This is a genomic window from Rothia mucilaginosa (assembly GCF_001548235.1).
Taxonomy (GTDB): domain Bacteria; phylum Actinomycetota; class Actinomycetes; order Actinomycetales; family Micrococcaceae; genus Rothia; species Rothia mucilaginosa_B.
Map to the genome: position 1 here is coordinate 1,903,160 of NZ_AP014938.1, position 57,671 is coordinate 1,960,830.

Sequence of the window (57,671 nt, forward strand, 5' to 3'; positions counted from 1 at the left end):
CTGATGCGTGCCGCCCTGGAACGTACCGCGCAGTTCCCGCCCTCACCCGAGCTTGCCGGTTTCGTGGATGCCGGCGCGCTCGGCTTCTACCTTGCCGTGGTGCACTCCAACCCGCGCTGGGAGGGAGCAACCCTGAGCGAGGCGCAGGTGGAGTCCATGCTGCGCGCGCCCTCAGCTGTGGATACGGCGCGGGCTGGCTCTGAACCCGCCGAGCATGTAGAAGGTGAGCACGCAGAACATGCGGGGCAGAGCGGCTGGGAGCTCATGGGCACGCTGACCTGTGAGCCCCTCGCCCTGGCGCAGTTGCGCCCCGAACTTGAAGCCATGGGTGACAGTCTGCTCATTACGCCCCTGGACATGGCGGCTGGACTCTGGGCGCTGCACGTGCACGTGCCCGAAATTGACCCCGCCCGCGAGCTGATTATGGGCTACGGTCAGTGGTCGGATGAGCGTATTTCCTCCCTGGCGGACGGTCACCACGCCGACCACGCGTGCGGTGCGGAGGGCGGCGCATGAGCCCCACCCGACGTTCCGTAAACCCGCAGCAGGAAGCCCTGGACTTGGGGCTTCCCGAGCCTGCGCCTAACAAGAGTGCGCCGGTCAAAGCTGCGTCGGCTAAAAGTGCAATGGCTGAGGCTACGAAGAGCAAGGCTTCACAGACCAAGCCTGCGAAGGTTGAGGCAGTGCAGGGTGAGCCCGTAGATCCAACGGTTGTCGAGCCTACCCGTACTGCTTCTGCGACCCGAGCTCAGCAGGGGACAAAAGATGCGCCGCTACTGAGCGATGAGCAGCTCCGCACCACCGCCGAGCTGACCGTGCGTGATCTTGCCGCCTACGCCCGAGGCGAGGTGAGCCGCGCCGAGCTGAGCGAACGCGCGGCACAGCGCGCTAGCGCACCCTACCGTAAGGCGCTCAAGACGCTTAAGCATTCGCTGGGTCCCGCCGCGCACACCATGACCGACGACGCTATCTACGAGCTGGTCGATATTGCGTTGGCGGCGCGGCAGGCAACTCAGCCGGAAGCACAACAGTCGGAAGCACATCAGCCGAAGGAACCGGCTCGGAAAGCACCCGCGCGGAAGAATCCGACTCAGAAGAAGCCAGCTCAGAAAAAAACAGTTCAGAAGGAACTAGCTCAGAACAAGCCGAGCCCGCAGGAGAGCGAAACTGCCGCGCGGGCTACTTCGGCGCGCCCGCAGAAGGTCACGAAAGCGAGCGAAGAGGCCGAGCAGAAGCCTGCTCCGAAGAAGAGCACGCCCGAAGTAGAAGCTGATAAGCCTGCGCCCAAAAAACCGGCCTCCACAAAGGTCGTAGCGAAGAAGACTCCCGCAAAGAAAGCTCCCGCTTCCAAAGCCTCGGTGACGAATGTCGCTGATTCCAAGGCCGCTACGCCGAAAACCCCCGCACCGAAAACCGACGCGCCGAAAAGCGTCGCCAAGAAGGCAATGCCCGCGCCGAAAGCCCCGGCGAAGAAGGCTCCCGCACAGAAGGAACCTGTACAGAAAGCTTCCGCGAAGAAGGCAGCTACTGAGAAGGTTGCGGCTGCGAAGCCCGCATCAGCTGCCGCGGAGGCTAAGAGCCGCGCCCTGGCGCGCTACGCCTCCGAAGACCGCATCGAAAATGCGCCGCTCAAAAAGTACCTTCCCGCGCCCAGTGCCAAGGCAATCTCCACGCACCTTGACCTGCACACCGTTGGGGAGATGCTCGATTACTTCCCGCGCAAGTACCTGCCGCGAGGTGAGCTCAGCTCCTTCGCCGAACTCGTTGAGGGCCAGGACGTCACCATCATCGCCCGCGTGGTGCACGTGAGCACCCGAACCATGGCGGCGCGCCGCGGCAAAATCACGGAAGTGATCATCACCGACCGGCTCTCCGATGCCACCGGGCAGGACGCACCCGCAGGTTTTGGAGCTGCCGGTTTTGGCGCCGCTGGCCTCAACGCTGGTGGCCCTGTATCCGTGGTGCCCGGGCGCGCTAACCGCCCCGGCGTATCTGGCGCCCCCGCGCAGAACTGGCAGGCAACCGGGATGCACAACCCGCGCATTAATGCGCTCGCTAACTCCACGCAGAACCCAGCTGCCCAGAACCCGGCACAGGGCAGGGGAGCGCAACCCGCCTCCTACAGCGGCTACGCAGATAGCTACGGCCAAGATTCGTTCGCGCAGGACAGTTTTGCGCAGGATAGTTTCGCGCAGGGAGGCCTCTTTGGCGTGCCCGCGCCCAGTATGACGAACCCCGGCGCGGGCGTGCTCATTGGCTCGCAGATGAAGCTTTCCTTCTTCAACGCTTGGACCGCCGCCCGGGAAATCCGCGAGGGTGAAACCATGATGTTCTCCGGCAGGGTCGGCATCTACCGCGGCGAGTACACGCTCACCAACCCGCACTACGCCCTGCTCTCGAAGGACGCCTCCGGCGCGGACGTCACCGCCACCGCCCCCGTGCCCGTCTACCGCGCCCCCGTGAAGCTGCCCACCGACCGCATTAGCGGCTACATGGCGCAGCTACTCGAAAAGGTGCCGCTCAAAGAATTTGAAGACCCGGTACCCTACACGATTCGTCGCGCCCGCAAGGTGCCGTCCCTGGAGTGGACGTACCGCGCCCTGCACACCCCCGACTCGGAGGACACTTGGCGTGCCGCGCAGGCGCAGATGCGTTACCGCGAGGCGTTCGTGCTGCAGAGCGCGCTCGCCCGCCTGCATTCAGTGCGTGCCGCGCACCTGACCCAGCCGCGCCCCGCCGTGGAGGGTGGACTCGCCGATCAGCTGCTTGAGGTTCTGCCCTACGAGCTGACTGAGGGGCAGCAGAAGGTGGGCGCTGAGATTGCCGCGGATTTGTCGAGCGAATCGCCCATGAACCGCCTGCTGCAAGGTGATGTGGGTTCCGGTAAGACCGTGGTGGCTCTGCGCGCCATGCTGCAGGTTGCCGATGCGGGCGGCCAGTCCGCGATGCTCGCCCCGACCGAGGTGCTTGCCGAGCAGCATTTGCGTTCGGTGCTGGACATTCTGGGGGATATGGCGGCGCCCGAAGGCTCTGACGCTGACGGTCCTGCTGATGCTGACGGCTCGATTGACGGCGGGGAAGAATCCGGCCGTGTGCGCGCGCGCCTGCTGACCGCCTCCATGGGCACCCGCGCCAAGCGCAAGGTACTGCAGGAACTCGCCGACGGCACCGCCCAGATTGTGATTGGCACCCACGCCCTGCTTTCCGACGAGGTGAGCTTCCACGATTTGGGTCTGGTCGTCGTGGACGAGCAGCACCGCTTCGGCGTGGAGCAGCGCGACAGCCTGCGCGGCACCGGCGGCGCCCTGCCGCACCGCCTGGTCATGACCGCAACGCCTATTCCTCGTACCGTCGCCATGACCGTGTTCGGTGACCTGGACGTATCCGTGCTCGACACCCTGCCCGCGGGCCGCCAGAAAATTTCAACGCACGTGGTGCCCCTCGCCGAGAAGCCCGCCTGGGCGTCCCGGCTGTGGAGGCGCGCCCGCGAAGAAATCGACGCGGGCCACCAGGTGTATGTTGTTGTACCTAAAATCGGGGAGGATGGCGACAGCCTGGAGGAAGGCGCCGCGTTCTTTGGCGCATCCAGCCTGAACGGTGCTGGAACTGGCGCGGGCAACTCAGCCCAGGGCTATTTCGGTCAGGGCGGTAGCGCGAGTAGCGACGGCAAGGTTCAGCTGACCTCGGTCGCCTCCATGTACTCCTACCTGAGCACTGAGGACGCCCTCGTCGGCGTGCGTATCGGTACCCTGCATGGCCGCATGGACCCGGCGGAGAAGACCGCCGTCATGACCGCTTTCGAGCGCGGAGAGATTGACCTGCTCATCAGCACCACCGTCATTGAGGTGGGCGTGAACGTCCCGAACGCCACGCTCATGATCATCATGGACGCCGACCGTTTCGGCATCTCTGGCCTGCACCAGCTGCGCGGTCGTGTGGGCCGCGGCGGCTATGCGGGCACCTGCCTGCTGGTTACCCGCCAGGAGGAGGGCGGCGTGTCCCGAGAGCGTCTGGATGCGGTCGCCTCCACCACGGACGGCTTTGAGCTTTCCCGCATCGACCTGGCGCAGCGCCGTGAGGGTGATATTCTGGGTGCTGCACAATCGGGCTCGAAGAGTACCCTGCGGTTCTTGCGGGCGCTCGCCGATGCCGACATTATTGAGCGTGCCCGCGAGGATGCCCGCTCGGTGGTGGAGAAGGACCCGACGCTGGCTAAGCACCCGTCGTTGGCGCGTACGATTGACCGCGCTCTGGACGCTGACCGTGAGGCGTTCCTCGGCAGGGGATAAGCGCCCAACGGGGCAGAACGCTCTGCCCGCTCCGCCCATCAACCAGCCTTGCCCACCACTCGCTGAAACCCTGACGTCAACACACCGCACTAGTTAAGAGGAGAGACCTATGAGCCGTATTATTTCCGGTGCTGCCGGAGGCGTTCGCCTTGCCTCGGTTCCGGGGGATAATACTCGCCCCACCACCGACCGGGTGAAGGAATCCCTCTTCTCCAAGCTGGAGAGCTACGACATTATTCGTGGCGCCCGCGTGCTGGACGCCTTTGGTGGCTCGGGTGCGCTGGGCTGCGAGGCACTCTCACGCGGTGCCGCCTCCGTGACTCTGCTGGATACGTACCCGAAGGCTGTTGCGGTGATTCGCAAGAACGTTGCCGCGGTGGAGAAGGCGATGGGCCGCACCGGTTCTTCTGGTGCTACCGGTTCTGCGGCGCGCGTGCAGCAGTCTCAGGCGCTGACCTACGTGAAGTCCGCCTCCGGGCCGTGGGATCTGGTGTTTGTTGACCCGCCCTACGCCATGCCGAACGAGCAGGTCAGCGAGCTGCTGCAGGCGCTGACCCCCAAGCTCACCGAGGGTGCCGTGGTCGTGGTGGAGCGTTCTTCGCGCGACCCGGAGCCGGTGTGGGGCGAGGGCCTGTACTGTTTTTCGACCCGTCAGCACGGCGAGACGGTTCTCTACTATGTGGAGCCTGACGAGGTGGAGGAGCAGACGGGCGACGAGTTCGACAACGAATCTGGCGAGGACGCTGAAGAGCTCGCCGCCTAAAATCGCTGCCTAAGATTGCCGCCGCATCTCACCGCCCGATCTTTCCGCCTCAGCCTGCGCTCGCGTATCACCCGCGAGCTCGACCCCTCTAATCCGCCCGCATCTACTCATTCCAACGTCTGATATTTATTCGTGAAGGGACCGCCATGATTGCCCTCTGCCCCGGATCTTTTGACCCCGTGCACCACGGCCACCTGGAAATCATTGCCCGCGCCGCTCAGCTCTTTGACGAGGTGATCGTGGGCGTGGCGCACAATAGCTCCAAGAAGTACCGTTTCTCCCTGGAGGAGCGTGTGCAGCTGGTGCGTGAGTCTCTGCAGGAGCTCGGCATTGAGGGTGTGAGCGTGGAGCCGATTCCGCCGGGCGTGCTGCTTGCCGAGTATGCGGCGGAGCGTGGCGCGAAGGTGCTGGTGAAGGGTCTGCGTTCGGCGACGGACTACAGCTATGAGGCTCCGATGGCGAGCATGAACCGCCACCTGGCACAGGTTGAGACGGTGTTCTTGGCGGGTGAGGACCGCTACGGTGCGGTGTCGTCCACGATTATTCGTGAGGTGGCGTCGCTGGGTGGTGACGTGACTCCCTTCGTGCCGGAGGCGGTCGCCCGCGCCCTGAAAAACGCCTAGTAGAGAGCCCGGCAAAACCGGCGGGCGCGCCCATCCGACACGCCCGACATGACCACCGGTATTGCCCCGGCAGAATAACTCGCACCGCCGACCGGGCACTTAAGTCCCCCAGTAGTAGCCCCGACCGACCGACCGATTAAGTGCCGCGCGGCGCCTCCTTAAGGGGATATTTAAGAGGTGAGCGCCACTTAAAGAGATTTAAACGGCGCTTAATCTTGATTAACGGTGCGAATGACCCCTAAAATGGGACTTTGGTTTATACATTTCGTAAGGAGAAACGCCATTTCACGTGCAGACGCATCGCCGCTGGTGGTATCGGTTACTAACCTGATTCACCGCCCCGGCACCATGGAAACTCTCACTGAGGTCCTGCCCGCACCGGCAGACCTGGGTAACACGCTCATCGGCGTGGAAGAGGGTTCGGATATTGACCTCGATATTCGTATGGAGTCTGTTGTTGATGGTATCCTAGTTACCGGCTCCGTCGTTGTGGATGTACACGGCGAGTGTAGCCTCTGCTTGGATCCGATTGATTACGAGATGTCGGCCAATATTCAAGAGCTTTTCGTCTTTGAGAAGGCCCCGGCTGGCGGCCCCGAAGACGAAGTAGATGAGCAGTACGCCGTTGAGGATGATTCCATCGACCTTGAACCGGCTCTGCGGGACGCAGTAATCCTTCAACTGCCGTTCCAGCCTGTTTGCAGGGACACCTGCCAGGGTCTGTGCGCCGATTGCGGTGCGCGCCTGGAGGATGACCCCGGGCATCATCACGAGGTGTTGGATCCGCGCTGGTCGGCCCTACAGGGCCTGCTCGGCGCAGATACCGAAAACTAAATTGTTGTTACTAGAGATTGTGAGATAGCTGTGGCTGTTCCCAAGCGCAAGATGTCCCGCGCTAACACCCGCGCACGCCGTTCCCAGTGGAAGGCATCCGTGCCCCAGCTGGTTAAGACCGTTGAAAACGGTCGCGTGACCTACAGCCTGCCCCACCAGGCAAAGGTTGTAACCGACGCTGCAGGCAACGCCCTGTTCCTGGAGTACAAGGGCCGTAAGGTTGCAGACGCCTAAGAAGCGGTGAATCCTTATGTTTGAATTTCCTAGTGTTGATACTAGGGAGTTGCGTAAACGTCTCGGGGTCGATATCGACGCCGAGACGTTTTTGCTATCCCTAACGCACCGTTCCTACGCCTTCGAGAACCCCGGGGTGGAGCATAACGAGCGCCTGGAGTTCCTGGGCGATTCGGTGCTTTCCCTGGCAATTGCTGAAGAAGTGTACCGACGCTACCCCGACCTGCCCGAGGGTGAGCTCGTGAAGCTGCACCACGTGGTGGTGTCTACGGTGGCGTTGGCGAAGGTAGCACGCGACCTGGATCTGGGCCGGTACATCCTGCTCGGTAAGGGAGAGATTCACACCGGCGGCGCCGATAAGGACTCGATTCTTGCCGACACCATGGAGGCGATTTTCGGCCTGACTTACCTGGAGTGCGGTCGCGAGGCGGCTCGTGACCTGGTGCTGCGCCTGATTGCGCCGCTGCTCGATGATGAGAAGGTCCTGAACTCTGGACGCGACTGGAAGACCGAGCTGCTGAACCTCGCCACCGCCCGCGGTTGGGGAGACGTGCGCTATGAGGTCACCGGCGAGGGCCCCGACCACGCGCGCGTGTACACTGCGGTCGCTATTGTGGCGAACCAGCAGGCCGGTACCGGTGTGGGCCCGAGCAAGAAGGAGGCGGAGCGCCTTGCCGCTGAGCAGGCGTACCGCGTTCTGGTTTAGGCTCCTTCAATCATCCTGCAGGTCTGCTAACTCTGCGGGGCTCTTGATCCTGCAATCCCGTTGAGGTGGTAATTCATGCCCGAACTGCCCGAGGTAGAAACCGTCCGCGCAGGTCTAGCCGACCATTCCTTGGGTCGGCCCGTGCGGGCGGTGCGCGTGGTCGATGCCCGTTCGCTGCGCAGGCACCTGCCCGGTCCCGCCCACTTTGAGGCGGCACTCACCGGCAGGGCGCTGCGCGGTGCCTACCGCCGCGGCAAGTACCTGTGGCTGACCCTGAGCGAGGCGGGCGGCACGCTTGCCGACGAGGCGCTCGTGGTGCATCTGGGCATGAGCGGTCAGCTGCTCGTGCGCGATGAGCTGGGCTGCGAATCGGACAGCAACTCGGGCGGCGACTCGGGTAATGAGTTGGGGGCTCGTGCGGCGTTTGATGAGCAGCCGCGGCACCTGCGCGTGGCGCTCGAGCTAGGACCGGCTGGAGCTACCGGTAGCGCGGCGAGCACCAACCGGGCAAGCACCGGGCAACGGTTGCTCTTCGTGGATCAGCGTATCTTCGGTGGCATGTTCCTCAGCCCGCTGGTGCCGGACGTACCCTCGGCGGTTGCAGCGAATGAAGTAGCGCCGGGTGAATTGGGACAGAGCGAAGTACCTGAGCGTTTTCTTGTGCCCGAGGCGGTTAAGCACATTGCCCGCGACCCGCTGGACGAGTTCTTTGACCCCGTGGCGGTGCGTCGTAAGTTCCTGCGCACCTCCAGCGGCATTAAGAAGGTGCTGCTGGATCAGTCGGTCATCTCCGGGGTGGGCAATATCTATGCCGACGAGGCGCTGTGGCGTGCGCGGTTGCACTACGCGAAGCCCGCCCGCACCCTCAGCGCCGCCCAGACCCGCGAACTGCTGGAGGCGGTCACCCAGGTGCTGCGTGAGTCTCTGGCGGCGGGCGGCACGAGCTTCGATGCCCTGTACGTGAACGTGCTGGGCGAGTCGGGCTACTTTGAGCGCTCGCTGAACGCCTACGGTCGTGCTGGGGAGCCTTGCCACCGTTGCGCGGAGGCGGGCCGCACCTCCCTGATCGTGCGCGAACCGTTCCAGAACCGCTCGTCCTACCGTTGCCCGCACTGCCAGCGGGCCCCACGTGCTCGATAGGTCAAGGTGCTCGATCAGTTAAGGGCTCTCGATAGGTAAGAGCTTACGATAGGCACAAACTCACGCTAGATATGCACGTGACGGCGTAGCTACGTTCCTCCCAGGAGGGGGATGTAGCTACGCCGTCATTCGTTTAAACCGCATTTGTTTAAACTTTATTCGTTGAAACCATGGGTGGGGGAGCCGCCCCGAAAAGAAGCGCTTAGCGGCTGTATTTGTCGCCGTAGAACAAGCCCAGGCGCTCGTAGCCTTCCTCAATCGACACGGCGGGCTCCCATTGTAGAAGCTCGCGGGTGCGGCGCTGATCAAACCAGTGCGCGGTCGACAGCTGCTCGGCGAGGAACTCCGTCATCGGCGGCTCATCACCGGCGGTCACGTTCTTCGGCAGACGCTCCCACACGCGCTCAATGACCTTACCCGCCAGAGCCGCAACCTTCGCTGGAACCGAGAAACGCGGGGCGGGAACGCCCACCGCCTCACAGAAACCACCGAGCAGCTCGGCGATAGTGCGCGGCTGACCGTTCGTCACCACCAGAGCCTGACCCGCAAAAGCGTCGAGGCGCTGATAGCCGCGCACCAGCGCATCTGCGGCGTTATCAATGTAGAGCGTATCAATCAGGCCCGTACCGCCGGAGAGCAGCGGCAGGCGGCCCGCGGCGGAACGCTCCAGAATACGCTCGACCAGCTGGGTATCGCCCGGACCCCACATGATGTGAGGACGCAACGCACCCACGCGCAAAACCCCGCCACCGGGCAGGGGAGTGCCGTTCGCCTCCAGGGCAAGGAGCTCAGCGGCAGCCTTCGAACGCGCATAGTTACCGCGTGCGTGCTCCGGGGACGCCACGCCGGCACCATCACCCACAATTGCCGCACCGGCATGAGCCACCGACGGCGAAGAAATGTACAGGAACGAACCCACCGAATGGTTCAGCGCCGCCTGTAGCAGGGTGCGGGTACCCTCAATGTTGATGCGCTCATAATCAGCCCACTCGCCGCTGACCGAAACCTTCGCCGCAGCATGCACCACGCCGTTCACACCGGTCATCGCCAGATCCACAGCCTGCGCGTTCGTAATATCGCCGCGCACCTGCTCAAAACGCGGGCGCACCGAATCGGGCAGCAGAGCCGCAATACCCGAATCGCCACGCTGAAAAACGCGCACATCGTAGCCAGCACGCAGCAACGCCAGCACGCTCTCACGACCCAGCAGGCCGCTCGCACCGGTAAAGAGGATGCGCTCGCCAATACGCGGCGCAAAATCAGGCTCCTCAACCGGGCGCAGCGAACGCGGGGCGGGGTCGGTGTAGCGTGCCGCCAGCGGCTGCGCGGGCTTGCGGAACCGAGCCGTCGGGGAAGTCACCGCATGCGAGGTCGACAAGCGGGGTACAGACTCGTGGGACGAGGACTCACGCGAAGAATGAGGGGACATCATACTCCTTAAACTTAGGGATCCGGCAGGCGCTTACGCCCCCGCGAGGACCTTTGACGCCCACTCACCCAGGGCGGGGCGGTCAATCTTCGAATTGTGGCGAATATCGGTCGGATGCTCGTGCACTACCAGCACCGCGGCAAGCTCCACGCCGGTATCCTCGGCAACCTTCTGACGCACCAGTTGCGAGAGCTCGAAGGGCGCCACACCCTCCGCAATGGGGAAGCGGTTGGCGCCGGGCACGCGATCGAGCAGGGCACGCTTAAGACCCGATGCCGACTGGCGCGCCTCCAAAGCGGCAGTATTCGCGGACGCCTCAATGACCAGTACCGGGGCGGCGGTACCTGCAGGGCCCACCGCGACCAGGGCGGCGCGGCGCACCTCGGGCAGGGACTCGGCGGACTGCTCCGCCGCAACCGGGGTCAGCACACCCTGCGAAGTCAGCAACACGTGCGCGAGGCGACCCTCAACCCACAGGCGACCCGAAGCGTCCAGGTGTCCGACATCACCGGTATGATGCCAACCCGGGGTGCTAATGGACTGCTCCTCAGTCACCCACAGGGTGTCGTAGCGGTCCTTCACGTGCGGTGCCGACACCAGAATCTCACCGGTTACACCCGGCTCGTGGGTCAGCTCATCCGCCACCGAACCGTCCTGCAGCAGCGGCGCAATAGCCACCGCCGCACCGTACACCGCGAAACCAACGCACACGCCGTCACGGGCGAACGGGTCAAGCACCTCACCGGCAGCATTCGGGGTGCCCTCAGCGATCGCCTGGCGAATCATCTCGAAAGACACATCGGTCACCGGCAGACCCTCGGTCATGCCGTACGGGGTGTGCAGGGAGGCGTTCGGCACCAGGGCGGAGAGCGCCTCCAGCAGCGGCACGGGAATCGGCGCGCCAGCACTCAGCACGGTCTGAACCTTAGCCAACGCCGCACGCTGCTCAGCGTTCAGCTCATCGGCGGTCGCCACCACATTCACCAGGGCGGCGGGGGACGCAAACACGACCGTCGCGTCAATAGCCGCCGCAGCCGAGGCCAATGCCGAAGCCGTCAGGGTCTTCGGGCGGGTCACATCCATCGTCGGGGTCACGCTGGTAGCACCCAGCGCCGGACCCAACAGCGCAAACGGCGCGAAGCCAGCCACCAGACCGCTACCGGGCGCAAAACCGTACGTATTCGCAATGGCATCACGCATACCCGCCAGCTGACGCTGCGTGTACACCACACCCTTAGCCGGGCCGGTCGAACCGGAGGTGTACAGCACCGCCGCATCAGCATCCGGCACGGGGGAGGGGAACTCCACCACGGTCGGGGTGGGCACCGGCGCACCCGGAGTGCCGTCAGCGGCGGGCGCGGTAAACACTGAACCGGCAACACCCAGCAGCTTCTCCTGCACCGAACCCAGCGGCTCAACAGAAATACGCACACCCGGCCACAGCAGGGTACGGGCGGCACTGAGCGCGGCGGGAATACCCACCAGGAAGCTCGGGTTAGCGCCCTTCAACGCGCGAGTCAGACCCGGAATACCCAGACCGGTATCAGCCACCACAATGACAGCGCCCAGCTTCATGCAGGCGTAAATCAGGGTGGTCAGGCGGGCACCCGGAGGCACCATCAGGTTCACACGGTCGCCCGGACGCACACCCAGGGCGTGCAGGCGGGTTGCGGCGGCGTTGACCTGCTGGTTCAGCTCCGCCCAGGTCAGGGTCACGGACACGGAGGTGCCGTCGCCCTTGGGGTCCATATCCACCACGGCGGTGGATGCGTCGTTGGCGCGTTCAGTCAGGGCAGCGAGCATGGGGCGGAACGCCGCGGGAACAGTACCCTCAGCGCCCCCAGTCGTAATACCCTCAGCGGCGGTGCTCTCGCCGGTTGTCAGGCCGTGGCGGCGCGCGCGGGCGGCACGATGCTCCGCCTCCGCATTACGCGCCGGAACCAGCACGCCATCCTCCAGCGTGCCAAAGGTCTGCGCAAGCCACGACATCATGGGGGTAGCAATATCGTAATCCTCAATGACCAAGTGCGAGGCCTTCTCGTAGCGGTGCACCTTCGCCTGCGGCATGCGCTCCATTAGGTCAAACAGGTAGCGGCGCTGGAACACCGGGTCCTTCGTGCCCCACTGGAAAAACGCGGGCACATCCAGGTCACGGATCTGCTCGGCAATACGCTGCATCGGCGTATAGGAAGGAATATCGGCACCGGTCGGAATATCACCCACAAAATTACGCACACCCTCACGCCACGCCGAATGAGCGTACGGCGCACGGTACGTACGGTAAATCGCCTCATTCAGCTGGCTCGGGTACAGGCGCTTAGGCTGCGGACCCACCGGCTGCGGCAGGGCACCATCAAGCGCCCCGGCACCGGCAGAACCCGGCGCGGGCAGGCGGCCCTCATTCTGAGCCAAACCCAAGGTCACATCAATAAACGCGGTCGAATCGTGAGTACCCCACTCGTGCACACCCAACGCCAGACGCAGGGCGGCAGGGATATTCTCAATGCCGTCATGGTAGACCGCGGTGTTCGTCAGCATCACGCCCGAAAGAATCTCACGATGCTCCAGCGCCCAACCAAAGGACACCAGCCCACCCCAGTCATGGGCGAGGGTCACGACCGGCTTGTCAGTCTCATCCAGACCCAGCGCCTTCGTGAAATCACCCAGGTCAGCGATACGGTCGGTCAGGGAGCGGCGCTCACCCTCCAAATCCAGGTGGGTGCGCTCCGAATAACCCATGTCAATCTGATCAACCGCAACCACACGCCACGGGGCGCGCTCATTCACGCCCGCATCCAGCACGGTACGCCACAGGTACGACCAGGTCGGGTTACCGTGCACGCACAGGATCGTGCCAATCGGCTCCAAACCCTGCTCGACCAGCACCGGAAGGTTATCCAGGTAGTGCCAGCGGCGCGCGCCAGCCTGCTGCGCCCGCAGCTCAATGGGGGCGGTGGTGGGCACCTCCAGAAGGTGGGAGTAGCGCGGGTTCACGCCCGCCCATTCCTCCGGATTGTAGGGAGGCTGAGCCTTAGGGAAATTCAAATGGCGCATACTGGGAATCCTTCCGGATCGAATCGGTGAATGTCTACCGCACTATGGCTAAAGGACTGCCGGTTAAGGGCAGCGACTATGGGCTGCAAGGTTAGGAGCTGCCGGCTAACGGGCTACCACTGAATCTCAAGCAGGGCAGTGTTCAGACCAGAACCCACACCCATGCACAGAATACGGTCGCCCTCCGTGTAGGTCGGCGCGTACTCGGCGAGAGTCATCGGCAGAGCCGCCGCAGCCACATTGCCCCACTTCGGGAAAGTCAAGGGGATGCGCTCACGCTCAATACCGACCGCCTCAATAATGGCGTTCGTGTGGGCGTTAGAAATCTGATGGGTCACGTAGGAGGTCATATCGTTCCACTCCCAGCCGTCCTGATGCGCCTGCTCCCACGCCTGCGCCACCAGCTCCAGGCCGTACTTGAGCAGGCCCTCGGCGTCAGTGTTCATGCCCTGATCCGCCTCGCCACCGATGCACAGGTTACGGTGCTCAGTGCCCGCGCGGGACACCGAACCGACGATGCGGTGACCCTCCGGGTGGCGGTCAGCGCGACCAATCACAGCCGCCGCTGCACCCGAACCGAGGGTCAGGGTCGCGAACTGCGCCAGCACATCCTCGCGGGTCGAATCGGGGTTGTTCAGGATGCGCACCGCGGTACGGTGCCACGGGGAGGGGTCCTCGCCAGCGACAATCAGGGCGTAGTCGATAGCGCCCGCATCAATCATGGTGGAGGCGACAGTCATCGCGTTCACAAAGCCCAGGCAGGCGTTCGTAATATCGAAGTTCAGGGCGTGACGCGGCAACTCCAGGCGGTCGTGCACACCCACCGAAACGGCGGGCTCAAAGTTATCGCGAGTCACCGAAGCGTTAATCAGCAGGCCAATCTGGGAACGGTCAATGCCCGCCTCCGCAATAGCCTTCTCAGCTGCGGCAACCACGCCGTCCTCGAAAGTCTGGCCCTCAGCCCAACCGCGGCGAGTACTAATACCGGCAAGACGCTCCAGCAGGCCCTTGGGCATGCGCAGACGCTTGTAGGTTTGGGCTAGCTGCTCATCGAAGTAGTCGCTCGTGACGACCTCCGGAGGCAGCTCATGGGTAATGGACAGTAGAGCTGCATTAGCGTGGCGAATGTCAGAGTTCGTGCCGACCTTCTCGGCGGGTGCATTCAACAATGGTGTGGCCCTTGAAAATAGAAGTCAGTGGGATGCAAAGACGGCGGGGAAACGCACAGCGGCCCCGCAGAATTTGTGATGCTCATTCCAATCTACCGCACAGGTCGGGCGAACCCGTATCCGTAGACCCAATATGAACGCTCCCGTTCACCCCGCGCGTAAGATGATGTGCAATGAGGAACTTTGAGTCCCATTCGCCCCTCGCACGCTAACGCCGCCCGCCCACCGCACCGCGTACACTAGAGGGATGCCGCCACGCACCACAGAACGTGCCCGGCACACACCAGATTCTTTTGCAGAAAGGCCCCTTGTGCACCTGATGTCGCTGACCCTGCGCGGGTTCAAGTCTTTCGCCTCCGCCACCACTTTTGAGTTCACCCCCGGCATTAACGCGGTGGTCGGACCCAACGGCTCCGGCAAGTCCAATGTGCTGGACGCGCTCGCCTGGGTGATGGGCGAGCAGGGCGCTAAGAGCCTGCGCGGCGGCAGCATGAAGGACGTTATCTTCGCGGGCTCCGGCGAGGCTGGTTCGGGCGACGGCGCCCAGCGTGCACCCCTGGGCCGCGCCAAAGTCACCCTGATTTTCGATAATTCTGATGGCACTCTCAGCATTCCCGCTGATCGGGTGCAGATTTCGCGCACCATGTTCCGCTCCGGCGGCAGCGAGTACGAGATTAACGGTTCCCCGGCGCGCCTTGCCGATATTCAGGACCTGCTCTCGGAGGCGGGTCTGGGGCAGCAGATGCACGTGCTCGTCGGCCAGGGCCAGCTGGACGCGGTCCTGCACGCCACCGCCCAGCAGCGCCGCGACATGATTGAGCAGGCGGCAGGCGTGGTCAAGTACCGCCGCCGCCAGGAAAAGACCAGCCGCAAGCTGGAATCTGTGGCAACGAACGTTACCCGCCTGAGCGACCTGGTCGCCGAGCTGGATTCGCAGCTGCAGCCGCTGAGCGAGCAGGCGGAATCTGCCGCGACCGCACGCCAGCTGCAGGCGCGCATCCGCCAGCTGGAGGCAGTACTTCTGGCTCGTCAGCTGGGTGTTCTGCAGGCTGAGCAGGCGCAGGCGCTCGCCTCCGAGGCGGAAGGTGCCCGCCGCGCCGAAACCCTGAAAGAACAGCTGGAGGCGGCGCGTGCCGCATCCGCGAAGCATCAGCAGGAGCAGAACCGCCTGAACGCCGAGGTCACCGCCTGCCAGAAGGCCGTGTCGACTCTGCGCGAGTCCGCCGCGCGCGTGCGCACCGTGCAGTCCATCGCCGCTGAGCGCGTGCGCACCTACCGCGTGGAGCTGACCGAGGCGACCGCCGCCGCCCGTGCCGGATACGAACGCGCCCTGGAACTGCTGGAGGAACGCCGCGAAGAGGCAGAGCGCGCGGTTGAAAGCTACGCCAGCTTTGAGGAACGCTACGATGCGGCGCTGAAGAACGTTGAGAAGGCGGCGTCCGAGGTGGCGCAGACTGAGCGCGCCTCGGGTGAGGCGGCGCAGTCTCGTGCCCGCGCGCAGGCTCAGCTGGATGCCGCCCGCGCCGCTGCGGTGGAGGCGACCCGCGCCTACGCGGCGGCGGCTGAGCGTGCCGCAACCCTGCGTGAGGCGCTGGGCCAGAGCCTGGGTGAAGCACCCGCCGAGCTCGGTGCTGAATCCGCTGAGGCGGTGTTCGACCCCGAGACCGGCGAGCTCATGGATTCTTCGAGCGAGGGCGCGAGCCTGCTGCGCGTGCTGGATGCCGTGCAGATTGACCCCGAGTATGCGCGCGCGGCTTCTGCGGCGCTGACCTCACTGGCAACCGCGGCGTTGAGCGTGCCGGTTGAGGGCGCCGAGGTGTCGCAGCTGCGCGGTGACATTGGGGACGAAAGCAGCGAATCTGCCGCGAAGGAACTTTCAACAGAACTGCCCGAAACCACCCTGCCCGAATCCTGCGCCGCCGAGCTGCGCGAGCTGGGTATCCGCCCCGCCACCGAGATGATTGAACCGCTCAGCGAGGATGCCGCCGCGCTCGCCGGCATCGACGATCACGCCCTAGCGCGCGTCACTGCGGCGCTGGGTGAGCGCCTGGCGGGCGTGCTGTTCGCGCCGGATGCCGCCTCCGCAGAGCAAGCCCTGCACCTGCTCGCAGAGAATAACCTCGCAGGTCAGCGCACTATGTGGCATATTTTTGACCCCGCAGGCACCGAGCACACCCGCTACAGCCTGCTCTACCCGGCTGAGGGCGCCAGCCCCCTGGAACTTGCCGCCTCATACCGCGCCGCCTCCCAGGTCGTGACCCGCACCCGCGCCGAACTGGACGAAGCCGAGCAGACCGTTCAGCAGGCTCAGACCGCGGCAGAGGCGGCGGTCGAAGCAGAACGCGAGGCAGCGAAGGCGGCGGGCGTGGCGAGCGCCGAGCATGCCCGCGCCCGCGCCCAGGCGGAGTCCCTGGAAGCCTCCGCGCAGAACATTCAGAATGAGCGCGCCCGACTGAACGAGCGCCTCACTGCCGCGGAGGAATCCGTAGCCGAAGCGCGCACCACCTACGAGTCGGCGCGCACCCGAGAGGATTCCTACCTGGCGGGCACGGGGGAGCAGGCTCCCGCTGCAAAGATTGAGCGCCGTGCCCAGCGTCTGGGCGAGGTGCTTGCCGAGCAGGTGAGCGAGCGTGAGCAGCAACTGCACGAGCTGAGCGGCGCCCTGAAGAACGCCCAGGAAGGCCTGACCAACACCAATGATGAGGTACAGGATTTGCAGGCGTCGCACGCGGCGGCGCTGACCCTGTTGGCGCGCACTCAGACGGAGGCGGCGCGCGTGCAGGAGCGTGTGCAGGCTCTGGCTGAGCGTGCCCGCCTGGTGACCGGTTTGACCCTGGAGCAGCTGGAGGAGGAGTACTCCGAGCAGCTGCCGGTTGACGTGCCCGTTCAGGAGACCGCCGGAAACGACCCCTCCGAAAACGCAGCCTCCGAAAATCCCGCCACCGAAGCGGCATCGGAGACTACCGAAGCCTCCACCGAGAGCGTCCGCGCTCGCCTCAAGGCAACCCGCGCCGAACTGGAGGCACTCGGCGCCATTAACCCGCTGGCGCTGGAGGAGTACGAGGCGCTTTCTGAACGCCACGCCTACCTGAACCAGCAGATTGAGGATTTGAAGGCGACCCGCCGCGACCTGAACACGGTCATGGACGAGGTCAGTAGCCACATTGCGGAGGTGTTCACCGCCGCGCTGGAGGACATCAACACCCACTACCGCCGTATCTTTGAGACACTCTTCCCGGGAGGTGAGGGCCACCTGGAGCTGGACGACCCGTCCGATCCGTTGAATTCGGGTGTGGAGATTCACGCGCGCCCGGCGGGTAAGAAGGTTAAGCGCCTGTCGCTGCTGTCCGGCGGTGAGCGTTCGCTCGCTTCGCTGGCGCTGTTGATTGCGATTTATATGTCTCGCCCTTCGCCGTTCTACGCCCTGGACGAGGTTGAGGCGGCGCTGGATGACCGCAACCTGTCGCGCCTGCTGCAGGTGATTGGTGAGTTGGGGGAGCGTTCGCAGCTGATTGTGATTACGCATCAGAAGCGCACGATGCAGATTGCGGAGACCCTGTACGGGGTGTCGATGCGCGGTGGCGTGTCGACGGTGCTTTCTCAGCAGATGGAGGAGCTGCGCGAGCTGCTGTAGCTCGCCGCGCGCCCCTCAACCTGCGCGCTCCTGCCTAGCCTCGCTTGCCTATCCTCTAAATCTTGCCAGACGAGCCACCTCATACCCGTGCGCGCACCCACTCTGGCGAACGTCACATGTCCTAGGAATGGTCATGTGCACCCCAGGGTACTGTTCACCGCCTGCGCCCGGGTACTATAGGGGGATATGTGCGAACACCGCCCCGCCCTACCCGCGGTTGCGTGGTGTTTCGCTGTGATCAGGCCTGATGCCCCGCCCTACCCGCGGCGCGCATCCGGCGGTAACCATCCAGGGAAGGAATAGTGATGAGCGAGAACCTGGCAGATGCTTTCCTCAACGGCGAGTCGTTGAAGAATGCCCCCGGCCCCTATTTTGGTGAGTACGGCGGGCGGTGGATGCCCGAGTCGCTGATTGCCGCCATGGATGAGCTGGAGGCAACCTTTAACGAGGCGAAGAACGACCCCGAGTTCATTGCTGAGTTCCAGCGTCTTTCTGCTGAGTATTCGAACCGTCCGTCGCTACTGACTGAGGTTCCGAAGTTCTCTGAGCATGCTGGTGCGCGTGTGTTCCTCAAGCGTGAGGATCTGAACCACACCGGTAGTCACAAGATTAATAACGTGATTGGTCAGGCTTTGCTGGCTAAGCGTATGGGTAAGACCCGTCTGATTGCTGAGACTGGTGCGGGCCAGCACGGTGTTGCGACTGCGACCGCGGCTGCGCTCTTCGGCATGGAGTGCGTGATCTACATGGGTGAGGAAGACACTGAGCGTCAGGCGCTGAACGTGGCTCGTATGCAGCTGCTGGGCGCGAAGGTGATTGCGGTTCAGAACGGTTCCCGCACCCTCAAGGACGCCATTAATGAGGCGCTGCGCGACTGGGTTTCGAACGTTGAGAACACCCACTACCTGCTGGGTACTGCCGCCGGTGCGCATCCGTTCCCGGCGATGGTGCGTTTCTTCCATGACGCTATCGGTGAGGAAGCGCGCGAGCAGATTCTGGCTGAGACCGGCCGCCTGCCCGATGGTATTGCTGCCTGCGTGGGTGGCGGTTCGAACGCGATTGGCCTGTTCCACGCGTTCTTGGATGATTCTTCGGTCGAGATTTACGGTTTTGAGGCTGGCGGTGACGGTGTGGATACCGGTCGTCACGCGGCGACCATTACTCTGGGTCGTCCGGGCATGCTGCACGGCGCAATGACGTACCTGATGCAGGATGAAGACGGTCAGACCATTGAATCCCACTCGATTTCGGCCGGTCTGGATTACCCGGGTGTGGGTCCGGAGCACTCCTACCTGTCCGATATTGGTCGCGTGACCTACGAGCCGGTGACCGACACCGAGGCGATGGACGCTCTGCGTCTGCTCTGCCGTACCGAGGGTATTATTCCGGCGATTGAGTCCTCGCACGCTCTGGCGGGTGCGCTGCGCGTGTGCCAGCGTTGGGCTGCTGAGGATCCGGAGGCGGCACGCGAGAAGACGATGATTGTCTGCCTGTCCGGTCGTGGCGATAAGGACATGGAAACCGCTCTGAAGTGGTTCGGTCTGGGCAAGGCGATTCCGTCCTCGGCCCTGATGACCGGTAATAAGGAAGCTGCCGCATCCGCTGCACAGAACGCACAGGCTGAAAGTGAGGCTAAGTAATGAGCTACCAGGACGCTATTTCTCAGGCGGCACCCTTTGAGGTGTTGGACGGTACGTTCCCGACTGCTAACCCCGATTCGCCTCTGGCGGCTCGTCTGGCTGAGTGCGAGAAGCAGGGCCGTGCGGCGCTGATCGGCTACCTGCCGGTGGGCTTCCCGACCCTGGACGAGTCGATTGACGCGGCGATTGCTCTGGGCAATAACGGCGCGGACATTATCGAGCTGGGCGTGCCTTATTCTGATCCGGTCATGGATGGTCCGGTGATTCAGAAGGCGACCGGCGTGGCGTTGGAGAACGGTTTCAAGCTTCCTCAGCTGTTTGAGGCGGTCCGCCGCATTACCGAGGCGACCGACGCGGTGGTTGTCGTGATGACCTACTGGAACCCGGTTCTGGCGTACGGTGTGAAGAATTTTGCGCGTGATTTGGCGGCTGCCGGCGGCGCGGGCATGATCACCCCGGACCTGGTGCCTGATGAGGCGTCGTCGTGGTTTGAGGCTTCTGACGAGTACGGTCTGGATCGTATTTTCCTTGCCGCGTTGTCTTCTTCGCCGGAGCGTTTGGCGACTATTGCGAAGGCGTCGAGCGGCTTCGTGTATGCCGTGTCGGTGATGGGCGTGACCGGTGCCCGCACCTCCGTGTCGGAGGCGGCTCGCACCCTGGTTGCGGACATTAAGGCTGCCGGTGCGCCTCGTGCGTGCGTGGGTCTGGGCGTTTCGACTCGTGCCCACGTTGAGGAGATCGGCGAGTATGCGGACGGCGTGATTGTCGGTACCGCGCTGGTGAAGGCTTTGGCTTCTGGCGGTGTTGAGGCGGTGGCTAAGCTGACCCGTGAGCTGGCGGGGCGTGAAGGCTAATGTCTGATGTGCTGTCGCTGGCGAGTGTGCCGGTAGCTAACGTGCTGGCTTCGATTCCGCTGGGTTCGATTCCTTCGCCGAGCGTTTCGTACCTGCAGCTGGGTCCGTTCCGTGTGCATTTCTATGCCCTGTGTATTCTTGCGGGTATGGCGGTGTGCTTGTGGTTGGGTTCTCGCCGTTGGAAGGCGGCGGGTGGTACCCCTGAGCGCGTTTTTGACGTGGCGATGTGGGCTATTCCGGCGGGCATTATTGGTGCCCGCGCCTACCACGTGCTGATTACTGACCCGGGTAGCTATTTCGGCCCGAATGTTGCTGATCCGTGGGCTTTCCTGAAGATTTGGGAGGGCGGCATTGGCATTATGGGTGCCGTGTCGGTCGGTGCGTTGGGCGCCTGGTATGGTTGCCGCCGCTATGGCATGAATTTCCCGGCTTTTGCGGATGCGGTAGCGCCGGGTATTCTGCTGGCTCAGGCGTTTGGCCGCTGGGGTAACTGGTTCAACCAGGAGCTGTTCGGTAAGCCGACGACTTTGCCGTGGGGCCTGGAGATTAGCGCTTCGAGCGGTAATTTCCCGCCTCAGTATCCGGCGGGTACGCTGTTCCATCCGACGTTCCTGTACGAGTCGCTGTGGAACTTGCTGGGTGTGGCGTTGTTGCTGTGGCTGGGCCGTAAGGGCGTGCTGAAGCTGGGTCAGACTCTGTGGCTGTACGTGTTCTACTACGGTGTGGGTCGCCTCTTCATTGAGATGTTCTTGCGTATTGATACCTCGGAGATGCTTTGGGGCGTTCGTATTCACGTGTGGACTGCTCTGCTGCTGGTTCTGCTGGGTGCTGCTGGTTTTGTGGTGGCTGGTCGTCGTGCGGCGGCGAAGGCTGCTGCGGGTATTGAGCCGGCTCCTGCGGAGTTCGCTCCGAAGTCTGCCGCAGATGAGTCTGCTGAGGACGTTGAGGAGAAGGCATCCGAGAAGGAAGAATCCAATGAGGATTCTGACTCTTCTGAGTCTTCGACAAAGGGCTCTTAGACAAAGGGCTCCTAGCCTTTCATCTACATTCATAGAAAACCGCCGGATGGGGCAGAACCCCCGTCCGGCGGTTTTTTGTACCTGTTTCTTGCGCTCTGTTGTTCTTCCACTCTGGCGCTTCCGCACTGGCATTCTTCTGCACTGGCATTCTTCCACTCTGGCGCTCTGCTAAGCGCGTGTAGCATTCACACACTGGTATGTGACGGCGCCGTGCGTGGATTTAGGCTGTTGAGAAGGCATAATAGAGGTATTGCATGTGGCGGGCGCCCGCGTCAGGAGTATGAGGCTCTTCGAGCGATGATGCCTGCTACGTTTAGAAACACCCACTCAACGTACAGGATTTTATCGTGAGCTCTTCATCCGGCGATTCTTCGCGCCCCGTTTCTCCTTCTTCTCGTCCGGGCCTGTCGCGCCGCCGCCTGGTGGCTGGTGCGGCGTGGGCTGCCCCGGTTGTTGTGGCGTCGTCGGTGATTCCGGCGTATGCGGCTTCTGATGAGGAAGGCGAGTGCACCGGTCCCTACGAGGATTCGACGATGATTACTGCCGGTGACGGCGTGAAGAAGGTTGCCGTGCTGACGGTTCCTGCGGGCGCTAAGCGTATGCGTTTTACCGCTGTGGGCGGTGCTGGCGGCACGAACTACACTGTGGCTGATGCCGGTTCCGGCGCCATGGTGGAGGGTTCTATGGCTGTGCGCGGCGGCCAGACTATTACTCTGACTGCCGGTTCGGGCGGTATCGGTAATGGTGAGCTGAAGCCCGCCGAGGGCGGCGACGGCTACGGCGTGGGCGGCTCCTCGAAGGCTTCTTCGCCGGTTCCCGCGAACGTTGTTTCTGCGATTAATGATTTGACCCGCATTTCTGGCGGTGTGACCGGTCGCGGCGGCATGAGCGCTGTGCTGTATTCGGCGTCCGGCGGTGGTTCCTCCGCTATTGAGGTGGACGGCGTGCCCATGATTGTCGCCGGTGGCGGCGGCGGTGCTGGCGTCCTGGCGTCGTATGCGACGGTTCTGCCGAACCCCGCGAATGCGGGTGCTGTGCGCCCGACCGCGCACTATTCGCTTGATAGCTCCGGTGGCGAGCACCAGTTCAGCACCGGTGGTGGCGCTGGTTCGGGTGATGGCGACGGTTCGCCCGGTTTTGTTGGTTTCACCTCGTACGAGGCGCAGTCTAATCCGATTCTGACGGTGAACCCGGGTTCGGGTGCCGCCGGTGGTGTGGGCGGTGCTGGCGGTGAGAAGCTGAACCCGCCGACTGCTGACGGTTCGGTGATTGGTTTTTCGAGCACTTCCACCCAGAAGCTGGTGAGCACTGCGACTGCCGGTGCGGCGGGTGCGAGCGGTTTCCGCGCGAAGGGCGCCGATGGTGTGGCGAGCTATTCGTACCAGTGGGATCAGACTCCGGAGGGTACCGATAACCGCCCGTCGAACGCTGGCGAGCTGTTTAACGGCTACCAGTCGGTGGTTTCTGGAGGCGGTGGCGCCGGTTATGGCGGCGGCGGCTCCGGTGCTGCGTTGAGCGTTTCGGCTCGTGTGGTGTCGCAGAAGTGGAATAATGATTCGGCTCGTGCCCGCTATGCGGTGGGTTCGGTGCAGCTGGCTGGCGGTGGCGCTGGCGGCGGTACGTTCATGGATTCTACGGTGCGCATCATGGATCTGGGTTGGGCGTTGAACGCTCCGAATGGTCCGGGTGAGCGCGGTGCCGGCTATATTGAGGTTGCTTTCTGCTTCTAGGCGGCTTCTCAACGGATTCTAGGCGGCGGCTGCGAGCTTCTAGAGCTGCTATGAGCCTGTAGGAGTCGTATAGGTGTAGATTGAACCCTTTCTTTAGGGTGGTATGCGCCTCAAACTTAATATTTAAATTTTTTCTGAGTGCCTCCCAGACCGCTGGTTTGGGAGGCATTCTCATCTTCTGTGTCGGTTCGTCATAGCGTCATATCAACCTTTGGCGGTTTAGCGCATTGGTCGGAATAGACCTTATCGAAAGCTCATCCTCGCTCGCGTGCCGACCCCTAAATAACCCCTCTGTCATATTCGGGGGTGAACCTTTAGATTGGCGGCTCATCATTTTACGGTGGAAATGTAAAGAATATACGCGCCCACCCCGCTAGGTTGCACGGCACAGATTGCAGATTGCGGCTTGAGCGCGGCTACCGATAACTAAGGAGTTTAGGTTATGTGCAAGGAAACCATGAAGGCTGTTGTTGTCCCTGAGAAGGTTGACGGTTCGGTTGTTGTCCGTGAGGTCCCCGTTCCGGCTGTCGGTCACGGCCAGGCGCTCGTGAAGATTGAGTACTCGGGCGTGTGCCACACTGACCTGCACGTGGCTTCCGGTGATTTCGGTGAGGTTCCGGGTCGTATTCTGGGTCACGAGGGCATCGGCCGTGTCGTCAAGGTCGGTGAGGGTGTTGAGTCCCTGAAGGAAGGCGACCGCGTGTCGGTGGCTTGGTTCTTCGAGGGTTGCGGTCACTGCGAGTACTGCACCTCGGGCCGTGAGACCCTGTGCCGTTCGGTGAAGAACGCAGGCTACTCGGTTGACGGCGGCATGAGCGAGTACACCCTGGTGACCGCTGATTACGCGGTGAAGGTTCCTGAGGGTCTTGACCCGGCGCAGGCTAGCTCCATTACCTGCGCTGGTGTGACCACCTACAAGGCAATCAAGGAGTCGCTGGTTCGCCCCGGTGAGTGGCTGGTTGCTTACGGCGCTGGCGGTCTGGGTAACCTGGCTGTTCAGTACGCTAAGAAGGTTTTCGGCGCCAAGGTTATCGCTGTTGACATCAACGACGACAAGCTGGCTCTGGCTCGTGAGACCGGCGCTGACCACGTCATCAACGGCCGTGAGGTTGAGGATGTTCCGGCTCGTATTCGCGAGCTGACCGGCGGTGGCGCTCACGCTGCTGTGGTGACCGCGGTGTCGAAGGTTGCATTCAACCAGGCTGTCGAGTCGGTTCGTGCGGGCGGTTCCGTGGTGGCTGTTGGTCTGCCCTCGGAGATGATGGAGCTGTCCATTGTGAAGATTATTCTGGACGGCATCCGCGTGGTGGGCTCCCTGGTGGGCACCCGTCAGGATCTGGCGGAGGCGTTCCAGTTCGGTGCTGACGGCATCGTGGTTCCGGTGGTTCAGCTGCGTGAGGTTGACGAGGCACCGGCTGTCTTCGAGGAAATGGCGGCGGGTAAGATTACCGGCCGTATGGTTCTGGACTTCGCTAGCCTCTAAGCTAGCGATGGTTCGAGGCGCCCGGTAGGGCCTCAAGATCTCACTCGGCTGGGGTCTTGCCGGTAGTTTCGATGGTTATAGCGCCTAGGGCGCATCCCGTGTGGCGGGGGAGTAGGGGTACTCTTTCTGCTGTGCATACGATGCGGGGTGCGCCTTAGTGTTTTTAACGCGGCGTTTTAGGGTTCCGGATTGTTGAGAGCCGTTATCGCGAGGAGCCGAATTCCTCTGTGAGTACTAGGCACCTAAACGTAATATACGCAGGAATTTATTTTGAAATATTCGGGGAATATCTCAAAATTCTCACAAAATTAGTTCAATATAGCATTTTGTTTGACATCTATAGACCTCAAAATGCATACTTGTATTGTAAACATTCAACCACTGGTTGAAGCGTAATATTTGCCGGAGAGATAGGTTTCGCACGTCGCTACACCTACCCTAGATGTAACGGGATATGACGCGTGAAGGTTTCGGCCCTCCTAGATATCGATTCCTTCTTACGGAACGCCATACCCGGGTGAATTTCAGCATCTTCGTACCGTGCCGTTATTCACCGTTGAGTCCTTACTTCCGGTCAGGCGCCCCTCTAGACACCTTCGGATTGAGGTCTCACCAACGATTAGTGTGGGCCCCACGGACATAGTCAATGGGGACTATGTCCGCCACACTAATCCGGGGCTTTTAGGACATTGCATGACTTCGTGGTGGTTCGCCCGCCACGCTATAAATTTACCTGCCGGCACGGGTAACATAGCCGGGTTCTCTACTCACTCGGTAACCCACCCGCTGCAGAACGCATCTTGATTTTTGTGTTGTTCAGAAGATGCTTCCTGTAGCAAAAGAACGAGGGGCACCTCTGCCAGGTGCCCCTCGTTTTTATATGCGCGTTGCAGTGTTTATTAGCTGCCGCGCCGTTGAGTAAATGCCACGCTCTTAGTAGATACCGCGCCGCGCGGTCCAGCGGATCGTGCCACGCTCAAAGTCCATGTAGTACACGCCGTTCGCGTAGGACTCGTCGCCGCGTGCCGCACCGTAGCGAGCGGTATTCTTCTCCCAGTGCTTGAAGATTGCGCCGTTACCGTTGGTCTCGTACGCACCGTACGCATCCGACCAGAGCAGTACCTTGCCGGAGGCGAATCGCACCTGAGCACCCGTGGAGGTGGCGGTTTCGTCGGTCACCGGTGCACCCCAGGTGCCGCGGTGCTGCAGGAAACGGTGGTAGAACGCGCCGCCGGTGTGCAGGCGGTGGGTGCCGGTCTGTGCGGACCACACGTAGGTGGTGCTGCCGGTGAATTCCTGCTTGATGATGCCGTTGCCCAGATTCTGCTCGTCAGTGGTAGGCACGCCCCTCATGCCAGCTGCACGCCAGGTCGCGTAGATGGAGCCGCGCTCATTGATGATGTGGGTGCCGTACGCGTTGGACCAGTAGGCGCCTTCACCGTTAGCGAAGGAGACTGCGATGGTGTCGGAGCGGGTTTCCTCGTCGGTGGTCAGGCCGCGGAATCGTGCCACGTCCGAGCGGAACTTATAATCCAGGCCGCCGTTGGTGACCAGCCAGTGCGAACCGTGAGAGTTCGTCCAGTAGATGGTCTTGCCGTTGGTGAACTTCTGCGCATACACGCCGTGACCCAGAGAGTACTCGGTGCCAATCGGGTTGCCGTAGAAGGAGCGATTCTTATTCCAGTAGCTGCCGATGCCGGTGCGAATATCAATCGAGCCGGTCGCGGTGGTCACCACGTTCGAATCCTGTACCGCGCGATCTTCTGCCGCACGGTCTTCCACAGCGCGGTCCTGGCCGTTCGACCAGTTGCGGTGCACAGCCTTCGGGTTCTTCGCCAGAACCTTCAGATCGTTCACGGTGCCGGGGAAGAAGTTCGAGTCACCCACGAACGGGCCCGAATCGGTGAACTGCCAAATGTCGTAGCCGCTCCAACCTGCAGGGATAGCGCCGACCACGGTGGAGTAGCTCGCCAGGTGCAGCGGCAGGGTGCCGAACTGCTGCGAACCCACGCACTGCGACCACCAGGAGGTTGCGGTGTACACCATCGGGTCGCGACCAGTCAGCGAACGGTAGGTGTCCACGAAGTCGCGGGTCCAGGCGGTCAGCTGCGCCGGGGTCATGTTGTAGCAGGTGTTGCCGTAGGCGGGGTAGGGGTTGAACTCGATGTCCAGCAGGCCGGGCAGGGTCTTGCCGTCGGCAGTCCACGCGCCACCATTCTGCACGAAGTAGCGTGCCTGATCGGCACCCGAGGAGGTGCGGGGGTTTGCGAAGTGGTAGGCGCCGCGCACCATGCCGACCTGTGCCGAACCGTTGTACTGCTGACCGAAGTAGGGGTTGGCGTAGTAGCCGCCCTCGGTTGCCTTCACGTAGGCGAAGCGGGAACCTGCGGCGTAGGCGCTCGCCCAGTCCACGTTCTGCTGGTGCGAGGAGACATCCATGCCGAGGGTACCGCCGGAGGGGGTCCATGCGGAGCGGCCCTGTGCCAGTGCCTGACCGGCTGCCGGAGCTCGACCAGCTCCCAGACCCTGCGCGGAGCTCTGGGTCGCGGAAATACCGCTCAGGGTCGCGGTGGAAGCGGGGGAGGTGGCGCCGGTTCGCGCGTTGGCGGTGCCCAGGCGTTCGCGCTCGCCCGCACCCATGGCGGGGTTGGAGCGTTCGACCAGGGATGCATCCGGGGCGGGGGCGTAGGTGAGCTCCTCGTAGGATGCGTTGGGGGTGACCTCTGCGGCTGCGCTCGCGCTGGGGGCGGCGAAGGCTGCGGGAACGGAGGTGAGGGATGCGGCGACCAGGGTGACTGCGGACGCCATGATGGAGCGGGCTGCCGCGGAGCGTGCGGCAGTCTGGAGTTTCTTCATAGGTTTTTTGCCTGTGTTTGAGAGGTGGATGCGTCGATGTGGCCCTGTGTGGGGGCTTCTGGCGCGAGTGAATAGGGGTGCAGTTGAGTGAGGTTGATGTGTCAATTGTTGCCGTGTCAAGCGACCGGCACAGCTAACAGCCTACGGTACCTGCACAGCTGTGCGCAATGTTTTGGTGTGTCTTTCTGACGGCATATTTTCCATGGAGTGCACAGTAATTCGGCGTCTTTGGAGAGGGTGTTTTATTTTGTGGTTTGTCGGTGTATTTACTTGGGGTGATTTTTCGGAAAAAAATTTTAGGCACGTGACACGCCGGGGCATTGCGAGTTTCACTCTGTGGACTGCCGCGTCGGGGCGTAATCGGGGTATAACTGGGGCGCAGTCGGGGCATAAGGAAAGGGGTGGGCCGCACACACAAAGACCCACCCCTCATGTTCCGGGTACTGTATTTGGCGCGGCCTCGCACCGGTACCCGGAGTTTCATGGTCGATGCAGGAGAGATGAAAAGTCATCGACCACGTATATGGTGCCTGTTGGCACGTTTTTCTCGGCTCTTCCCGCCCGCTCTTTCAGGTTCTGGTGTCCGGCTGAAAGATCGGGAGGGAAGAGGCGAAAGTTTATTTTTCCTCGAATTTTTTAAAATTTCGAGGGCTTAGAGGAACTTGGCGATGTCCTCGACCAGCGGCTTGAGGGTCTCGCGGTCGATGTACTCAGCCTTGCCGGTCTTGTAGCATTCGAGCATCTGCTTGATGCCCTCGTTGGGGTTCGGGTTGGCCATGAGCCATGCGCGGACCGGGCCCTTCAGAGCAGTCTTGTGAGCCAGCGAAATCTTGTCAAAGTCGATACCGCCACGCAGGTGGTAGACGGGGCGACCTTCGGTCAGTTCGGGGGTGTAGCTCTTGGCGACGGCCTTGTCCAGCAGCTTCTTCGAGTACTCACCGGTGAAGGAGACGGTGAAGAACGCGGTGCGGTTCTTCTTGGGCGCAATAATCGGCAGGATCTTCTTGCGAAGTGCCGGTGCGCCGTTGAGGAATCCACCGTAGTCACTGCCGGCAATGACGAAAGCATCGAATGCCTCTGCCTGCTCGGGGGTGACCTTGGAGGCGGGGACAGTCTCAACTTCGGGAGCCTGCGGGAGTGCACGCAGATCTTCTGCCAGCCAGGTGGCGTACTGTTCGGTGTAGCCGTAGGTGGAGCCGAAGATAATCAGCACGCGAGTAGTCATCTGTGAACCTTCCAGATATATTTCGCATTTCAAATACTAATTATGGGTTCCAATATAGGCTAGGCGCGCGAAAATGTGAAATCGCCCAGCCCTTGGATGCCCTATCTATCTTCTCATAGCCCACTCTGAGTGTCTCTATGTTTTTGAAACACGCCCGAAGGTTCTCGAGTGTGACTAAATATTGCACAGTGCCCATTTTCTATAGGTAAAAAGCACCCTAATTTACTTTCTGGGCGACATGGAGGCACGGGGACTGTGAAGTGGGTTTGGGTGAGGTGAACAGTAGGTGGGGAAGGGGTGCATAAAATGCGACGTGAAACACAAGTTCTTCGGTGGAAAGAGCTGGGAGAAACATACCCAAGAGGGCGCAAAACCCCTATAATTGAGAAAGAGTCCCACGCATCCGGCATGTGGTTACTTGTTAGAACACGTGGGAATAATTGGGAATTTGACGTTAGTCTTCCCCGGAAAATCAGTGTGACCCCTCAGGGGTCACACAAAACAACACACAAAGGTTAGGTACATGAGGCGCGCAAAAATCGTTGCAACCATCGGTCCGGCAATCGAGTCCCCCGAGAAGATCTCCGAGGCAATCAAGGCTGGCCTGAACGTCGCCCGTCTGAACATGAGCCACGGTGACCACGCCGAGCACCAGGCACGCTATGACACCATCCGTGAAGAGTCTGCAAAGCTCGGTAAGGACGTTGCTATCCTCGCCGACCTGCAGGGCCCCAAGATTCGCCTCGAGCGTTTCGCAAACGGCAAGGAATACCTTGAGCCCGGCGCAGACTTCACCATCACTTCCGAAGACGTTGAAGGTACCGCAGAAATCTGTGGCACCACCTACAAGGGTCTGCCCGGCGACGTAAAGCTCGGCGACAAGCTCCTGCTCGACGACGGTAAGATCCGCCTCGAAGCTATTGAGGTAACTCCCACCCGCGTTCGCACCCGCGTGGTCGTCGGTGGTCCCATCTCCAACAACAAGGGCATTAACCTGCCCGGCGCAGCAGTCTCCCTGCCCGCGCTGACCGAGAAGGATGCAAACGACCTGCGCTTCGCACTGAAGATGGGTGCAGACATCATTGCACTCTCCTTCGTCCGTACCGGCGCAGACGTTGACCCCGTCCACAAGATCATGGAAGAAGAGGGTATCCGCGTACCCGTCATCGCCAAGATCGAGAAGCCCCAGGCAGTTGAGAACCTGCAGGACATCATCGACAAGTTCGACGGCATCATGGTCGCTCGTGGTGACCTCGGTGTTGAGCTGCCCTTCTCCGAGGTTCCCCTCGTCCAGAAGAAGGCAATCGACATGGCACGCCGCTGGGCAAAGCCCGTCATCGTGGCAACCCAGGTGCTCGAGTCCATGACCGACAACCCCGTCCCCACCCGTGCAGAGGTTTCTGACTGCGCTAACGCAATCCTCGACGGCGCAGATGCAGTAATGCTCTCCGGTGAGACCTCGGTCGGTAAGTACCCGATCCTGACCCTGCAGGCTATGGCTGCAATCGTTCAGGATACCGAAAAGGGCGGCCTGTACCGCGTGCCCGAGCTGGATCGCAAGCCCCGCACCCGCGGTGGCGCAATCACCCGCGCAGCAGTGAACATCGCTGACCAGCTGGACGCAAAGCTCATCGTTACTTTCACCCAGTCCGGTGACTCCGCACGTCGTCTGGCACGTCTGCGTCCCGAGACCCCGATTGTCGCGTTCACCACCAGCTCGAAGGTTCGCTCCTTCCTGTCCATGCTGTGGGGCGTTGACGCTGAGCAGGTTGAGATGATCACCGATCAGGAAGGTCTGTTCCAGTTCGTGGACGAGTACCTGCTGAAGAACGGTCTGGCAGAAGCTGGCGACCTGGTCGTCGTTGCTGCCGGTGCTCCCGCAGGTCGCGCAGGTACCACCAACATGGTTCAGGTACACCGCGTCCACGGTGCTGAGGGCGAGCGCGAGGCTCTGCGTCCTTACGAGGAGGACGAGGTCAAGCGCTAAGCCGCTCACCAATCTTTTTCGATGCGTAGCTGAGGGTAATTCTCAGCCTGTACGCTCGGTGTATAGAGACCGCCGCCCGGTCGTGAAACTCTCACGGTCGGGCGGCGGTTTTGTGTGTCTGCGGGGTGTTTGCTTCCGGTGGGTTACGGGGACAGCGGAAAATACGCGGGCATAGAAGTAGATACAGAAAAGCGGCGGGAAAGCTTCAAGCTTTCCCGCCGCTTTTGCGTTGGTGCCCGAGGTGGGACTCGAACCCACACTCCGAAGAACCTGATTTTGAGTCAGGCGCGTCTGCCAATTCCGCCACTCGGGCGTATCACGCATTTGTGCGTAACACCTTTAGAATTCTAACCCAGGCTGTCTAGAAAATCTAATCTATCTGACGTGTTGAGCAGGCTGAGGCGGGGCGCGGAACATCTACTGAGGGTTTCTGTTGCGCCTCTATGAGGGGGTAAGTCTGGAACCTGCCGCGCATTTGCCGAGGGATGTAGGAAGGGTGCGGGAGGGGACGTTGAGTGTAAATCCTGAGCTCAGGGTGAACCGGTGCCACTTATCCACAGGTGGAGGCGGGGGAGAAAGCGCGCATCCTGTATCCTTAAAGACTGACTAACCATCCCCGTTCGCCTTCGCGGCTGGGGGCCACCTCAACGTTAAGAAAGTGATCACGGCTCGTGTTCAATTCTCTCTCCGACCGCTTGACGGCAACTTTTAAGAACCTGCGCGGCAAGGGCCGCCTCTCCGAGGCAGACATTGATGCAACCGTCCGCGAAATCCGCCGCGCCCTGCTCGACGCTGACGTCGCCGTCCCCGTGGTCCGCGAATTTACCGCCCACGTGAAGGAACGCGCTCTCGGTGCGGAAGTTTCCGAGGCGCTGAACCCCTCCCAGCAGATCGTCAAGATCGTGAACGAGGAGCTGGTGAGCATCCTCGGCGGTTCGACCCGCCGCATCAACATGGCGAAGAGCGGCCCGACCATCATCATGCTGGCGGGTCTGCAGGGTGCCGGTAAGACCACCCTGGCGGGCAAGCTGGCTCACTGGTTGAAGGGCCAGGGTCACACCCCGATGCTGATCGCATCCGACCTGCAGCGCCCCAACGCGGTGACCCAGCTGAAGGTCGTTGGCGAGCGCGCGGGCGTGCCCGTGTACGCGCCGCACCCCGGTGTGACCAGCGAGTTTGACGTGCCCACCGGCGATCCCGTACAGGTGGCACGTGACGGTGTGGCTGAGGCTCGCGCTAAGCTGCACGACGTGGTGATTGTCGATACCGCGGGTCGTCTGGGTGTTGACGCTGAGCTCATGCAGCAGGCACGTAACATTCGTGACGCTATTGAGCCGCACGAAGTTCTGTTCGTCATCGATGCGATGATCGGTCAGGACGCCGTGAACACCGCTAACGCCTTCAACGAGGGCGTGGACTTCACCGGTGTGGTCCTGTCTAAGCTTGATGGTGACGCCCGCGGTGGTGCGGCGCTGTCGGTGGCTTCGGTGACCGGCAAGCCGATTATGTTCGCGTCCACCGGTGAGAACGTCACTGACTTTGAACAGTTCCACCCGGACCGTATGGCAAGCCGCATCCTGGACATGGGTGACATCCTGACTCTGATTGAGCAGGCCGAAGCTCAGTGGGATAAGGCTGAGGCCGACCGCATGGCGAAGAAGTTCATCGATCAGGAAGACTTCACTTTTGAGGACTTCCTGGCTCAGATGCAGCAGATCCGTAAGCTTGGTTCCATGAAGAAGCTGCTCATGATGATGCCCGGCGCGGCTCAGATGCGTCAGCAGCTCGAGGCCTTTGACGAGCGCGAGATTGACCGCGTGGAGGCGATTGTTCGCTCCATGACCCCGCACGAGCGCGTGGCTCCGCGCATCATTAACGGTTCTCGCCGTGCCCGTATCGCTAAGGGTGCGGGTGTGACCGTGTCTGAGGTGAACCAGCTGATGGAGCGTTTCGCTCAGGCTCAGAAGATGATGAAGAAGCTCGCTTCGGGCAAGATGCCCGGCATGCCCGGTGGTATGCAGATGCCCGGTATGGCGGCTGCGGCGGGTGGCGCTCGTAAGAACGCGAAGAACAACAAGAAGAAGAAGGCTCGCTCCGGCAACCCGCAGAAGCGTGCGGCTCAGGAGGCGGCAGCAGCTAAGGCGCAGCAGGCTCGCGCCGGTGCTGCATTCGGTCAGCAGGCTCAGAACCAGGAGATGGATCTGTCCAGCATGAACCTGCCGAAGGGCTTCGAGAAGTTCCTGCAGTAAGAGCAAATATGAGCCCCGGTAAGGGGTGGTACGGGTGCGCACGTGGTTACGGGGCGCACCCGTACCGGTATGGTGCCCGGTTTGGGCATATGAACGGGTGTGTGAAGGGAAGGTATCAATGGCTCAGAACGAGCAGAATTGGAATCGAGAGAACGCGGATGATCAGCTGAATGAGCAGATTATGCCGTGGTCTCAGCGCGCCTTCGCTGATGATGCTGTAGAGGGGCCTGCCGGTGAATCTGCCACCGAATCTGCAGACGAGTCTGCCGTTGAGTCTGTAGCTGAGGAGGGCTCGCTGGGCTTCTCCAATGCCCCCGCAGAGGATAGCGACGACGACCATTCGGGCGACTTTGCAGGCGACTTTTCAGACGACTTTGCGGACGGCTTCGACAATAATTCGAGCATCCTTCCCGGGTACACCCCCGTCTGGGCGCGTATCGCCCTCGAGTACGGGGAGCACTCCGCCGAGCTGGCGGGCGACCTCGTCTACTCCAGCGAGAGCGATGATCCCGCCGTTGACGACGTTGCCGCAACCATTCTGAACCTCATTCGTGAAGCCCGCAGCATGCACGATGAGGTGAAGGCGGAAGACCCCGATAAGCAGCGCGCCTGGAACGACCGGACGAAGGTTGACCGCCTCGCCGCCGCCCTGGAGAGCGAAGAGTGGACCGTCGATAAGCTCACCGGCATGTGGGACGGCGCCCCGGCACCCGCCGGAACCGGCGAATCGGATAGCCCCGAGTACCTGCGCGCCCAGGATGAGGAGCGCACCGCCGAGAAGCAGCGCAATGAGCGCATCGAGCAGACCATGGAGCTGGAGGAGAAGATTCAGCGCCGCCGCATCATGGCTCGTTCCACCACCGATGAGGAGCTGATTGCCGCCCTCATTGAGGCGACCGCCGCCTCCCCGGAGCTGATTGCCTACGAGATGGGTGAGCATCAGGTGCAGCTCTACGTGCTGTGCGCCGTGGATGATGAGGGCTACATGAACGTGCTGGAGGTCGCTGACGGCCACCTGCACGTGGGTACTCCCGTTGAGGATTACGTGGCGCAGCTGGTGGATCAGCTGCCGGTGACCGGTGCCGCCCTTGAGGGTGAGGCGACCGTGTGGGAGGAGCTGCCCGGCGGACAGGGTGAGCTGGAGTTCCTGGTGGACGGCGACGCCGCCATGCTCGTTGACCTGCCCATTGACATGATTACGGGGCTTCTTTTGGCGTACCTTCCTGCCGGTACTCGGCAGGTTGTTGCCGCGCCGGCGGGGGAGTGGACCCTCATTTCTGCCGATCCGGTGGATTTGATGGCGCTGCTGGGCCTGCTGAACTGCAACGCCCTGATTGCTGAGGGCAACGCGAACCAGCAGCACCTGGTGGTCTATGAGGAGCCCGCCCGCGAACCCTACTCGGATGAGGAATGGTACCTGGAGGCGTTCGGTGAACCCTACGAGAACATCGTGGAGGAGTTCACTTGGCAGCGTGTGCCTAAGCGCCTGAACCGTGCCCTCAGCCGTGAGGAAGTCGCACGTTTTGGCGGGGTGCTGGAGGATTTGCTCTCGGAGCTTCCCGGTAGCGCACCGGAGCTGTCGGGTTCGAAGATTTTCGGTTCCGATGAGGATGAAATCGAGCAGGGCATCGCTAATGTCATGGCGATGTTTGGTGTGGAGGCTGACTCCATTACCGGTCGCCGCCTGAACGCGTACCTGCGCGATACGAGCAATACCCTGGCGCTGGAGTCGGTGCTGCAGCTGCTGGATGTTCCCACGGAGCTGGCGCTGGTGCCGACCACCGGTTTTGATGTGGCGTCGATTAGCACGGCGCGCGTCTTCGGCAACGAGGATGAGGGTTTCGCGCAGTCTGCTGATGCGGCTGAACCTGCCGATACTGAAACTGCCGAGACTGAGCCTGCCGATGCGTCTGAATGTACTTTCTCTGAAGAGGATGAGGAGATTGAACCCTACCCGGGCGGCTACACCTCGCCCATGGAGCGTAGCTACCGGCTGGTGGCGACCGGCCGCCGCGTGACCCTCGCCGAGTGGATGGATGCCATTAGCCAGGGCCATATTCCCTTCGAGTACACCCATATGTCTTTTCCGGAAGACGCTCTTGACGAGGAAGAAGACGTCCTGGATCCTGAGCCGTTTGATGACTTCGAGGCTCACTATGAGCAGGACAGCGATTTCGATAGGGACGAGGCGAACCAGCCTACGGGTGGCAGGAATTTCACCCCGGAGGAGGAAGAAGCTATTCTTGCGCATTTGAGGGCTGCCCTGGCACCGCACTCCGCTCAGTCTGCGGCGGAACAGCCTGCAACAGAACAGTCTGCCGCAGCGCAGTCCGAGGCGAACCCGGCTGAGGACGCATCATCTGATGCTGCGCACTCTGATGCCGCACAGCCGGAGAACGTATCCGCTGAGGACGTTCCGTCTCAGGCAACGCAGGTAGCTCCCTCCGCACGGTCTGTCTCGAAGAAGGCTGCCTCGAAGAAGCGCCTTACCCCGGAGCAGATTCGTGCGAAGACCCGCCGTGTGGGTCTTGTCTTGGGTGCGGATGTGACGGCTCAGAGCGCTATCGCTCTGGCCCTGGCCCGTGTGGCGCGCCGCCGCCGTGCTCAGGGTAAGGCGAGCCGTAAGTTCTCGGTGGCTGCCGCACTCTTTGCACTGAATGCCACCGTGGAATCTGCTCTGATTCCCACTGTGTTGCGTTCTTTTGAACAAACCCAGATGAAGAAGCATGCCCGCCCGGTGGCGGACGCTGAGCTGGTGCATCCGGGTGGTAGCGCGAGTGATGAGCGCTCGACCAAGAAGCGCACTCTGATTGATGATTTGCGTGAGGGTCACTACCGCACGGTGGAGGATGTTGCCCCGTCCACGGAGCAGGCACCCTCTGGACTGCGTGAGCGTGCCCTGGGTATAGTGCGTAGCATCAGGCAGCGCGCTGCGAAGAAAACCGACCGCTAAAGGAAAGAAGCCATGAAGGATTCCTATCTGAGCGATGAAGAGCTGAAGGCTTTTATCGCCACCTTGCCCACGCGCCGTTTGGCGGCGGGCGCGCTGATTCGTAATGAGCGCGGCGAGATGCTGCTGGTGAAGCCGAACTATAAGGACGGCTGGATTCTTCCCGGCGGTACCGTGGAGGCGGGCGAGGCGCCCAAGCCCGGTTGTGAGCGTGAGATTGCGGAGGAGCTGGGCCTGGATGTGAAGCTGGGTCGCGTGCTACTGATTTTCCACGGCCTGTCGCTGGGCGTGTGGGGCGATTCGACCTACTACATGTATGACGGCGGCGTGATTGCGGCGGATACGAAGATTACCCTGCAGGATGCTGAGCTGGTGACCTATGAGTGGGTTGCTCCGGAGAACCTAGAGGGCTACGTGCGCCCGTCGATGGTGGAGCGTCTGCGTGAGTGCTACCGCGCCCTGGAGACGGGGGAGACTCTGGAGATGAGCAACCTCGACTCCTAATAACCTCGACTGGCGGCGGCTACGCTGCGGCTCGCCGGGAAGCTACCGGGTGCATCCCGGGGCACAGAACGCTGTTTAAAAGTGATATTCGGTGCCTTGGGCAATTATTTTTCCGTGTCGCTAGCTTAAAATCTTGGGCTCTGATACCCTAGCTGAGTACCCGGCGACGCGCGACCCCTCTCTTCGCGCGCCGTTGTGTCCATAGAGGCGCCGTGAATGGCCCGCCCCACGGGTGCTGAACCGTGTGCCTCGCACCAAATTATGAAACAGGAGTAACCACTAAAGTGGCTGTTAAGATTCGTCTCAAGCGTATGGGTAAGATCCGCGATCCTCGTTACCGCATCGTGATCGCTGATTCGCGCGTCAAGCGCGACGGTAAGTCCATCGAAGAGATTGGTATTTACCACCCGACCGAGCACCCCTCGCGTATCGAGATCAACTCTGAGCGTGCTCAGTACTGGCTCTCCGTCGGCGCACAGCCGACCGAGCAGGTTCTGGCTCTGCTGAAGCTCTCGGGCGACTGGGCAGCATTCAAGGGCGAGAAGGCAGAGTCCAAGGTTCTGCCCGTCGAGGCTAAGGCTGAGTTCGTTGTTCCCGAAAAGGGTTCCGTGATCCTGCCCGAGGCTATCACCCCCAAGGCTGAGAAGGCTGAAGAGGCTGCTGAGGAAGCAGCACCCGAGGCTGAGGCTGAGGAAGCAGCTGAGTAATTATGTTGGCTGACGCACTCGAACACCTGGTTCGAGGGATTGTCGATCGTCCGGAGGACGTGAAGGTGCGCCTGCGCACCCAGCGTCACCGTGAAACCCTTGAGGTTCGCGTGCATCCGGATGACCTGGGCCGAGTTATCGGTAGGTCCGGTCGTACCGCCAAGAGCATCCGTCTGGTGATGGACGCTATTTCTGATGGCGAGCCGATGCGTATCGACATTATCGACACCGACAAAAAGCGACGCTAGCTCGTAAACGCTTGAAGCCCCCGCTCCCGGAATTTTTCCGGAAGGCGGGGGCTTTCGCGTGCCCGGGTCTCGGTGGTAGCGCGGGGTGGTAGTGCGGGCGGCAGAATGCGCCCGTCCCTAGTGCCCGGTAGAATAGTGGGAGCCGTGCACGTGCACGGCGTAGGTTTTCGACTTGTACCCAGCGGAGGAAAATTATGCAGGTTGTGGTGGCTCGTATCGGTAAGCCTCACGGTATTCGTGGTGAGGTGACGGTTCAGCTCTTTACTGATGCCCCGCAGGAGCGTTTTGCCCGCGGTGAGGTGCTCGGTATCGAGAATTTCAAGCCCGGCTCTGCTGCCGCTTCGGTGGCGCCCACCGGTGAGCTGACGGTTGCCGGTGCCCGCTGGAACAAGAAGATTCTGGTGGTCCGTTTTGATGAGGTGACTACCCGCAACCAGGCTGAGGAGCTGCGCGGCAGCCGCCTGGTCTACGAGGTTCCCGAGGATGAGGGCGACGAAGAGGGCTTCTACGAGCAGGAGCTGGTGAACCTGCCCGTGTACCTGCTGGCGGATGTGCCCGAGGGGGAGAGCCCCGTAGATAACCCGGCTGTGGGTAAGCCGCTGGGTAAGGTGACCGGTCTGCAGACCATGCCGGTGCAGGATTTGCTGCTGATTAAGCTGGCTCGTTCGCCGCGTCTTGCATCCGGTGCGGGTGAAGAGATCATGATTCCTTTTGTTGAGGAGATTGTGCCTGAGGTGGTTCCTTCGACCGAGGATGAGCCCGGCTTTGTGCTGCTGACCCCTCCGGCGGGTTTGATTGACCTGGTCGAGGACGCTGAGCAGGATTCTGCGCAGGCGACCGAGCAGGCGGGGGAGTAGTCCGTGCGCTACGATGTGGTCACGATTTTCCCCGAGTACCTGGAGCCGCTGAAGCTGTCCCTGCTGGGTAAGGCGCGCGAGAAGGGTCTGGTGGATCTGCACCTGCACGACCTGCGTGAGTACACCTTTGACCGTCACCGCACGGTGGATGACACCCCGTATGGCGGTGGCGCGGGCATGGTGATGAAGGCGGAGCCGTGGGGTTTGGCGCTGGATGAGGTGCTTGCCGCCTCCCCGCTAAACGCCGCTACCGAAGATTCTACTGAGGGTGCCGAACCCGCCGCTGATACCCGCCCGCTGCTGATTGTCCCGTCTCCGGCGGGTGCCGTTTTCGATCAGGCGATGGCGTATGAGCTGGCGGAGGAGAAGCATATCGTCTTCGCTCCGGCGCGCTACGAGGGCATCGACGAGCGCGTGCTGGACTGGGCACAGGAGAGCTTCCGCGTGATGCCCGTGTCCCTGGGCGACTATGTGCTTTACGGCGGTGAGGTTGCGGTCATGGCAATGATTGAGGCTATCACCCGCCTGATTCCGGGCGCGATGGGTAACCCCGCCTCCCTGGAGGAGGAGTCGCATACGGGCGGTCTGCTGGAGTATCCGGTGTACACGAAGCCCGCCGTGTGGCGTGACCGTGAGGTTCCGGAGGTGCTGCTGTCGGGTAATCACGGTGCGATTGCGCGTTGGCGTCGTGACCGTCAGATTGAGCGCACCCTGGAGCGCCGCCCGGACCTGTTGGAGGCGTATCCGGTGGAGCAGTGGGATAAGAAGGACCGCCGCTTCTTGGCTGAGCGCGGGGTGCATTTTGCGAACCCGGCGAAGGCGGCTCAGAAGAAGGCGAAGAAGAACCCGGCACCGCAGGCTGATAGCGCGGCTCAGGCGGCACAGCCTGATACTGCACAGTCTAATACCGTGCAGCCTAATACCGTGCAGCCTAATACCGTGCAGACCCAGCCGGAATCCTAAGCTTCGAACGGGTGCCTGTGGGCGCCTCGTGATCCTCTGAATGGGGGGTTAGCGTCATATAACTGTTAGTTGGCGCTAACCCCTATTTTTTGTGCCCGTGAACCGTTATGCTGAGGTTGTCCTCGCTCAGAATATAGCCTGCCTATAGGTGGTGCGAGGTCTAACCCGCTTTCATTGTTGAAAGCACGTACTCAACAGAAGGAGGACATATGTCCGTTGTTAAGGTTCACCGTTTGACTGTCGTTGGCGACAATCGTGATGAGCTGGAGAAGCGCTTTGCCGCTGCCCGCCATATTGCTGACTCTTTCCCGGGCTTTGAGGGTTTTGAGCTCTGGCGCCCCCTGGATGAGGGCGGCGACTACTTCGTGGTGACCCGCTGGGTTGATGAGGCAAGCCATGATGCGTACGCGGCGGCTCGTCGTGAGCGTGACCCGAATACTGTTGTCTCTCACGCTGATGGCACCATGAGCTTCGAGAAGGTGGAGTTCAGCGAGTAACGGGTCACTCGGGGAACTATAGATAAATCCCAACGATAATCGCCCTGATTAGGGGTTATCCTATTTTTATCTCACATACTGAGGGGTCGCACTAACTTTTCTGAATATTGCTTTAAGTGGGTATTAGCCCATGTGGAGGCGATATAAGGGAGGGTCGGCGCGGCCCCTCCTTGATTTTTCGGGGCATAAAATCTGCAGGTATTTCGTGGTGGTTGGATATGTGGGTTCGGTGCTATAAAACACCTGAATTGTGGTCAATAAATACCCTCTGTATCCTTCAATCCGAAAGTGACACTTTAATGCAAAAAGGTTATTATTGTTCCCGAGAGCACACTTCGTCCGTGCCGGTAGTTCGGGCGAAGACGGCGATCCCCTCTCAGCTGCATCGCATGACGTAGCTGAGTCACTCAAGGGAAATATTCAGCGCACCCAGGTCAGCGCCTCCTCTGCATAGGAGGTTTGGCAAGGGTGCCGACTCAACTATCACGTATTCACACAAGTGGTGCATGGTGCGGAACCCCGCAATATATGGGATGGGAGCTTGGTGGTTCGAGCGTTCATCGTGGTTGATGACCCTCCTTATCGCGGACAGGAAAGTGCTTTGCTTAGCGGGTGGGCAATTCGGTGGTCCGGACCGAAGCTCACCCGCTCCGCTGTTTAAAAGATTCCTTCAGGCCGTAACGCTTTTCGGCTAGTGCTTTTCGGGTACCGGGCGCTCGCGGAACTCGATTGGCCGCTTCGCTTTGGGCAGCGAGTACATGACGCGCAGGTACGCATCCTCCACCAGCTCTTCTAGTACCCGCTCGGTTATGCCTTCGCCGGCGCCCACGGAAATCCAGTGCCGCTTATTCATGTGCCATGCCGGAATGATGCTCGGGTAGATGCGCTGTAGCACCTCGGATTCTTCCGGGTCGGTTTTGAGATTCACGATGGGGTAGCCGATGCCTTCCGTGTACATGGCGAAGATCTTGCCGCCTACCCGGTACACCGTGTGCTCGGGCCCGAATGGCTGATCGCGCGTCGCCAGCGGCATGGCGAGCGTGAGGCGGTCAACGGTATGTTCGAGGTCTTCGGGTGCCAGAAGTTTGGGGGAGGGGTTTGTGCTCATAGCTTCGAGTCTAGTACCCGCGTGGTACTTCGCATAGCATGCAACCTAAAACTCTCGTACCCTCAGCCGAATCCACGCTAAAATAGGTAACTATGGCTGAATTTATTTATCAGATGATCAAGGCCCGCAAGACTGTGGGCGACAAGGTCATCCTTAACGACGTGACGATGTCGTTCTTCCCCGGCGCCAAGATCGGTATGGTTGGTCCGAACGGTGCGGGTAAGTCGACCATCCTGAAGATCATGGCTGGCCTCGACCAGCCCTCCAACGGTGAGGCACGCCTGACCGCAGGCTACACCGTGGGTATCCTCATGCAGGAGCCGCCGCTGAACGAAGAGAAGACCGTTCTGGGCAACGTTGAAGAAGGCGTGGGCGAAATCAAGTCCAAGCTGGACCGCTTCAACAAAATCTCCGCCCTCATGGCTGAGCCTGACGCTGACTTCGACGCCCTCATGGAAGAAATGGGTCAGCTGCAGGAAGCTATCGACGCCGCTAACGCATGGGACCTGGACTCCCAGCTGGAGCAGGCAATGGAAGCGCTGCGCTGCCCGCCCGCTGACATGCCCGTCACCCACCTCTCCGGTGGTGAGCGCCGCCGCGTGGCACTGTGCAAGCTGCTGCTGCAGAAGCCCGACCTGCTGCTGCTCGACGAGCCCACCAACCACCTGGACGCAGAGTCCGTGCTCTGGCTGGAGCAGCACCTGCAGTCCTACGAGGGTGCCGTCATCGCGATTACCCACGACCGCTACTTCCTCGACCACGTGGCAGAATGGATCGCCGAGGTTGACCGCGGTAACCTGTACCCCTACGAGGGTAACTACTCCACCTACCTGGAGAAGAAGCGTTCCCGCCTCGAAGTTCAGGGCAAGAAGGACGCTAAGCTCGCTAAGCGCCTGAGCGAGGAGCTGGATTGGGTCCGCTCCAACGCTAAGGGCCGCCAGGCTAAGTCGAAGGCTCGTCTGGCACGCTACGAGGAGATGGCTGCGGAGGCTGAGAAGACCCGCAAGCTTGACTTCGAAGAGATTCAGATTCCTCCGGGACCCCGCCTGGGTAACGTCGTTATTGAGGCTGAGAACCTGCAGAAGGGCTTCGACGGCCGTTCCCTGATTAACGGCCTGTCCTTCTCCCTGCCCCGTAACGGCATTGTCGGTGTGATTGGTCCTAACGGTGTGGGTAAGTCCACCCTGTTCAAGACCATCGTTGGCCTGGAGCCCCTGGACGGCGGCGAGCTGAAGGTCGGCGAGACCGTGAAGATCTCGTACGTTGACCAGAACCGCGCGAACATCGACCCGGAGAAGAGCCTCTGGGAGGTCGTCTCTGACGGTCTGGACTACATCCAGGTCGGCAACGTTGAAATGCCTTCGCGTGCGTACGTTTCCGCGTTCGGCTTCAAGGGCCCGGACCAGCAGAAGAAGGCGGGTGTGCTCTCCGGTGGTGAGCGTAACCGTCTGAACCTGGCGCTGACCCTCAAGCAGGGCGGTAACCTGCTGCTGCTCGATGAGCCCACTAACGACCTGGACGTTGAGACCCTCGCATCCCTGGAAAATGCGCTGCTGGAATTCCCCGGCTGTGCAGTGGTCGTCTCCCACGACCGTTGGTTCCTGGACCGCGTGGCAACCCACATCCTGGCGTGGGAGGGCACCGATGAGAACCCGGATCAGTGGTACTGGTTCGAGGGTAACTTCGAGTCCTACGAGAAGAACAAGATTGAGCGCCTCGGCCCTGAGGCTGCTAAGCCGCACCGCGTGGTGCACCGCAAGCTGACCCGATAGGGTTTGGTTCGGTAACGAGCCCCGCCTCCTGACGCTGTTGAAGCGTGAGGAGGTGGGGCTTCGCTGTGCCCGCCGCTCTGTGCCCACCGACGTGCCCGCCGGTGTGCCCGCCGGTGTGTCCACTCGCCGGGATGCGGGCGGGAGGCTGACGAGCGCACCGTCCGCTGTTCGCCGGTAGAAATAGTTCGAGCCCCGGTAACCGGCGGGTCGTGGCGGAATTCACATTCGTGGCATAATAGACATGTATAACTAACTAACGCATTTGATACGAAGGGTAGAGTGTCATGCTTTCAAAATATAACTGGATGTCCCTGGCCACGGGCGTGCTGCTGATTATCGCGGCCGTCTACATGTTTGCGAACCCCGCCGTGCCGCTGGCCGCGCTGGGCTTCATCTTCTCCTACGCCGTGCTGCTCGGTGGCGTGTTTGAAGTGGTGCGTTACTTCGGCACGCCAAAGCAGGCACGTACCGGCTGGGACCTGGTTGACGGCATCCTGACCGTGGTGGCTGGTCTGATTCTGCTGAGCGCTTCGGCTGGTGCGCAGGCGACGTACATTCCGACTATTGTGGGCGTGTGGCTGATTATGTGGGCGCTGATTCGTCTGATGACTGCCCAGGCCATGAAATACCTGAGCTACGCCGCCGGACGCCACCTGCAGTTCTCTGCTATCGGTACCCTGATCCTGGGTTTGCTCGTGCTGCTGTTCCCGATGATCTTCGGCGTGGCGGCAGTATGGATGGCAGCACTGGGTCTTCTGGTAACCGGCCTGGTGTTCGTGGGTGACTTCTTCGTTTCCCGCCGAATCAAGCGCACCGTGCACATTTCCCCGGACGGTGTGATTGACGTCGAAGCCAAATAAGAGCTTCCAAACGGCTTCTAGACCGTACACTAGAACATAAGAAAGACCGTGTGAGACAACCACCTCACACGGTCTTTCTGTATGCTCTAACGTTTGTATCGGAACTTTAGCGGTATTCCGGCAGGCGGAACATCATTTCCTGCGCCACGGTCGCCACCAGCTCACCGGAACGATTGAAAATCGAACCCTGCGCGAGCATCCTGCCACCCTGCGCGCTCGGAGAATCCAGCACGTACAGCAGCCACTCATCGGCACGCGCCGAACGGTGGAACCACATCGCGTGATCCAGCGAGGCGCTCTTGAGGCCCGGCTCCAGCCAGAACTTGCCGTGACGGCGCAGAGCCGGCTCCAGCGGCAGATAATCCGAAGCGTAGGCGATAGCGGCGCGGTGCTCCGCCTCCGACGCCTCAGAACCATCAGCATGCACCAGGCGGTCAAAGGTCTTGAACCACACACAGGCACGCGGCTGTGTCGAGGAGGCATCCGCCTGAGTGTACAGGGGCGCGTCCACGTGTCGCATATCAATCGGACGTTCCCACGAGACCGCCTGTGCAATGGGGTGGGGGAGCTGACCCAGGTAGTCGCTGACCATCGGCAATGATTCGGGGTCCGGCACCTCCGGCATGGTCACTGCGGTGTGCTCCGGGCCGCGGCTATCGGACTGGAACGACATAATCGCCGAGAACATGGGCGCCTCATCCTGGAACACCTGCACGCGGCGGGTCGAGAAGGAACGGCTATCATTCAGGCGCTGAGTGGCGAAGAACAGTTCACGCTCAATATCGCCGGGACGCAGAAAGTAGGCGTGAATCGAGTGGATGTCCTTGCCCTCCACCGTGCGGTCGGCGGCAATAATCGACTGGGCAAGAACCTGACCACCGAAAGTACGCGGCTGTTCGCGGGTGAGCGTCACACCGGTGGACACTTCATCACTACCGAAGGAGGCGGGCGCCGCCTCCACAGGGGAGAGGTCCAGCATCCGCATGAGGTTTTGGGTCACAGTGGGCTTGGTCATGGTTTTATTCTCGCACGTTTTCAATGAACCGGTTTCTGGCGTAGAGTGGGAGAGCATACTCTGAGACAACCACGACAGGTTGATTCGGAACATTGACTAGGAACAATGACCCGGATAGTCGATCCGGAACGTCTGCCTAACACACCATCGCAGATATCACCCACCAACTTGCCACCGAGCAGGCCTACGCCGAAAAGGAGCAGAAATGACTACGCCGTCTGAAACCACCCCTGACAATACCCCCGTGCAGGAGAACGCTCCCGATCAGAACAGCGCACCGAACGCGGCGGCACCCATTGAACTCAAGTACAACCCCCACGAAGGCGTGGAGGAGCCCTACCTGATTCTGCCCGGCGGAGCGCAGGGTGCCGCAGCGGTCAAGGACCTTGCCACCTACATTTCTCGCGCCCTGGCGGTGAACCCGGACGCCGCTATCCGCCTGACTGCGCGCGGCCGCGTGGTGGCGGTGTTCGCCTGCTCCCTGGAGCCGGAGGACGCCTCCTCGGACACCCCGGTCATTATGGGTCTGCGCGCCCTGCACCTGCTGGCTGACTCCACCCTGGACATGACCGTTCAGGCGCAGGCGCTGCTGGACCGTCTGGCGCGTCTGCAGAAGCAGGCAGAAGAACAGGGTAACGAAGAGAACCCGCAGCTGGTGCTGTTCATGCCGCCGGTGACCGTCAACGCTAGCTGGGCTGGTAAGTCTGCCCCGCTCAGCGGCTGGTACGAGGTTGGTACCGTCCCGGTTGAAGAGTTCCACCGCGCCACCGCAGAGGGCCTGGAGGCGGTAGAACGCGCCCTGCCCGAGAACCCCGGCGCTACTGTGCTTTCCACGGTGCGCTCGCGTATTTGGTCCTCCGATATGGTGCTGGAGTACCTACCTGAGTTCGATACCGTGCTAGTACCGACCGGCGCGGCATTCGCCCTGCGCGTGTTCGGTTTCATTCCGGAAGGCTTCACTGGCGATCTGCCGCTGTTCGCTGCGCATGTAGGTTCGGACGAGTGGCTGCGCATCGTTGCACCGGCCGGCATGGTGCTGGTGCGCCGCGGGTCCGGTTCGCTACTCTAAACCGTTTGTTGAGACATTTCTAGATTTTTTACGCTGGTGGTGTGGGCTCTTTGCCTGCGCCACCAGTGGTTTTCTATGCTGTATGACATCAACGGGGTAGTTGTAATAATGACATTCGATAGGGCATTACTTTACGAAAATAGGGTATTCTAGAAAGACTACGCCCTTTCACCGGGGCGTCTTTGACACACCGATTACCAGCCACACCGCACGGGAACTCTTCCGCCGCGCCCTCACCAGGCGCATTCTTCCCGTACGGATCGAAAGTGAGACCTATATGGATCTGATTGCAGTCGACATTGACGGTACCCTTGCCAGCAACCGAGATCAGATGGACAAGTACCTGACCGGTTTCTTCGCAAGCAACCGCCGATTCTTCAAGGCCATCCGCAACGCCACGGTCAATGTTGAAATTGCCGACCGTGTTCGCGAAATCGCGGCAGACACCGGCGCAGAGGTCGTAGTAATTACCGGCCGAGACGGCACCTACATGAAGGAATTGAACCAGTTCATCGCCCGCGCAGGTCTGGAACCCAAGCACGTGTTCGCTAAGCCCGGCAACGACGGCTCCAACAGCCCCGCATGGAAGGACTCCATCATTGAGTCCCTGATTGCTGACGGCAACCGCATTATCTATGCTTTTGAAGACACCGACCACGAGGTGTACCTGCGCCGCGGCATTCCCGTCACCTGGGTCGCCCCGATTCGCGACTACATTGGCGAATGGCACTACGAGTCGATCGACATTGACCCGGTCGCCTGGGCTGCCGAGCAGCGTGAGAAGGAAGCCGCTCGTGAGCGTCAGAAGCGTCGCCTTGCGGAGGGCGTGCTCGCACACCAGAAGGCCGAGGCGAAGGAACGCCAGGCAAACGTCGCGGCATAAAACCCGCACACTAACTTGAGAGCTGCGGTGGGTAACCCACTCAAACGAATGAGGCGCCGGAAGGATTCAATCATCCCGGCGCCTCATTTTTGATGCCTTATACGTTTATCAAAACTGATTAGGCGGTGCCGAGCAGTTCACGCAGACGAGTCGCAAAGGGGCCCGCCAGCTTATGGTGCGCCTTCTCCTTCAGATGCACGCCATCAGCCATGTCACCCTCAGCCAGGTAGAGGCTCTGCCAGCCCGAGGTGTCCATGAACAGCACGCCGGTCTCGCGGGCACCCTGCCTTGCCACCTCGTTTGCCACGTGACGCTTATGCGCCACCTGCTTATCCGGTGCTGACGCCTCATCCATAGACACCACACCACCGAACACGATTTTCGACGACGGGTACATGCGTCGCAGCTGCTCAATAACCTGAGTCTGGTGAGCGTTCACATGCTCGCGAGCCTTCGTCTCATCCTCGTGAATGTAAATGTCATTGCCGGAGGCATCCAGGTAAATCACGCCGGGGTTACCGCTCGGCAGAGCCCAACGGCCACCCATCACACCCTGATAGTAGGAAGGGCACACACCCTCGCGGGCGGTCACAAAACCGATGCCGCCGCAACGGAACAGGTACGGGACGAAACCTGCCTGCTTCAGACCCAAACCAACCCAGGAGGTTGAGGTCACCTGCGAGTCACCAATCACCAGGGCATCCTTAGCGCCAAGAACATTGGTGTTACGCGGCAGACCGTTCGCCTTATCCCAGTAGAGTTCAGCCTTCTCAAACTTGGTGTACAGAACGCCCTTCTTGGATCGCCAGCTCACCGGCAGACCCTCCCAACCGGCAAAGTCGCTGTACCCGCGCTGCTTCCACCAGTGCTCGTAGACGCCGGATTCCACCGCAACCGGACCGTACTTGGGGGTGTACATGACCACGCCACCCTTGAACTGCTGAACCAGCATGTCGGCGGCATCAGCGGAGGTGGGGAACGGCGCCTGAATCTCACCGGTTGCCTGCGCGCCCTCCTTGCCGAAGGCGTTCTGCGCGGTGCGTTCCATCTTCTGCGCCGGGGTGGTCGGTTCCGGAGTCGGCTCGGGGGAGGGGGACTCGCTGGGGCTTTCCTGCGCCGACTGGGTAGGCTCGGCGCCCGTAGCAGCGGTAGCGGCGGTGCCACCGGGCGCGGTGAAGCCTCCTGCGGAGTACACGCCAAAGGAACCGGCAGCAACCACAGCAAGGATTGTGCCGGTCAGAGAAACTTTCGCGATAGGAGACTTGATAGAAGGCATGCACAACAGTATACGATAGGCGCAACCCCAAGTAGAGAGCTTTTGAGGGATATTCAAATGAAAATAACAAAAAATATGCACCGCAGTGACAAGAATTAGACTCGGTGCGCAAACCGGTATGCAAACCGGTATGCAAACCGGTGCGCAACTTGGGGCACAACTCAAAATAGAACCGGCATACCCCCATACAGAAACGTCCCCTCCCACCCCGGATCTCGGGGTAGAAGGGGACGAATAAAAACCCATGAGCAAAAACCTATGAGAGCAGGTGGCGAACCCGCCTCAGCTCACAAGCATTGTTAGATGTCAGCCGCCTGAACCTTCAGCGCACGAGCCACGCCGTCGCGTGCCTCCGCAATCTGACGGTACAGAGCCGCAGCATCCTCAGGCAGAGAAGCCAGGTACGCCTCGGTACGCTCCAGCAGCTCAGCGGTCGGCACGCTCGGGTACATGCCACCAATAATCTGCATGGAAATCTCGTGCGAACGCGAACGCCAAATACCCTCAATCTGCTCGAAGTACGGCTCATCGTACTGGGCAATCAGCTCGGGCTTGCCGGACTTGAAACCGGAAATAGCGTAACGCTGAATCATGTTCGACAGCTCGCCGGTCACCATGATCTTGTTCCAGTACTCAGCCTTAGCCTCCGCAGTCGGAATCGACGCGTATGCCTGAGCGGCGTACTGCTGACCGTTTGCAGTGTTGTCGTTCTCCAGCTCCGCAGCAATCTGCTCGGCGGAGAAACGGCCACCGGTAGCCAGGCGGCACACCAGGTTCCAACGCAGGTCAGCGTCAATATCCAGGCCCTCAAGGGTCAGCTCACCCTCGAAGAGACGCTGCACGTTGTCGTACTGCTCCTCGGTGCGGGTCTGGTTGATGAACGCCTGCAGCAGCTGCAGCTGAGCATCCGAATCGGGCTCTGCAACGCATGCCAGCTCCCAGAGACGGTCAGCGGCACGGTGGCGGGTCTCCTCGCGAGCCTCAGGAGCCACGAAGGAGTGCAGGGTAGCGGACAGGTTGTTGATCTGGGTGCGCAGAGCGGTGGAGTTGGTCTCCTTACCGATGTTGTTCAGCACCAGGTCAACGTACTTACGTGCCGGCATCTGAGCGTCACGCACGGTATCCCAGAGCGAACCCCAGACCACGCCGCGAGCCACGGACGAATCAATATCGCCCAGGTGCTTGATAGCGGTCTCGATGGAACGCTCGTCCAGGCGAATCTTTGCGTACGCCAGATCCTCATCGTTCAGCAGCAGCAGGTCGGGGCGCTTCTTGCCGATAGCCTCCTCAACCACGGTCAGCTCGCCGTCGATGTCCAGCTCAATGCGGTCGGTGCGGGTCAGCTTGCCGTCCACCAGGTTGTAGAAACCAATCACGGCACGGTGCGGGCGCAGGGTCTCGAAGCCCTCAGCGTAGGACTGGCGAATACCCAGCGAAGAGATGTTGCCAGCCTCGTCGTTCTCAATCTCAACGGCGAGAGTGTTCACGCCAGCGGTCTCAAGCCACTTGGCGCTCCACGCACGCACGTCACGGCCGGAGGTGCGCTCCAGCTCAACCAGCAGGTCGTCCAGAACGGTGTTGCCCCAGCTGTGCTTATCGAAGTACACCTTCAGAGCAGCCATGAAGTTCTCCTGGCCAACCCACGCCACCATCTGACGCAGCACCGAAGCACCCTTCGCGTACGTAATGCCGTCGAAGTTCACCTGAACATCGGCAAGGTCACGGATCTCAGCCACAATCGGGTGAGTCGAAGACAGCTGATCCTGACGGTACGCCCAGGTCTTCTCCGATGCGGCGAAGGTAGCCCACGCCTCCTTCGCGTAGCGGGTGTTCTCCGCAGCAGCCAGGGTCGACATGAACTCAGCGAAGGACTCGTTCAGCCACAGGTCGTTCCACCACTTCATGGTGACCAGGTCGCCGAACCACATGTGAGCCAGCTCGTGCAGAACGGTGATAGCGCGGCGCTCACGCAGAGCCTCCGCAACCTTGGAGCGGAAGACGTAAGTCTCCAGGTAGGTCACGCAGCCAGCGTTCTCCATCGCACCGGCGTTGAACTCGGGCACGAACAGCTGATCGTACTTCTCGAACGGGTACGGGGTCTTGAACTGCTCCTCGTAGAACTCGAAGCCCTGACGGGTCAGCTCAAACATGTCCTCAGCATCCACAAACGGCATGAGGGACTTACGAGCGTACACGCCCAGCGGAATCACGCGACCCTCAGAGTTGGTCAGCTCGCTGGTGACCTTCTCGTAGGGGCCAGCCACAATCGCGGTAATGTACGAAGACATGCGCGGGGTCGGCTTGAAGAACCAAGTCTTTGCACGGCCGCAACCGCACTCCTTCTCCTCAATCTTCACCTCGGGCTGGTTAGACACAACCACCCAGTGCGAGGGAACGCGCACAATAAACTCGAATTCAGCCTTCAGGTCGGGCTGCTCAAAGACGGGGAATACGCGGCGGGAGTCCGGCACCTCAAACTGGGAGTACAGGTACACTTCGCCGTCGGCGGGGTCCACGAAACGGTGCAGACCCTCACCGGTGTTGGTGTAGAACATCTCTGCGTCAATGACCAGGGTGTTCTCAGCCGCCAGGTTCGGCAGCTGGATGCGCTCGCCGTCAGCCAGGTCGGTGCTCAGCTCTTCGCCGTTGAGGTTAATGGACTTGACCGAGGAAGTAATCGCGTCAATGAAGGTGGAGGCACCTTCCTGAGCGTCGAAGCGGATTTCAACCTTCGAGGAGAAGACGTCTTTGTCCTTCGGCAGGTCGAGTTCAATACGGTACGAGTGCACGCGCTTAATGATGGATGCGCGTTCGGTTGCCTCATTGCGGGTTAGGTTCAGGCCGGGCATACAGCTCCCTCTCCTTAGATGTGAATAGCGTGCCGTGCTGACACGCCCTGTCATGGTGTCCTGGTTCCCGAGGCGCGGCTCCTGCGACGCTGCATACGTAGCGCTGGAGGTATTCAAACGTGGGCGCGGCGAATCGGGACACCAAAAAGTGCCATAACCCACAGTCTACCGTATAGGTGGGGGTCTAGAAGGCTCCGCATTACCCGAACCCGCGCGAATTCGATACAGTTAAGACAGAAAAAACCCAAACGGGGAAGCGTATCCCACCTGATGGATGCGCGGCGCACTCTAGCAACGGCGCTCAGAACTGAGAACCGGCGCCTCCCACGAACGCACAAACGCACGTCACACCAAGACAAAATCACCAGGAGAGTACCATGCGCGTACACATCGCAACCGACCACGCTGGCCTCGAACTGAGCCACTACCTGATTGAGTCCCTCACCGCTGCGGGCTACGAAATGATTGACCACGGCCCCGCCGACTACGACCCGCTGGATGACTACCCCTCGTTCTGCATTAACGCAGCCCTCGGTGTGAAGCGTGACCGCGAGGCTGGCCTGGACTCCCTGGGTATTGTGCTGGGCGGTAGCGGCAACGGTGAGCAGATGGCTGCGAACAAGGTTGAGGGTATCCGCGCGGCTCTGGCATGGAACCACGACACCGCGGCGCTGGCTCGCGAGCACAACAACGCACAGGTCGTAGCTGTGGGCGGCCGCCAGCACAGCAAGGAAGAAGCACTGGAAATCATCAAGGTCTTCCTGGCTACCCACTGGACCAACGAGGAGCGTCACGCACGCCGTATCGGTCAGCTGGCTGAGTACGAGCAGACCGGCGACATTGCCGGCAAGCAGATTGACGCTGCCTAAGCTCTAAAAACATGAGGCGCATAGTGCAGGCTATGCGCCTCAGTCGTCTCTGCACTCCATATAATCCGCACTATTTCTAGCCGCGCTATTTCCAGCCGACAAGTTTTCGAGGAGAACCCGTGCCCGAAGGCCACTCCATCCACCGTATCGCCCGCCAAATCAGCGACGTCTTCACCGGCGAGCGCGTGCAGGTTTCCTCCCCGCAGGGCCGCTACGCCGAGGGTGCCGCCCTGCTGGACGGTCACACCATCACCGGGGCGTACGCGCACGGTAAGCACCTATTTGTGACCTTCGAGAACGACCTGACCCTGAACGTGCACCTGGGTATTTACGGTAACTGGAGCTTCGGCGGGGATGAGACGTTCACGGGTGCTTCGAGCATTGGCGCGCCCCGCAAGATTGGCGAAAAAGAATACGCCGCGGGGGAGGGGGAGCCCTACGCCGGTCCTCCCGAGCCGAAGAGTACGGTGCGTTGCCGTATCGTTTCGGAGCACGGCTGGGCCGACCTGGTGGGCCCGACTATCTGCCGCACCCTCACGCCGGAGGAGGTGCGCACCGTCCGCTCGAAGCTCGGCCCCGACCCGCTCAACCCGGACGCCGACCCCGAACAGTTCTACCGCGCCGCACGTAAGAGCTCCCGCCCGATTGGTGTGATTCTGATGGATCAGGCGGCAATCTCCGGCGTGGGCAATATTTTCCGCGCCGAATCGCTGTACCGCCAGGAAATTGACCCGCTACGCCCCGGCAAGAGCCTCAGCGACGAGGAGCTGCAGCGACTCTGGGAAGACAATAAGCACCTGCTGGTCATCGGCGTGCGTGTGGGTCGTATTATCACCACCGAACCGGAAGACCGCCCCGGCGTACCCGAAACCGAAGCCTGGCCCGACCACGCCAACTACGTGTACATGCACCACGGCGAGCCCTGCCGCCGCTGCGGAACGACCATCCGCATGGAAGAAATCGCCGGCCGCAAACTCTACTGGTGCCCCGGCTGCCAGAAGTAGCCACAGGAGGAGAGGAACAATGGCTGAGGCTCTAATGGTGGTGGATGTTCAGAGGGGTTTTCTGCATCCGCAGCTACCGGCTAGAAATAATGACGGCGCGGAAGAGAAGATGCAGAAGATCATGGAGGCTTTCCGCCGTTCAGGGCGGGAAATAATCCATATTCAGCATCGGGGAACGGACCCGAGCTCTTTCTTTTACGATGAGGAAAATATTAGGTTTCAGACCGGGTTTGAGCCTCATGCGGGGGAGAGGGTATTTACCAAAAATGTGAATAGTGCGTTTATTGGTACGAATCTGCTTGCCTATCTGCGTGAACGCGGGATTGATCGGCTCACGGTGATGGGTTGTACGCTGCCGCATTGTGTGTCTACCACTGTGCGGATGGCGGCAAATTATGGTTTTCAGGTGGCTCTTGTTGAGGATGCCTGTGTAACCTTTGCGCTTTCTGATGGTGCCGGTGATTTTCTTTCCCCGGAGATGGTGCACCTCTACAATGTTGCGGCGTTGCGCGATGAATTCGCCACGATTGTCTCGGCGCAGCAGATGCTTGAGGAGTATATGTAAGCAGGCTGGAGCGTGCGGATTCCGAGCGCGCTGGTGTGCCCGAAACTGAGGCCTGGCCCGAGCACGCCAACTACGTGTACATGCATCACAGCGAGCAGGTCTAAAATCCGCTCAAATATTTGACAGCCCAGATGGAACCTCGCTACTATGGTCAAGTTCCATTCCGGGGATGTAGCTTAATGGTAAAGCCTCAGTCTTCCAAACTGATTACGCGGGTTCGATTCCCGTCATCCCCTCGCACAATCCCCCCGACGTTGTCGGGGGGATTTTTTGTGCTCGGGGATGCCGGGAATCGCTTACGGGCGAAAATACATTCCCTCGCGCGCTCGGGATTTTCGCCCTCCAGCCCGTCATCCCCTCACCGCGCATCCACACAAAACACCCCACAAAACCAAGGGAGACAGGGGAGTACGCGCTCAGTGGAAATAAACCGTGCACGAGCCGCTGTGTTGGGCATTTAGCGGGAAAACAGGTAAACTAGGGCACTGACTGTGTTAAACACGCAAGTGCGCAACACGGTCGGTTTCACGGGGCGTGGCGTAGCTTGGCTAACGCGCCTGCTTTGGGAGCAGGAGATCGCAGGTTCGAATCCTGTCGCCCCGACGTGAAACGGTTGCCGCGACGCTACAGGGTCGTGGCGCTCTTTCCACTAAGCAACCGCGGCACACACGATTCGTGCCGCACCGAAACTATATGAGGAGATCACGGACGTGAAGACCGCCGTCGAGAAGCTCAACCCGACCCTCGCAAAGATTGAGGTCGAGGTTCCCTTCGCAGAATTCAAGCCCTACCTGGACCGCACCTACAAGAACCTCTCGGGTCAGATCAGCGTTCCCGGCTTCCGCAAGGGTAAGCTGCCCAAGCAGCTCATCGAGCAGCGTGCGGGCTTCGACTACATCGTCGAGGCATCCCTGAACGACGCTCTGAACGACTACTACGCACAGGCACTGGGCGAGAACGAACTCTCCCCCCTGGCACAGCCCGAGCTGGACGTTCAGTCCCAGCCCTCCACCGAGAACCGTGAAGCAGACGTCAAGCTGACCATCACCGTCACCGTCCGCCCCGAAATCGAGCTGCCCAACTACGAGGGCCTCGAGGTTGAGGTTGACGAGGTAGAGGTCACCGCTGAGGACGAGGTTCAGGCACTGGACGCTCTGCGTGAGCGCTTCGGCACCCTGAAGACCGTTGAGCGCCCCGCAGCTGACAAGGACTTCGTGACCATCGACATCGCCGCAGAAATCGACGGCGAGCAGGTAGACGCAGCAAACGACCTGTCCTACCAGATCGGTTCCGGCACCATGCTCGACGGCATCGACGAGGCTCTGACCGGCCTGTCCGCTGGCGAGGACGCAACCTTCGAGACCAAGCTCTCCGGCGGCGAGCACGCAGGCGAGCAGGCAGTCATCAAGGTCAAGCTCTCCGCAGTCAAGGAGCGCGAGCTGCCCGAAGCTGACGACGAGTTCGCACAGCTGGCTTCCGAGTTCGACACCATCGACGAGCTGAAGGAAGACATCAAGAAGCAGGTTGCAGAAGCTAAGGTCGCCGAGCAGGGCACCCAGGCACGCGACAAGGTCCTCGCAAAGCTCGTTGAGCTCGTAGAGATCCCCGTCCCCGAGAAGGTTATCGAGGACCAGCTCGAGCAGCACTTCAACAACCCCAACGCTGAAGCAGGCCACGACACCGAGGAGCACCGCGCCGAGGTTCGTGCCAACACCGAGACCGCATTCAAGAACGAGATGGTTCTCGACGCTGTTGCGGACAAGGAAGAAGTGACCGTCGACCAGGCTGAGATGATCAACTACATCATCACCATGAGCTCCCAGTACGGCATGGACCCCAACCAGTTCGCACAGATGCTGGACGGCTCCGGCCAGGCAGGCGCACTGGTCGGCGAGGTTCGCCGCTCCAAGGCTCTGGCAGCAGTGCTGAAGACCGCAGTGGTCAAGGACACCAAGGGCAACGTTGTTGACCTGTCCAAGTACCTGGGCGAGGGCGAAGAGGCAGCTGCCTAAATCCCCGCCACGGTCTGCAAAAAGCCACCCCGCTAGAGGGCGTGAGCTGATTGCTTGAAACGTGTAGCCTCAGCGGGCATCCACCGAGCTTATCGGTTGGGTGCCCGCTGAGGCTTTTTTCACCCCAAACTATTCCGACCTCAAGTTATTCCGTACCGAGGTTTTCGCCTCTGCTTCACCCCCTGGCGAACGAACAACCCGAAGGGAAGCGGGGGAGAGCAACTATCGGTAAGGTAGTAGCAACGAAACTTTTCGCGTGCGCTCCGGCGCGTAAATCGCGCAAAGATGCAGCGAAGACCCATTAGAGAAGAAGAGGAAGAATGTCCAGCTACATGCCTCTGCCCATCGGCGCCTCCCAGGCAGCCGGCGTGGCGCCCGCGCCGTCTATGGCAACCCCCATCGTTGGTGCCCAGGAAGATTACGTCTACAACAGCCTCCTGAAGGAGCGCATTATCTGGCTCGGCTCCGAGGTGCGCGACTCCAACGCCAACCTCATCTGCTCCCAGATGCTGCTGCTCTCGGCTGAAGACCCCGAGGCAGACATCTACCTGTACATCAACTCTCCCGGCGGCTCCGTCACCGCTGGCATGGCTATCTACGACACCATGCAGCTCATCCCGAACGACGTGGTGACCGTGGTGACCGGCATGGCAGCATCCATGGGTCAGTTCCTGCTCACCGCAGGCACCATCGGCAAGCGCTACGCAACCCCGAATGCCCGAATCCTCATGCACCAGCCCCTCGGCGGCATTGGCGGTACCGCGTCGGATATCCGCACCCAGGCTGAGCTGATTCTGGACATGAAGAAGCGCCTGGCAGAGATCACCGCTGAGCGCACCGGCAAGAGCCTGGAAACCATCCTGAAGGATAACGACCGCGACAACTGGTTCAATGCGGAAGAAGGCCTGGAATACGGCTTCTTCGACCACATTGCCACCACCGCCGGTAAGCTGCCCGAATCGAAGAACGCATAAGGGAGATGCACATGAACTACCTGCCGAACGATATCACCACCTCGGCGCCGGCTATGCCGAGCAACCGCTACGTGCTCCCCAGCTTCGAGGAGCGCACCCCCTACGGTTACAAGCGTCAGGACCCGTACGCAAAGCTGTTTGAGGACCGCATCATCTTCCTGGGCACCCAGGTGGACGACGCATCCGCTGACGACATCATGGCTCAGCTGCTGGTGCTGGAGGCGCAGGACCCCGAGCGTGACATCACCCTGTACATCAACTCGCCCGGCGGCTCCTTCACCGCAATGACCGCCATCTACGACACCATGCAGTTCATCCGCCCCGAGATCCAGACCGTGTGCCTGGGCCAGGCGGCATCCGCTGCGGCGGTTCTGCTGGCTGCCGGTACCCCCGGCAAGCGTCTGGCACTGCCGAACGCTCGCGTGCTGATTCACCAGCCCGCGCTGAGCGGCCAGCAGGGTGGCCAGGCATCTGACATTGAGATTCACGCGAACGAGGTTATGCGTATGCGTGAGTGGACTGCACAGACCCTGGCACTGCACTCGGGCAAGACCTACGAGGAAGTTGACCGCTCCATTGAGCGTGACAACATTCTGACTGCGGCTGCTGCCCTGGAGTACGGCCTGGTCGATAAGGTGCTGGAGTCGCGTAAGCTGCGTAAGCCTGCGACCAACACCGCTATTTCCCACACCTAAACTTTAGTTTTGAGGAATATCCCCGAGCATTTTTCGGGGGAGGGGCGGCATTGCCCCGTGTGCGAGCCTTCGGGCTGGTGCGCGGTGCGATGCCGCCCTTTTTGCGCCCTCTGATTTGTGCCTGCTGTTTTGTGCCCACTGTTTTGTACCCGCTGGGTGGGTTGCGGTGAGACCAGCTGATATGTGGTGTTGACCTGCGCTTTTGTGCTGGGTTTATAGTCTGCGGGGCTGTACCATCAGCCGGGCTTTACCGTCACATACCGGAGCATCAGCCCCTGCCGCCGTCATAAAAGACGCGCTTTGTCATATGCCCGGTAAGTCCGTCCATTTGCGGTGCGTAATTCTGAGTTCCGGGGTGAACTCCGGTAGCCTTAGAGAAGGAGAAAATTAGAGTATTTCATACCGGTTTCTCACTCAAACCAGGGCGCCCACCACCGCCCCTCCTGAGAAATCACCGCAGACATCAGGTCACTGACCCGTCTGCACCGATTTCACCACGCCGATCGAAAGGGAATCTCCGTGGCCACAGACGTCATTGCCCCTCCCGAACAGCCCAACGCCAGCATGCGATGCTCCTTCTGCAAGAAGACTCGCGCGCAGGTTTTCAAGATTGTGCTCGGCCCGAACGTTTCCATCTGCGACGAGTGCGTGGAGCTGTGCGAAGAGATTCTCGCTGAAGAGCGTCTGAAGGTGAAAGCCCCCGCAGCTGCCTCCGCGCCTCAGCTGGCTACTCCGCGCGAAATTTACAGCTACCTCAACGACTACGTCATCGGTCAGGACGCGGCGAAGCGCACCCTGGCGGTGGCGGTGTACAACCACTACAAGCGCATCCACGATATTGATAACCCGGTGTTGACCTCCCGCATTCTTTCGGCGACCGCGGGGGAGCAGGTGGAGCTGGGCAAATCGAATATTCTGATGCTCGGCCCGACCGGTTGCGGTAAAACCTACCTGGCGGCAACCCTGGCGAAGAAGCTGGATGTGCCCTTCGCCCTGGTCGACGCAACCACCCTCACCGAGGCGGGCTACGTGGGTGACGACGTGGAGAACATTCTGTTGCGCCTCATCAACGCCGC

General features: G+C 61.2%; 43 protein-coding genes and 3 tRNA genes (2 of these 46 running past the window's edge). 36 read left to right on the forward strand and 10 right to left on the reverse strand.

The window, feature by feature from the left end; genetic code table 11:
• The 8 genes from RM6536_RS07450 to mutM all read left to right on the forward strand — a co-directional run.
• Positions 1-516, forward strand: partial view of a Dak phosphatase gene (locus RM6536_RS07450; protein WP_060824641.1) — the end only. It extends 807 nt beyond the left edge of the window; 516 of the gene's 1,323 nt are visible here — the last part of the coding sequence; its start codon lies beyond the left edge, outside the window; it ends in the stop codon at positions 514-516.
• The gene (locus RM6536_RS07455) at positions 513-4,289 is read left to right on the forward strand and encodes a helicase-related protein (protein WP_081094667.1); all 3,777 of its coding nucleotides are present in this window, start codon (positions 513-515) and stop codon (positions 4,287-4,289) included. Before RM6536_RS07450 ends, RM6536_RS07455 begins: the two co-directional genes overlap by 4 nt.
• A 109-nt stretch (positions 4,290-4,398) precedes the next feature.
• Positions 4,399-5,052, forward strand: coding sequence for a 16S rRNA (guanine(966)-N(2))-methyltransferase RsmD (gene rsmD / locus RM6536_RS07460; protein ID WP_060824642.1), 654 nt, complete (start codon positions 4,399-4,401; stop codon positions 5,050-5,052).
• Between the two features lie 146 nt (positions 5,053-5,198).
• Entirely contained in the window at positions 5,199-5,675 is a 477-nt protein-coding gene (gene coaD, locus RM6536_RS07465; RefSeq protein ID WP_060824643.1) for a pantetheine-phosphate adenylyltransferase, read from the forward strand.
• A 225-nt stretch (positions 5,676-5,900) separates the two neighbouring features.
• The gene (locus RM6536_RS07470; RefSeq protein WP_012903341.1) at positions 5,901-6,509 is read left to right on the forward strand and encodes a YceD family protein; all 609 of its coding nucleotides are present in this window, start codon (positions 5,901-5,903) and stop codon (positions 6,507-6,509) included.
• 30 nt (positions 6,510-6,539) lie between these two features.
• Complete coding sequence (gene rpmF, locus RM6536_RS07475) at positions 6,540-6,743, forward strand: 50S ribosomal protein L32 (protein ID WP_005505656.1); 204 nt, start codon at positions 6,540-6,542, stop codon at positions 6,741-6,743.
• Positions 6,744-6,759: 16 nt separating this feature from the next.
• Positions 6,760-7,449, forward strand: a complete 690-nt coding sequence (gene rnc / locus RM6536_RS07480) for a ribonuclease III (RefSeq protein WP_060824644.1) — start codon at positions 6,760-6,762, stop codon at positions 7,447-7,449.
• Between the two features lie 75 nt (positions 7,450-7,524).
• On the forward strand, positions 7,525-8,589 hold the full coding sequence (mutM, locus tag RM6536_RS07485; protein ID WP_060824645.1) for a bifunctional DNA-formamidopyrimidine glycosylase/DNA-(apurinic or apyrimidinic site) lyase: 1,065 nt from the start codon (positions 7,525-7,527) through the stop codon (positions 8,587-8,589).
• A gap of 202 nt (positions 8,590-8,791) precedes the next feature.
• On the opposite strand, the gene RM6536_RS07490 is transcribed toward mutM, so the two are convergent.
• The 3 genes from RM6536_RS07490 to RM6536_RS07500 form a co-directional block, all read right to left on the reverse strand.
• The gene (locus tag RM6536_RS07490) at positions 8,792-10,018 is read right to left on the reverse strand and encodes an NAD-dependent epimerase/dehydratase family protein (protein WP_060824646.1); all 1,227 of its coding nucleotides are present in this window, start codon (positions 10,016-10,018) and stop codon (positions 8,792-8,794) included.
• Between the two features lie 33 nt (positions 10,019-10,051).
• A complete protein-coding gene (locus RM6536_RS07495) occupies positions 10,052-13,072 on the reverse strand; it encodes an alpha/beta fold hydrolase (protein WP_060824647.1) in 3,021 nt (1,006 codons plus the stop codon).
• Positions 13,073-13,185: 113 nt separating this feature from the next.
• A complete protein-coding gene (locus RM6536_RS07500; protein WP_060824648.1) occupies positions 13,186-14,241 on the reverse strand; it encodes a 3-oxoacyl-ACP synthase III in 1,056 nt (351 codons plus the stop codon).
• Positions 14,242-14,560: 319 nt separating this feature from the next.
• Between RM6536_RS07500 and RM6536_RS07505 the strand changes: the two genes are divergently transcribed.
• The 6 genes from RM6536_RS07505 to adhP all read left to right on the forward strand — a co-directional run bounded on the left by RM6536_RS07505 (position 14,561) and on the right by adhP (position 24,601).
• On the forward strand, positions 14,561-17,875 hold the full coding sequence (locus RM6536_RS07505; protein ID WP_060824912.1) for a chromosome segregation SMC family protein: 3,315 nt from the start codon (positions 14,561-14,563) through the stop codon (positions 17,873-17,875).
• 305 nt (positions 17,876-18,180) lie between these two features.
• Complete coding sequence (gene trpB, locus RM6536_RS07510; RefSeq protein ID WP_060824649.1) at positions 18,181-19,515, forward strand: tryptophan synthase subunit beta; 1,335 nt, start codon at positions 18,181-18,183, stop codon at positions 19,513-19,515.
• On the forward strand, positions 19,515-20,369 hold the full coding sequence (gene trpA / locus RM6536_RS07515) for a tryptophan synthase subunit alpha (protein WP_060824650.1): 855 nt from the start codon (positions 19,515-19,517) through the stop codon (positions 20,367-20,369). The genes trpB and trpA overlap by 1 nt, the downstream gene beginning before the upstream one ends.
• Positions 20,369-21,388, forward strand: coding sequence for a prolipoprotein diacylglyceryl transferase (gene lgt / locus RM6536_RS07520; RefSeq protein WP_060824651.1), 1,020 nt, complete (start codon positions 20,369-20,371; stop codon positions 21,386-21,388). Before trpA ends, lgt begins: the two co-directional genes overlap by 1 nt.
• Positions 21,389-21,735: 347 nt before the next feature.
• A complete protein-coding gene (locus RM6536_RS07525) occupies positions 21,736-23,118 on the forward strand; it encodes a hypothetical protein (protein ID WP_060824652.1) in 1,383 nt (460 codons plus the stop codon).
• Between the two features lie 442 nt (positions 23,119-23,560).
• Positions 23,561-24,601, forward strand: a complete 1,041-nt coding sequence (adhP, locus tag RM6536_RS07530) for an alcohol dehydrogenase AdhP (protein WP_080974471.1) — start codon at positions 23,561-23,563, stop codon at positions 24,599-24,601.
• Between the two features lie 933 nt (positions 24,602-25,534).
• Here adhP and RM6536_RS07535 read toward each other — a convergent pair.
• Complete coding sequence (locus RM6536_RS07535; protein ID WP_060824653.1) at positions 25,535-27,457, reverse strand: GH25 family lysozyme; 1,923 nt, start codon at positions 27,455-27,457, stop codon at positions 25,535-25,537.
• A gap of 652 nt (positions 27,458-28,109) precedes the next feature.
• On the reverse strand, positions 28,110-28,682 hold the full coding sequence (locus RM6536_RS07540) for a flavodoxin domain-containing protein (RefSeq protein WP_044150346.1): 573 nt from the start codon (positions 28,680-28,682) through the stop codon (positions 28,110-28,112).
• Between the two features lie 523 nt (positions 28,683-29,205).
• Here RM6536_RS07540 and pyk point away from each other — a divergent pair.
• Positions 29,206-30,669 carry a pyruvate kinase gene (pyk, locus tag RM6536_RS07545; protein WP_005508119.1) on the forward strand — a complete coding sequence of 488 codons (1,464 nt, stop codon included), beginning with the start codon at positions 29,206-29,208 and terminating at the stop codon, positions 30,667-30,669.
• Between the two features lie 230 nt (positions 30,670-30,899).
• On the opposite strand, the gene RM6536_RS07550 is transcribed toward pyk, so the two are convergent.
• A tRNA-Leu gene (locus RM6536_RS07550) sits at positions 30,900-30,982 on the reverse strand.
• A gap of 358 nt (positions 30,983-31,340) precedes the next feature.
• Between RM6536_RS07550 and ffh the strand changes: the two genes are divergently transcribed.
• The 8 genes from ffh (at position 31,341) to RM6536_RS07590 (ending at position 39,644) form a co-directional block, all read left to right on the forward strand.
• Positions 31,341-32,918: a signal recognition particle protein gene (gene ffh, locus RM6536_RS07555; RefSeq protein WP_005505683.1), complete on the forward strand. Its 1,578-nt coding sequence runs from the start codon at positions 31,341-31,343 to the stop codon at positions 32,916-32,918.
• A 118-nt stretch (positions 32,919-33,036) separates the two neighbouring features.
• Positions 33,037-35,871 carry a hypothetical protein gene (locus RM6536_RS07560; protein WP_060824654.1) on the forward strand — a complete coding sequence of 945 codons (2,835 nt, stop codon included), beginning with the start codon at positions 33,037-33,039 and terminating at the stop codon, positions 35,869-35,871.
• Between the two features lie 12 nt (positions 35,872-35,883).
• Complete coding sequence (locus tag RM6536_RS07565; protein ID WP_060824655.1) at positions 35,884-36,372, forward strand: NUDIX domain-containing protein; 489 nt, start codon at positions 35,884-35,886, stop codon at positions 36,370-36,372.
• A gap of 284 nt (positions 36,373-36,656) precedes the next feature.
• On the forward strand, positions 36,657-37,079 hold the full coding sequence (gene rpsP / locus RM6536_RS07570; RefSeq protein WP_060824656.1) for a 30S ribosomal protein S16: 423 nt from the start codon (positions 36,657-36,659) through the stop codon (positions 37,077-37,079).
• Positions 37,080-37,081: 2 nt separating this feature from the next.
• On the forward strand, positions 37,082-37,327 hold the full coding sequence (locus RM6536_RS07575; protein WP_005505691.1) for an RNA-binding protein: 246 nt from the start codon (positions 37,082-37,084) through the stop codon (positions 37,325-37,327).
• Between the two features lie 194 nt (positions 37,328-37,521).
• Positions 37,522-38,184, forward strand: a complete 663-nt coding sequence (gene rimM / locus RM6536_RS07580) for a ribosome maturation factor RimM (protein WP_005505693.1) — start codon at positions 37,522-37,524, stop codon at positions 38,182-38,184.
• Between the two features lie 3 nt (positions 38,185-38,187).
• The gene (gene trmD / locus RM6536_RS07585) at positions 38,188-39,147 is read left to right on the forward strand and encodes a tRNA (guanosine(37)-N1)-methyltransferase TrmD (RefSeq protein ID WP_060824657.1); all 960 of its coding nucleotides are present in this window, start codon (positions 38,188-38,190) and stop codon (positions 39,145-39,147) included.
• A 209-nt stretch (positions 39,148-39,356) separates the two neighbouring features.
• On the forward strand, positions 39,357-39,644 hold the full coding sequence (locus RM6536_RS07590; RefSeq protein ID WP_060824658.1) for an antibiotic biosynthesis monooxygenase family protein: 288 nt from the start codon (positions 39,357-39,359) through the stop codon (positions 39,642-39,644).
• A 691-nt stretch (positions 39,645-40,335) separates the two neighbouring features.
• Here the strand turns inward: RM6536_RS07590 and RM6536_RS07595 are convergent.
• Positions 40,336-40,752 carry an MmcQ/YjbR family DNA-binding protein gene (locus RM6536_RS07595; RefSeq protein WP_049356717.1) on the reverse strand — a complete coding sequence of 139 codons (417 nt, stop codon included), beginning with the start codon at positions 40,750-40,752 and terminating at the stop codon, positions 40,336-40,338.
• Positions 40,753-40,844: 92 nt separating this feature from the next.
• Between RM6536_RS07595 and ettA the strand changes: the two genes are divergently transcribed.
• The gene (ettA, locus tag RM6536_RS07600; protein ID WP_060824659.1) at positions 40,845-42,524 is read left to right on the forward strand and encodes an energy-dependent translational throttle protein EttA; all 1,680 of its coding nucleotides are present in this window, start codon (positions 40,845-40,847) and stop codon (positions 42,522-42,524) included.
• A 305-nt stretch (positions 42,525-42,829) separates the two neighbouring features.
• Entirely contained in the window at positions 42,830-43,384 is a 555-nt protein-coding gene (locus tag RM6536_RS07605; protein WP_231917954.1) for an HdeD family acid-resistance protein, read from the forward strand.
• A 106-nt stretch (positions 43,385-43,490) separates the two neighbouring features.
• On the opposite strand, the gene RM6536_RS07610 is transcribed toward RM6536_RS07605, so the two are convergent.
• Positions 43,491-44,399 carry an acyl-CoA thioesterase gene (locus RM6536_RS07610; RefSeq protein WP_060824661.1) on the reverse strand — a complete coding sequence of 303 codons (909 nt, stop codon included), beginning with the start codon at positions 44,397-44,399 and terminating at the stop codon, positions 43,491-43,493.
• 205 nt (positions 44,400-44,604) lie between these two features.
• Between RM6536_RS07610 and RM6536_RS07615 the strand changes: the two genes are divergently transcribed.
• Both RM6536_RS07615 and RM6536_RS07620 read left to right on the forward strand, forming a co-directional pair.
• On the forward strand, positions 44,605-45,468 hold the full coding sequence (locus RM6536_RS07615; protein ID WP_060824662.1) for a hypothetical protein: 864 nt from the start codon (positions 44,605-44,607) through the stop codon (positions 45,466-45,468).
• Between the two features lie 277 nt (positions 45,469-45,745).
• Positions 45,746-46,351 carry a hypothetical protein gene (locus RM6536_RS07620; protein ID WP_060824663.1) on the forward strand — a complete coding sequence of 202 codons (606 nt, stop codon included), beginning with the start codon at positions 45,746-45,748 and terminating at the stop codon, positions 46,349-46,351.
• Positions 46,352-46,469: 118 nt separating this feature from the next.
• Here the strand turns inward: RM6536_RS07620 and RM6536_RS07625 are convergent, their stop codons facing one another.
• Complete coding sequence (locus RM6536_RS07625; protein ID WP_060824664.1) at positions 46,470-47,627, reverse strand: SGNH/GDSL hydrolase family protein; 1,158 nt, start codon at positions 47,625-47,627, stop codon at positions 46,470-46,472.
• Between the two features lie 299 nt (positions 47,628-47,926).
• Entirely contained in the window at positions 47,927-50,476 is a 2,550-nt protein-coding gene (pepN, locus tag RM6536_RS07630) for an aminopeptidase N (RefSeq protein ID WP_060824665.1), read from the reverse strand.
• Between the two features lie 377 nt (positions 50,477-50,853).
• Here pepN and RM6536_RS07635 point away from each other — a divergent pair, with 377 nt between their 5' ends.
• The 9 genes from RM6536_RS07635 to clpX form a co-directional block, all read left to right on the forward strand.
• Entirely contained in the window at positions 50,854-51,345 is a 492-nt protein-coding gene (locus tag RM6536_RS07635) for a ribose-5-phosphate isomerase (RefSeq protein WP_060824666.1), read from the forward strand.
• A gap of 119 nt (positions 51,346-51,464) precedes the next feature.
• The gene (locus RM6536_RS07640) at positions 51,465-52,349 is read left to right on the forward strand and encodes an Fpg/Nei family DNA glycosylase (protein WP_060824667.1); all 885 of its coding nucleotides are present in this window, start codon (positions 51,465-51,467) and stop codon (positions 52,347-52,349) included.
• A 19-nt stretch (positions 52,350-52,368) separates the two neighbouring features.
• The gene (locus tag RM6536_RS07645) at positions 52,369-52,914 is read left to right on the forward strand and encodes a cysteine hydrolase family protein (RefSeq protein ID WP_060824668.1); all 546 of its coding nucleotides are present in this window, start codon (positions 52,369-52,371) and stop codon (positions 52,912-52,914) included.
• 165 nt (positions 52,915-53,079) lie between these two features.
• Positions 53,080-53,150 (forward strand) — tRNA-Gly (locus RM6536_RS07650).
• 292 nt (positions 53,151-53,442) lie between these two features.
• A tRNA-Pro gene (locus RM6536_RS07655) sits at positions 53,443-53,517 on the forward strand.
• 107 nt (positions 53,518-53,624) lie between these two features.
• Positions 53,625-54,926: a trigger factor gene (tig, locus tag RM6536_RS07660; RefSeq protein ID WP_060824669.1), complete on the forward strand. Its 1,302-nt coding sequence runs from the start codon at positions 53,625-53,627 to the stop codon at positions 54,924-54,926.
• Between the two features lie 320 nt (positions 54,927-55,246).
• Complete coding sequence (locus RM6536_RS07665; protein ID WP_005505718.1) at positions 55,247-55,900, forward strand: ATP-dependent Clp protease proteolytic subunit; 654 nt, start codon at positions 55,247-55,249, stop codon at positions 55,898-55,900.
• Between the two features lie 5 nt (positions 55,901-55,905).
• Positions 55,906-56,595 (forward strand): ATP-dependent Clp protease proteolytic subunit, encoded by a 690-nt coding sequence (locus RM6536_RS07670; RefSeq protein WP_012903382.1) that lies wholly within the window; start codon positions 55,906-55,908, stop codon positions 56,593-56,595.
• A 519-nt stretch (positions 56,596-57,114) separates the two neighbouring features.
• Positions 57,115-57,671 carry the 5' portion of an ATP-dependent Clp protease ATP-binding subunit ClpX gene (gene clpX, locus RM6536_RS07675; RefSeq protein WP_081094668.1) on the forward strand. Its footprint extends 811 nt past the window's final position, so only the first 557 of its 1,368 coding nucleotides appear in the window; its start codon is at positions 57,115-57,117; its stop codon lies off the right edge, out of view.

Bases quoted from the DNA above. Each gene is read 5' to 3' on its own strand.
- RM6536_RS07605 (WP_231917954.1), top strand. From the start codon at position 42,830: ATGTCCCTGGCCACGGGCGTGCTGCTGATTATCGCGGCCGTCTACATG.
- adhP (WP_080974471.1), top strand. From the start codon at position 23,561: ATGTGCAAGGAAACCATGAAGGCTGTTGTTGTCCCTGAGAAGGTTGAC.
- pyk (WP_005508119.1), top strand. From the start codon at position 29,206: ATGAGGCGCGCAAAAATCGTTGCAACCATCGGTCCGGCAATCGAGTCC.
- RM6536_RS07615 (WP_060824662.1), top strand. From the start codon at position 44,605: ATGACTACGCCGTCTGAAACCACCCCTGACAATACCCCCGTGCAGGAG.
- coaD (WP_060824643.1), top strand. From the start codon at position 5,199: ATGATTGCCCTCTGCCCCGGATCTTTTGACCCCGTGCACCACGGCCAC.
- lgt (WP_060824651.1), top strand. From the start codon at position 20,369: ATGTCTGATGTGCTGTCGCTGGCGAGTGTGCCGGTAGCTAACGTGCTG.
- ettA (WP_060824659.1), top strand. From the start codon at position 40,845: ATGGCTGAATTTATTTATCAGATGATCAAGGCCCGCAAGACTGTGGGC.
- trpA (WP_060824650.1), top strand. From the start codon at position 19,515: ATGAGCTACCAGGACGCTATTTCTCAGGCGGCACCCTTTGAGGTGTTG.
- RM6536_RS07670 (WP_012903382.1), top strand. From the start codon at position 55,906: ATGCACATGAACTACCTGCCGAACGATATCACCACCTCGGCGCCGGCT.
- rsmD (WP_060824642.1), top strand. From the start codon at position 4,399: ATGAGCCGTATTATTTCCGGTGCTGCCGGAGGCGTTCGCCTTGCCTCG.
- RM6536_RS07540 (WP_044150346.1), bottom strand. From the start codon at position 28,682: ATGACTACTCGCGTGCTGATTATCTTCGGCTCCACCTACGGCTACACC.
- RM6536_RS07455 (WP_081094667.1), top strand. From the start codon at position 513: ATGAGCCCCACCCGACGTTCCGTAAACCCGCAGCAGGAAGCCCTGGAC.
- RM6536_RS07635 (WP_060824666.1), top strand. From the start codon at position 50,854: ATGCGCGTACACATCGCAACCGACCACGCTGGCCTCGAACTGAGCCAC.
- RM6536_RS07590 (WP_060824658.1), top strand. From the start codon at position 39,357: ATGTCCGTTGTTAAGGTTCACCGTTTGACTGTCGTTGGCGACAATCGT.
- RM6536_RS07665 (WP_005505718.1), top strand. From the start codon at position 55,247: ATGTCCAGCTACATGCCTCTGCCCATCGGCGCCTCCCAGGCAGCCGGC.
- RM6536_RS07495 (WP_060824647.1), bottom strand. From the start codon at position 13,072: ATGCGCCATTTGAATTTCCCTAAGGCTCAGCCTCCCTACAATCCGGAG.
- RM6536_RS07610 (WP_060824661.1), bottom strand. From the start codon at position 44,399: ATGACCAAGCCCACTGTGACCCAAAACCTCATGCGGATGCTGGACCTC.
- RM6536_RS07575 (WP_005505691.1), top strand. From the start codon at position 37,082: ATGTTGGCTGACGCACTCGAACACCTGGTTCGAGGGATTGTCGATCGT.
- trpB (WP_060824649.1), top strand. From the start codon at position 18,181: ATGAGCGAGAACCTGGCAGATGCTTTCCTCAACGGCGAGTCGTTGAAG.
- RM6536_RS07535 (WP_060824653.1), bottom strand. From the start codon at position 27,457: ATGAAGAAACTCCAGACTGCCGCACGCTCCGCGGCAGCCCGCTCCATC.
- mutM (WP_060824645.1), top strand. From the start codon at position 7,525: ATGCCCGAACTGCCCGAGGTAGAAACCGTCCGCGCAGGTCTAGCCGAC.
- RM6536_RS07625 (WP_060824664.1), bottom strand. From the start codon at position 47,627: ATGCCTTCTATCAAGTCTCCTATCGCGAAAGTTTCTCTGACCGGCACA.
- rnc (WP_060824644.1), top strand. From the start codon at position 6,760: ATGTTTGAATTTCCTAGTGTTGATACTAGGGAGTTGCGTAAACGTCTC.
- rimM (WP_005505693.1), top strand. From the start codon at position 37,522: ATGCAGGTTGTGGTGGCTCGTATCGGTAAGCCTCACGGTATTCGTGGT.
- RM6536_RS07645 (WP_060824668.1), top strand. From the start codon at position 52,369: ATGGCTGAGGCTCTAATGGTGGTGGATGTTCAGAGGGGTTTTCTGCAT.
- RM6536_RS07490 (WP_060824646.1), bottom strand. From the start codon at position 10,018: ATGTCCCCTCATTCTTCGCGTGAGTCCTCGTCCCACGAGTCTGTACCC.
- RM6536_RS07565 (WP_060824655.1), top strand. From the start codon at position 35,884: ATGAAGGATTCCTATCTGAGCGATGAAGAGCTGAAGGCTTTTATCGCC.
- RM6536_RS07505 (WP_060824912.1), top strand. From the start codon at position 14,561: ATGTCGCTGACCCTGCGCGGGTTCAAGTCTTTCGCCTCCGCCACCACT.
- pepN (WP_060824665.1), bottom strand. From the start codon at position 50,476: ATGCCCGGCCTGAACCTAACCCGCAATGAGGCAACCGAACGCGCATCC.
- RM6536_RS07595 (WP_049356717.1), bottom strand. From the start codon at position 40,752: ATGAGCACAAACCCCTCCCCCAAACTTCTGGCACCCGAAGACCTCGAA.
- RM6536_RS07560 (WP_060824654.1), top strand. From the start codon at position 33,037: ATGGCTCAGAACGAGCAGAATTGGAATCGAGAGAACGCGGATGATCAG.
- RM6536_RS07620 (WP_060824663.1), top strand. From the start codon at position 45,746: ATGGATCTGATTGCAGTCGACATTGACGGTACCCTTGCCAGCAACCGA.